The following is a 55864-nucleotide window of genomic DNA, read 5'->3' as shown; positions in this document are numbered from 1 at the left end:
CTGCTGGATGAACTCGAACGGGTACTTCGCGAGCACGGTGGGCTCGTAGTACTCCTTCTCGACCAGGTAGTCCAGGCGCTCCTTGAGCGAGTGGAAGAACACCGTGTTCTGGTTGACGTGCTGCAGGAAGTACTCCCGCGCCGCGCGCTTGTCGGCGTCGAACTGGATCCTGCCGTTCTCGTCGTACAGGTTCAGCATCGCGTTCAGCGCGTGGTAGTCCATGCCCTCGAACCGCGCATCCGCCTTGAACGTCTTCTCTTGCGTCACTGCAGCTTCCACCATCGTTCCAATCCGTCGCTCACGCGATCCACGTCTTCGGGTGTGCCGAACAATTCGAGCCGGTACAAGTGCGGCACAGAGCACTTGCGGCTGATGACTTCTCCGGCGAGACAGAAGTGCTCGCCGAAATTCGTGTTCCCCGCGGAGATGACTCCGCGGATCAGGCTGCGGTTCTGCTCCTCGTTGAGGAACCGGATGACCTGCTTGGGCACCGCGCCCTTCTCTTCGCCCCTGCCCTGACCGCCGCCGTACGTGGGGGTCACGAGCACGAACGGCTCATCGACGATGAGCGCGGCATCCGAGTGGTGAAGGGGGATCCGCACCGCGCGCATGCCGAGCTTCTCGACGAAACGAGCGGTGTTGCCGGAGATGCTCGAGAAGTACACGAGCAGCGGCGCCTGCCGGCCGGTCTCTTGGGTCGCGCTGCGCTCGTGCACGGCGACCGCGGTGACCATGTCTACTCCAAACGGTGACTACGCGAGACGGCTGGCGAGCTCGTCGATCTTGTCGGGACGGAAGCCCGACCAGTGGTCTTCATCGGTGATGACGACCGGCGCCTGGAGGTACCCCAGGGCCTTGACCTGCTCGAGGGCCGCAGGGTCCTGCGAGAGGTCCAGAACCTCGTACTCGATGCCCTTCGAATCAAGTGCGCGATACGTCGCCGTGCACTGAACGCAGGAGGGCTTGGTGTAGACGGTGATCGACATGTGTGACCCGTTCTCCCTCAAATTCGTGTGTTGCATCCGGTAGACCCCCCACCGGGAGTCCAATACTACATATGGGTACCGACATTGGATAGCACCACAAGGGGTAGTAGTTACATCCGTGTAGTTTTGCACCGCTCTCCACATGTACAACACAGGTTGTCCACCGTTTCATCCACAGGAGACCGGTCGATTCTGAACCTGGAAAAACCCTGAATCACGCCGGTTTCGGATGCCCCGGCCGCATCTGTCCACAGGTGCGAACGTACGACGGGGTTCCGACACCCGATTCGCCTGTGGAATGCGCTCCTGGGCGTGTCGCGGCGTGTCGCGCATCCCTCGAGGCTGCTTCCCGGCACGCACTGCGCTCGCGCGCCGACGCTGCCGGTAGCGTTGACGGGTGGCGGGCTATCGGGATCTTCTGCGCACGCCGGGCGTGGCGCGCATCATGGCCGCCCAGCTGACGGCTCGATTCCCCAACGGCATGACGAGCCTCGCGATCCTGCTGCACATCCAGTACGTCACCGGCTCGTATGGCGCGGCGGGCCTCGTCCTCGGCGCGACCTCGGTCGGGCAGGCCATCGCCGGCCCCGTGACGAGCCGCTGGATGGGCGCGTGGGGCATGCGACGCGTGCTCACCACGACCCTGGTGATCTGCGCATGCGCGATCACCGCGATCGCCCTCGTCGAGTCGGTCGTCCCGGTCTACATGGTCCTGGGCCTGATCGCCGGACTGTCGACGCCTCCGGTGCAGTCGGCGGTGCGCACGATCTACCCCAAGATGGTCAACTCGCGCCAGCTCACCCCGCTGTTCTCGTTCGACGCGTCGCTGCAGGAGGTCATCTGGATCGTCGCGCCGGTCGTCATCACTCTCGTGGCCACGCAGATCGGCACGGTGCAGGCGCTCCTGCTCATCGTCGTGATCCTGATCAGCGGCGGCGCGTGGTTCATCCTCTCCCCCGAGGTCGGGCGTGTGCGCATCCCGCGCAGCCGCCGCAGCCTCGGCAAGGTGCTCGCCAAACCCCAGGTGCTGCTGGCCACCGTCATCGGCTTCCTCCTGATCGGCGCGTGCGCTGCCGTCGAGGCCGGGGTCGTCGCCACCTTCGCCCACGGCGGTCTCGAGGCCGGCATCGTGCTCGCGATCTTCTCGATCGGCAGCCTCGCCGGCGGGCTGTCGTTCGGCCACATCCCGATCGGGAGATGGGCGATGGCGCGCCGCCTCGCGATCATCGCCGTCGGGCTCTCGCTCACGGTGTTCTCGCTGAACATCTTCTGGATCGGCGGCACGCTCTTCCTGGCCGGGATCGGCATCGCACCCGCGCTCGCGGTGCTGTTCGCGATGACCAGTGCGAGCGTCAAGTTCAGCGAGACCGCCGAGGCGTACGGCTGGATCGGCACCGGGCAGCTGATCGGCGCAGCGGCAGGATCCGCCGTGGCCGGATTCCTCATCGACGGCGTCGGCCCCCAGGGCGCCTACTGGGCCGCAGCAGCCTTCGCGATCGTCGGGACCGTCGTCGCGGTCGCCTGCGTGCGCTCCTTCCCCGATCTGCGCCATCGCGACCCCAGCCCGATCCCCGACACGGAGCCGGTCGGCACGATCACCTGAACGCCATCGCCGGCCCATAGCCGACGCATAGCCTCGTGTCCTTTCATGGGGGCATGAGCGAAGAGCAGCGATGGATCGACAAGAACGGCGACGTGATCGACGAGGATCACCGCGGCCTCGTCTACGACGTGCAGACCCTCATCAACAGGCGCCGGGTGCTCGGCATCTTCGGCGGCCTGACGCTGACCTCCCTGCTGGCGGCCTGCGGTGTGCAGGACACGGATGCAGCGGCCTCCCCCACCGCGACGGCCACCGCCACCGCCACCCCGACGCCCACTCCGACCGCGAGCGCCACCGCCGCGGCATCCGCGCCCGTCTCCGAGGTTCCGGACGAGACCGGCGGACCGTACCCGGGCGACGGTTCGAACGGCGTGAACGTGCTCGATGACTCGGGAATCGTCCGCAGCGACATCCGCTCCAGCTTCGGTGCGTCCACGACCGTCGCGCAGGGCGTGCCGCTCACGATCGCGCTCACCGTGCGGGATGCCGCGACCGGCGCCGCACTCGTGGGCAAGGGCGTCTACATCTGGCACTGCGACCAGGCGGGCCGGTACTCGCTGTACAGCAGCGGTGCGGAGAACGAGAACTACCTGCGCGGCGTGCAACAGACCGACTCGACCGGCACCGTCACCGTCACCTCGATCTATCCGGCCTGCTACTCCGGCCGCTGGCCGCACATCCACTTCGAGGTCTATGACGACGTCGCCACTGCCGTCGCCTCCGGTCCGATCGTCAAGACGAGCCAGATCGCACTGCCCGGCGAGGCCAACGCACTGGTCTACGCGACGAGCGGGTACGAGCAGAGCGTGCAGAACGCCTCGCAGATCTCCCTGCAGAGCGACAACGTCTTCGGCGACGACGGCGGCATCCACCAGATCGCGACGATGTCGGGCTCGGTCGGCGCGGGATACACGGCCGCCCTCACGATCGGCGTCTGAACGCGCGGGACTGCCTCAGCCGATCCGGCGCAGCAATTCCAGCACGGCGAGCGCGTAGGCATCGGCGGGCTCGGGATGCTGGAACACGAAGCTCTGGTCCCCCACCACGATCTCCACCTCGTGCGTGTCGCTCAGCCGGCGCAGCGAGCGGAACGCGCCGCGCAGCAGTTCGCGCAGCTGGCTCTCGTGCGGCAGCCACAGCGCATCCTCCAGGGCGACGGAGTCCAGCGCCCACTCGGTCGTGCCGTTGAACGAGAGGATGCGGCCGGTCGGGTAGTCGCGGGGCTCGATCGTCATCTCGCTCACGGTGAAGACGTCCGCCTCGAACTCGGGCTCGTTCAGCTGGAACCGGTCGCCGGACCGCGGGTGCCACACGAGCCCCGCGTCACGCAGTGCGACTGCCGATTCCGTCGAGATCATGCCAACCATCATGGCCCCGCCCGGGGGGACGCCGGGCCGCTCCTATGCTGTTTCCATGCCCGCACCCCTGCCCGCACCCGTCGCGCTGCCCCGTCTGTCGTGGGGCGATCCCGCGTCCGATCGTCGCGCGCTCCTCGTGCACGGGCTCGGTTCGAACGGCGCGCTCATGTGGCGCTACGGAGTCGCGCTCGCCGATGCGGGATGGCATGCGACCGCCGTGGATCTGCGCGGTCACGGGGTGGCGCCGCGGACCCTGGACTACTCGGTGGCCGCCTACGCCGCCGACCTGGTCGCCGCCGCACCGGACGGCGCCGGCCCGTGGAACCTGGTCGTCGGCCACTCACTGGGCGGCGCCGCCGCGATCGTGGCCGCCGGCGGGCACCCCGCGTGGACCGAGCGTCTGATCCTGATCGACCCCGCGATCCAGCCCACTCCCCGCGACCTGGAGATCGTGCAGGCCAGCCAGGAGGAGGCGTTCGCCGACCCCAGCGAGGCGGCAGTTCGCGCCGCCCACCCGTCGTGGCACCCGCAGGACATCGAGCTGAAGGCGGTGTCGGCCCGTCAGGCCAGTCGGTGGGCAGTCGAGCAGACCAGCGCGCAGAACCAGCCGTGGGACGTCACAGCCGTGGCCACCGCGCTCACCGTCCCGACGCACATCCTGGGCTCCGATCCGAAGGTCTACAGCATCTACTGGGGCGATCGGCTGGATGCGCTGCGGGCCGCCAATCCGGCGATCGCGCACTCCACGGTCATCGGCGCAGGGCACTCCCCGCACCGGGACAAGCCCGAGGAGACCATCGCACAGTTCCTCGAGATCGTCGGCGCCTGAGGCGCGGCATCCGTCACCGCACCAACGACCTCGACACCCTCCCCCGCGCGGTGCGGCCCCCTCGGGAGCGCCGCCGCGTGAGAATGGCATGGTGAGCGACTTCGATCCGACCCGCTGGCTTCCCGACGATCTGCTCGACCGCATCCGCGAGCGGGCAGCCGTCCACGACCGCGAGAACACCTTCCCGGAGCAGGACCTCGCCGAGCTGACGGATGCCGGATACCTCGCGATCCTCGTTCCCACCGAGCTCGGTGGCGGCGGTCTCGGGCTCGCCGAGGCCTCCGTGCTGCAGCAGCGGCTCGCCGGGGCGGCTCCGGCCACGGCGCTGGCGATCAACATGCACCTGGTCTGGACCGGGGTCGCGAAGGTGCTCGCCGACCGCGGGATCGACGACCTGCGCTTCGTGCAGGAGGGCGCCGTCGCCGGGGAGGTCTTCGCGTTCGGCATCAGCGAGGCCGGCAACGATCTGGTGCTGTTCGGCAGCGACACGGATGCCGCCCCGCGGGCGGACGGCTCGTACTCCTTCACGGGCACGAAGATCTTCACCTCGCTCGCGCCGGTGTGGACCCAGCTCGGCCTGCACGGGCTCGACACCACCTCGGCGGACGCCCCGCAGATGGTCTACGCGTTCGTCCCGCGAACCGAGGAGGCTGACGGGCACATCGTCACCCGCGACGACTGGGACACCCTGGGCATGCGCGGCACCCAGTCGCGCACGACGGAGCTGCACGGCGCGATCGCCCCAGCGGACCGGGTCGTGCGTCGCATCGACCCGCGACCCGAGCCGGATCCGCTCGTGTTCGGCATCTTCGGCGTGTTCGAGGTGCTGCTCGCCTCGGTCTACACGGGCATCGCGCGGCGAGCGCTCGATCTGTCCGTGCAGACCGTGGGGAAACGGCGGTCGAAGAAGTCGGGACTGGCATACAGTCAGGATCCCGACATCCGCTGGCGCATCGCCGACATGGCGATCGCGTACGACGCGCTGCCGCCGCAGCTGGAGCGGATCTGCCGCGACATCGACGACCATGTCGACCACGGCAGGCGATGGTTCTCGCTGCTCGCGGGCGTCAAGCACCGCGCGGTCACGATGGCCAAGGGCGTCGTCGACGATGCGATCCTCGTGTCGGGCGGCTCGTCCTACTTCTCCGGCAGCGAGCTCAGCCGGCTCTACCGCGACGTGATCGCCGGCATGTTCCATCCGTCCGACCCCGAGTCGGCGCACACGACGGTGGCCACCGCGTGGCTCGGGCCGGTCGAGGCATGAGCACCACGAGCCGGGTCGAGCCCGCCGTCAAGCGCAGACGGACACCGACCGCCCTGCTGAGCCCGGCCGACCAGGAACGCCGCCATGGCCTCCGGGTCATGAAAGGCGTCGCGCTCGGCGCACTCCTCTTCATGGCGGTGCTGTTCCTGTTCGCATTCGCGTTCCAGGAGCAGTACCCGCCGCTCGCCTACGTCCGGGCGTTCGCCGAAGGCGGCATGGTCGGCGCGCTGGCGGACTGGTTCGCGGTCACCGCGCTGTTCCGGCATCCGCTCGGCATCCCCATCCCGCACACCGCGATCATCCCGAACCGCAAGGACGAGATCGGCCAGAACCTCGGTGAGTTCGTCGAGACCGAGTTCCTCCGGGGAGACGTGGTGCGCACCAAGCTCGAGGAGACCGCGATCGCCGCGCGCCTGGGCGAGTGGCTGAGCGTTCCGGCGCACGCCGAGCGGGTCGGCGCGGAGGCCTCGCTCATGGCCGCCGGAGTGCTGCGGGCGCTGAGCGACGACGACGTGAACGACGTGATCGAAGATCTCGCCCGCGAGCACCTCATCGCCCCGCAGTGGGGGCCGCCGCTGGGCGGATGGCTCGGACGCATCGTGGAATCCGGCGCCCACCACGGCGCCGTCGACATGGGCATCGACAGCATCGCGGCGTGGCTCGCGGCCAATCACGCGTCGTTCTCGGGGCTCGTCTCGCGCCGGCTCCCGGCGTGGGTGCCCTCGATCGCGCAGCGCCTCGTCGATGACACCGTCTACAACGAGGCCGTGAAGTTCGTCGCCGCTGTTCAGGCCGACCCTCGGCATCCCGCCCGCATCGCGATCGACGGCTACCTCCATCGCCTCGCCGAGAACCTGCAGCACGACCCCGCCACGATGGCGCGGCTCGAGGAGGCCAAGGCCAACCTGTTCGACAGCCCGCGGGTGCGCGAACTCGCCTCGGAGGCGTGGAACACCGCCAAGACCGGGCTGCTCGAATCGCTCGCCGATCCGCAGAGCGGCCTGCGTCGCCGTGCCGCCCAGGCGCTCAGCGAGGTCGGCTCGCGCCTCACGACGGATGCCGCCCTCCAGCGGCGCGTCGACGGCTGGGTGACCGAGGCCGCGGTCTTCCTCGTCGACCGCTACCGCCACGACATCGCGTCGATCATCACCGACACCGTCGAGCGATGGGACCCCGCCGAGACCACCGAGAAGATCGAGCTCATGGTCGGCCGCGACCTGCAGTACATCCGCCTGAACGGCACGATCGTCGGCGCCCTGGCGGGCCTGCTCATCTTCACGATCGCGCACGCCCTGCTCGGCTGATCCACGGTCCGAGCGAGGCCCGCATTTCCGGGATGTGAACATTCTGTCTCCGTGTGACAGACCCCCTCGGCGGGCGCCCGCCGCGGGGGTACCCTGATCCCGTGGCCGCGCCCGACCAGCTGTTGTTCAGCTATGGCACTCTGCAGAATCCGGATGTGCAGCTCGACACTTTCGGACGCCTCGTCGACGGCGAAGACGACGCGCTGCCGGGCTTCACCGTGGACTATGCCGAGATCGACGACCCGCGCGTGGTGGATCTGTCCGGTCACTCGGTGCACCCGATCGTCCGCGCGACCGGCAACACGCTCGACAAGGTCACAGGCAAGGTGCTGTGGGTCACTGAGGACGAGCTCGATGCCGCGGACGAATACGAGGTCGTCCTGTACCGTCGCGTCGAAGTGCACCTGCAGAGCGGCCGTCCCGCGTGGGTCTACGTCTCGAACTGAGGTCGGTCGGAGTAGCGTCGGAGCGTGGCGCTCTCTCATGACGAACTCTGGCCCCGCGCAGGCGACTGGCCACCATTCGCCTCCCTCGAGGGCGATGTCGATCTCACGCTGATCGGTGTGCCCGCGTGGCGGACATCCCTCTCGCCGACGGGCGCCCACGCCACCCCGGCCGCCGTCCGCGACGCGCTCCGCCGCTACAGCCCTGCGCTGATGGCGGGCCCGGTGGACCTCGGCGCGCTCCGCATCGCCGACGCCGGTGACGTCGCCGAGCCTGACGGACCGGATGGCGAGGGCGAGGTGCGCGCGCTCGCCGCCGACGCGCATGCGCGCTCCCGGCTCGTGGTCGCACTCGGCGGCGACAACAGCGCCACGTATGCCCTGGCCCAGGGCGTCGGGTCGGCCGGGCTCATCACCCTCGACGCGCACTTCGACCTGCGCGACGGTGTCTCGAACGGGTCGCCGGTGCGGCGGCTGATCGAGGACGGATTGGACCCGCTTCGGATCGTGCAGATCGGCATCGCAGACTTCGCGAACTCGGTCGCATACGCCCGGCGGGCGGCCGACTACGGCATCACCGTGATCGGCCTGGACGACGTGCGCCGGCGCGGGGCCGCGGACGTGATGGACCAGGCGCTCGAGGTCGCGGGCACCGGGGGCGGCGGCATCCACCTCGACATCGACGTCGATGTGTGCGATCGCTCCGTCGCCCCCGGGTGCCCGGCGAGCGTCCCCGGTGGCCTGGCCGCGTGGGAGCTCCGGGCGCTCGTGCGTGCCGCGGCATCCGATTCGCGCCTGGAGTCGGCCGACATCGTCGAGGTGGACGCGACGGCCGACGCACCAGACCACCGCACCGTGCGGCTCGCCGCGCTGTGCGTGCTCGAACTGCTCGCAGGATTGGGGACACGCTCATGATCCGACTGGTATTGGTCCGCCACGCGAAGTCGGACTGGGGCGACCCGAGTCTCGACGACCACGACCGGCCCCTCAACGACCGGGGCATGCGGGACGCGCCGCGGATGGCGCGCGCTCTGGCGGAGACGGGTTTCCGGCCGGAGGTGATCCTCTCGAGCACTGCCCTGCGCGCACGCACGACCGCTGAGGCGTTCGCCGCGGAGTTCGATGTGGCGGTGAACCTCGATCCCGCGCTCTACGGCGCGCCGGCGAGCATCCTGTTGGAGACCGCGGCGGCCAGCGCGGCCGGGCGGGTCATCGTGGTCGCCCACGACCCGGGGATGTCGGCGCTCGCCGAGCGCCTGTCCGAGGGCGAGATCTCGCACATGCCGACCTGCGCGGTCGCAGGGTTCAGGTGGGACGACGACGACTGGGACGTCGTCGGCTCCCTCGCACCGGCCGACTGGACGTTCGACACTCCGCGCTGACCCCGCGTCGGGACCGACTTGCGGCGATCGGCCACCATGCCCGGCTCGTAAGCGGCCCGTTGCCGCAACTCGGCGGGGCTCAGCCCGACCGGCCGGAACGCCAGACCGTGCGGATGAGGGGAACGCCCGGCCGGTAGGACAGGTGCGTGCGGGTCGGGGCATCCAGCAGCACGAGGTCCGCGCGCTTGCCGGCGGCGATCACGCCGACGTCGTCGCGGCGCAGCGCGCGCGCACCGCCCGCGGTCGCCGCCCACACCGCCTCGGCCGTCGTCATGCCCATCTCGCGCACGGCGAGCGCGATCATGAGCGGCATTGAGCTGGTGAAGCTGGATCCCGGGTTGCAGTCGCTCGCGAGCGCGACGGTGACGCCCGCGTCGATCAGGCGGCGGGCGTCGGGATACGGCTGGCGGGTCGAGAACTCGACTCCCGGCAGCAGCGTCGCCACGGTGCCGCTGCTTGCCAGCGCCTCGATGTCGGCGTCGTCGAGGTAGGTGCAGTGGTCGACGGATGCCGCGCCCAGCGCGACCGCGATCCGCACGCCCTCGCCGGGGCCGAGCTGGTTGCCGTGCACGCGCGGGAGCAGACCGTGCGCGATGCCGGCGGCGAGGATGCGACGGCTCTCGTCGGGGGTGAAGGCGCCGCGCTCGCAGAACACGTCGATCCACCTGCTGTGCGCCGCGCAGGCCTGCAGCATCTCGCCGCAGACGAGCTCGACGTAGTCCTCGCGCCGGTCGGCGAACTCGGCCGGCACCACGTGTGCGCCGAGGAACGTGACCTCGGGCGTGACCTCGGCGGCGAGCCGCGCGAGCCTGGCCTCGTCGTGCACGGTGAGCCCGTAGCCGGTCTTGACCTCGAACGTCGTGGTGCCCTGCGCGTGCAGCTCGGCGACGAAGTCGGCGAGCCGCCGGCGCAGTTCGTCGTCGCTCGCCGCGCGCGTGGCCGCCACCGTGCGACGTATGCCGCCGGCGGCATAAGGCGTGCCCGCCATGCGCGCCTCGAACTCGTCAGCTCGATCGCCGCCGAACACGAGGTGGGTGTGACTGTCCACGAAGCCGGGGATGAGCGCGCGTCCCCCGGCATCCACGACCTCGACCGCAGCCGTCGGCGTTTCGTCTCGACGCTGCCCGCCTCGCTCAACGGCCGGATCCGACTCGGAGGCGTGCGGCGCGTCAGCAGCCGGACCCACCCAGACGATGCGGTCGCCCTCGATCATCACCGCGGCGTCGCGCATCGTGCCGCACGGATCACCGGCGGCCGCGACGTTGGTCGTCAGCTCGCCGATGTTCGTGATCAGGGTGCTGTTCACAGCATCGGCACCTTCAGGCCGCGCTCGCGCGCGACGTCCTTCGCACGGTCGTACCCGGCGTCGACGTGCCGCATGACGCCGGTGCCCGGGTCGTTCGTGAGCACCCGCGCGAGCTTCTCCGCGGCCAGCGGTGTGCCGTCGGCGACCGTCACCTGCCCGGCGTGGATGCTGCGCCCGATACCCACGCCACCGCCGTGGTGGATCGAGACCCAGGAAGCCCCTGACGCGGTGTTCAGCAGCGCGTTCAGGAGCGGCCAGTCGGCGATCGCATCGGAGCCGTCCGCCATGGCCTCGGTCTCGCGGTAGGGAGACGCGACCGAACCGGCGTCCAGGTGGTCGCGACCGATCACGATCGGCCCGGCGAGCTCACCCGAGGCCACCATCTCGTTGAACTTCAGGCCGGCGAGGTGCCGCTCCTGGTACCCGAGCCAGCAGATGCGCGCCGGCAGGCCCTCGAAGTGCACGGTCGAACCTGCCTTGTCGAGCCACCGCACGAGTCCGGCGTTGTCGGGGAAGAGCGCCTTGACGGCTTCGTCCGTCTTGCGGATGTCTTCGGGATCACCGGAGAGCGCCACCCACCGGAACGGGCCGCGGCCCTCCGCGAACTGCGGCCGGATGTACGCCGGCACGAAGCCGGGGAACTCGAACGCCCGGTCGAAGCCGCCCAGCTGCGCCTCGGCGCGGATCGAGTTGCCGTAGTCGAAGACCGCGGCTCCGGCATCCTGGAATCCGACCATCGCGGCGACCTGCTTGGCCATGCTTCCGCGCGCGCGGTCGGTGAAGCCGGCCGGGTCGCGCTCGGCCTCGGCACGCCAGTCGTCCACGTCGACGCCGACCGGGAGGTAGGCGAGCGGGTCGTGCGCGCTGGTCTGGTCGGTCACGATGTCGATGGGCGTGCCGCGCAGGAGCAGCTCGGGGAACACGAGCGCGGCGTTGCCGACGATGCCGACGCTCAGGGCGCGGCCCTCGTCCTTGGCGGCCACGACGCGGGCGACGGCCTCATCGAGATCGGTCGTGTACTCGTCGAGGTAGCCGTGCTCGACGCGGCGCGCGAGGCGCGACTCGTCGACGTCGACGATGAGCACGGCTCCCCCGTTGAGCGTGACGGCCAGCGGCTGCGCGCCGCCCATGCCGCCGCATCCGCCGGTCAGCGTCAGGGTGCCGGTGAGGTCGTCCCGCCCGAGCGAGCGGGCGACGGCTGCGAAGGTCTCGTACGTGCCCTGCAGGATGCCCTGGGTGCCGATGTAGATCCAGGAGCCCGCCGTCATCTGCCCGTACATCGTGAGTCCGAGCTGCTCGAGCCGGCGGAACTCGGGCCACGTCGCCCAGTCCCCCACGAGGTTCGAATTGGCGATCAGCACGCGGGGCGCCCACTCGTGCGTGCGGAACACGCCGACCGGCTTGCCCGACTGCACCAGGAGGGTCTCATCGGGCTCGAGCTCGTCGAGCGTGCGCACGATCGCGTCGTACGCCTCCCAGCTGCGCGCCGCCTTGCCGGTGCCGCCGTAGACGACGAGGTCTTCGGGGTGCTCGGCGACCTCGGGGTCGAGGTTGTTCATCAGCATGCGCTTGGCTGCCTCGGCGCCCCAGCTCTTGGCGGTGCGCACGTTGCCGCGCGCGGCGCGCACGGTCCGGGCCTCGGTGGACTGACTCATCGGACTGCTCCTTCTGCGGCTGCGGCGACCTGGCCGGAGATGACCAGGTCGGTCACCGCTTCGATGTCGGGTGAGAGGAAGTGGTCGTGGCCGGGTCCGCGGACGACGGTGCGCACGAGGTCGCGCACAGCTCCGGTCGCCGGTCCGGGCTGGAGTGGAGCGCGCAGATCGATCGCTCGTGCTCCGGTCAGCACCTCGATCGCGAGCACGCGGGCGAGCCCGTCGATCCCGCGGCGCAGCTTCCGTGCGGCGGCCCACCCCATCGACACGTGGTCCTCCTGCATCGCGCTGGAGGGGATCGAATCGACGGATGCCGGAACCGCGAGGCGCTTGAGTTCGGAGACGATCCCGGCCGCCGCGTACTGCGCGATCATGAGGCCCGAGTCCACTCCGACCTCGTGGGCGAGGAAGGGCGGCAGGCCGTGGCTGCGGGCGGGGTCCAGGGCGCGGTCGGTGCGCCGCTCCGAGATCGAGGCGACGTCGGCGACCGCGATCGCGAGGAAGTCCAGGACGTACGCGACCGGGGCGCCGTGGAAGTTGCCGTTGGACTCCACCCGGCCGTCGTCGGTGATGACCGGATTGTCCACCGCCGATGACAGCTCGCGGAATGCGATCGACCGGGCGTAGTCGGCGGTGTCCCGCGCGGCGCCGTGCACCTGCGGCGCGCACCGCAGCGAGTACGCGTCCTGGACGCGGGTGCACTCAGGACCCTTGTGCGACGCGACGATCGGCGAGTCGCCGAGGTACGCGCGGAGGTTGGCGGCGGAGGCGGCCTGCCCGACCTGCGGGCGCAGGGCCATGAGGTCTGCGGCGAACACAGCGTCGGTGCCCAGCTGGCTCTCGATCGACATGGCGGCGGCGATGTCGGCGGTCTCGAGCAGCACCGAGAGGTCGTGGAGCGCGATGAGCAGCATCCCAAGCATGCCGTCCGTGCCGTTGATCAGCGCCAGGCCCTCCTTCTCGCGAAGGACGAGTGGCTCGAGGCCCGCCTCGGCAAGGGCATCGCCCGCGGAAGTGAGCTCCCCGGTGGCGGTGCGGACGTCCCCCTCGCCCATCGCGGCCAGCGCGACGTGCGAGAGCGGGGCGAGGTCGCCCGAACAGCCCAGCGAACCGTACTCGCGCACGATCGGGGTGATCCCGCTGTTCAGCATCCCGGCGTAGGTCAGGGCGACGACCGGTCGCACGCCGGTGTGACCGGTGGCGAGGGTCTGCAGGCGCAGCAGCTGCAGCGCGCGCACGACCTCGGTCTCGACTTCGGCGCCGGTGCCGGCCGCATGGGAGCGGATGAGGCTCGCCTGCAGCTGGGCGCGGCGCGGCGTCGCGATGAACGTCGTGGCGAGCGCTCCGAACCCGGTCGAGATGCCGTAGTGCGGTTCGGGGTCGTCCGCGAGGTCCTCGACGAGGATGCGCGACGCTGCGATCCGCTCGAGGGCGACGGCGTCGAGCTCGACGCGCGCTCCGTGGCGCGCGACGGCGACGACGTCCTCGGGGCGCAGGGGTGCCGCGCCGACGACGACGGTGTCGGTGTGGTGATCGATGACTGTGGTCATGACTCGATTCCACACCCGCCCGCTCGCGCGGAACAGTGGAGTCTGGCATCCTGTGTCTGTCATGCCAGACACTTCGCCTCCGCTTCGACCTCAGGTTCCGGCAGCCGATCAGACGCTGCGGATCCTGTCCCTGCTCGCGCGTCAGCGCGGTCCGATCGCCGCTCGGACGATCGCCGCGCAGCTGGGGGTGCCGCGCTCGAGCGTCTACCACCTGCTCGCGACCCTCGAGGAGCACGGCTTCGTGGTGCACCTCGCCGCCGAGCGTCGCTGGGGTCTGGGCACCGCGGCTTTCGAGCTCGCCGGCGGGTACGCGCGTCAGCAGCCGCTCGCACACGTGGGCCGGACGCTGGTCGCGGCGCTGGCCGACGGAACCGGCGAGAGCGCGCACCTCGCCGTGATGACCGGCCGCGATGTGCTCTACATCGTCGAAGAGCGCGCCCCGCGCCGCCCCGCCCTGGTCACGGATGTCGGCGTGCGGCTGCCCGCGCACCTCACGGCGTCGGGCAGATCGATGCTCGCCGCGCTGCCCCGCGAGCAGGTGCGCGCGCTGTATCCGGATGCCGCATCATTCGCCGACCGCACGGGACGAGGTCCGAGCAGGCCGGGCGAGCTCCGCGACGTGCTGCGCGACGTGCGCGGACGCGGATACGCGCTCGAGGACGGCGAGGTGACGATCGGGCTGGGGTCGGTCGGGGTCGCAGTGCTCGATCACGTCGGCTGGCCGATCGCCGCGATCGCCGTCACCTATCCCACGGATCCGCCGCGCGATCCCGCCGCGCTCGCCGCCCACATCGCGCCGCTGGCGAGCGAGCTGGGTCGCCGGATCGGGGGTGCGCGGCGCTGATGCCGCGCTCCCCCGTTCCGCGGAGCCCGCTACCCGGCGAAGTGCGTGAGCAGGCGCGCCACGACCTCGGCGCGCGCAGCATCCGAGTCGAGCTGCTCGAGGCCGAATCCGAGCAGGACCGTGTCCGGCGTCGCGGTGGCGGCGTTGAACGGACCCTCGACCGTCGTGCGCGTGAACTCCCCGGTGTTCTCGAGGCTTCCCTCGGGGGCCGGCAGCACTGTCCACGGCTCGACGGTCTCTTCGAAGCCCTGCGCTTCGCTCGCGACGCCGTTCAGGACGAGCCTGGTGTCATCGACGATGACGCCCGTGTCACCGGTGAAGACGTCGGTGACGTAGCTGACCACGATCTCGACCTCCTGCCCGGCGTACGCGCTGAGGTCGAACGACACCGGGATCCAGCCGCCGGATGTACCGGTGAATGCGTTCCATTCGCCGGTCGTCCCCGTCGACAGGCACGGGTTCGCGACGGTGAGGTAGTGCTCGAGCTGCGGGTGGCCTTCGACGTAGAAGCCGGCCTCGCACTCCGCCGGCGGCGTGGTCGAGGTGGCCCCGCCGAGATCGGGCAGCGTGGTCCAGTCCTCGGTGCCGACCGGCCTGGCTTCGACGATGACATTGTCGTAGCCGAACTCCGTGGCGTATGAGAGCTGCGCATCGAACGTAGCGGTATCACCCGCTCCGAGCTCGGGCACGGCGAACGTGCGGCTGAGTCGCTGGTAGCCGTCATCGATGTGCGCGGCGAACATCGCCCAGAGACCCTCGATCGGGATGAACGGACCCGAAGGGTTCTGATACTCCGCGGCCGCCCAGCTCTCGAACTGCGGGAACTCGTCGACCGGCAGCGCGTCGCTGGTCACTGTGAGCGCGCTGGCCTCATCGACCGGGTTCTCCTCTGTCGCGGTTCCGCCGAAGAGGGCTTCGAGGCCGTCGAGCGGCGCAGCCGTCCCCGTGATCCCGTCGGCTCCGACCGGCGTGCGGCCGTACGCCCCCATCCAGTACTGGGTGAAGTCGTCGGCGAGCAGCAGGCAGTCGGAGAACGGGTCCCCCGTGACGACGCACTCCTGGTCGGGCTGGCCGTCCAGGCCGTAGTAGATCCCGCCCAGCGCCGCCCCGAGCTGTCCGTAATAGGCCGCCGTCTCCCCCGCGAGTGCGAGCTTGCCGCCCTCGTTGAGGTAGTCCCGCACGGCGAGCGTCAGATACTGCTGCCGCTCCGCCACCGAGGCGTCTTCGAAGTCCCCGAAGTACGTCTCGGTGACCACGTCCTCCGGATCCTGCGTCAGCCGGTTGTCGCCCAGGTACCAGAGCACGGCGTCGTAGTGGCTCAGCACGGCGAGGTCGTGCGGCACGCCGTTCGCATCGACGTCCCACACGTCCGGGGTGACACCGTTCGCCTCGAGCGCCGCGATGTGCTCGTCGAGGTACTTCGGGCCGTCGCCGCGCGGGGACTCCTCGGGGTTGACTCCCGTGTAGTCCTCGTTGGCGAGGATCAGCACCGAATTGCCGGTGTCCTGCGCCACCTGGTAGGTGAAGTGCCCGCTCTCGACCTTCTTCACCTTGCGGTTGGCGACGATGTCGCGCGCCGATGGGAGCGCCGTGAACCACACCTCCACGCTGTCGCCCGCCTTGGCTCCCTTGACCGTGCCGCGGTACTCGGCGTAGTAGTCGACGTTCTCGTCGCCGTACCGTTCGCCGCCCTTCCACTCCTTGACGGTCGAGATCCTGATGGGCCCGCCGTTGATCCGGTAGTTCATGAACTTGGCGAGCAGATCGCGCTTGGCCCACACCGCGACCGTCTGGGGATCGCCGTAGGACACCGTGAAGGAGTCCAGCCGGAAGTCCTCGGCATCCCGGCCGACGACCGAGACGGGGTCGTTCGGGTCCTTCGCCGACTCCGCCACGGCAAGGGCGAACGGGATGTTCTTCTCGAACTCCGCCTGGATCAGCCCCTCGTCATCGGGGAAGTTGAAGCCGCTCTCGCAGTCCTCCGCGAACCACTCGTCGTCGGGATACACGTCCGACGCCGACTCGCAGGTGCCCATCTCCGGCGTGAATCCGAGAGTTCCGTACGCCTCCTGGGTGTGCGAATCGGTGTCGCCGTTGGTCGTGTACAGCTCCGCCGAGATGTCGGGATCGTAGCCGGCGATCGCGGGGGTCGCATCGTCGCCGACCATCGCCTCGTAGATCACGTCGTCCGGCGAGGGCGTCGCGACCTGCCATCCGATTCCGTGCAACAGGAGCTCGGCCGCGGAGTGGTAATTCACGAGGAACTCCGGTGTGACCTTCGCGAACAGGGCGTCGATGGCCTGCGTCTCGGGTTCCGACGCGGGCGCGGGGCCACGGTACGTGTCGCTCGCCGGGTCGGGTGAGGAGCCCTCGTTGTCGTAGCCCCAGCGTGTCGGGTAGTTGCGGTTGAGGTCGACTCCGTCGCCGACGCTGATCTGCCCATCGCCGTCGTTGTCACGGAGGTTCTTGCGCCAGAGTCGCTGGCCTTCGCTGAAGGTGAAGTCGTAGCCATCGGGGTTGGCGACCGGCACGAACCAGAGCTCGGTCGTGTCCACGATGCTCTTGATCCGCCGGTCGCTGCCGTACGAGTCCGCGTAGTAGGAGAGCAGTCGCCGCACCATCTCGGGGGTGATCCACTCGCGGGCGTGCTGCGCGCCGATGTACACGGTGGTGGGGCGCTTGCCGTCCTTGGTCTTCGCGACGTTCTTGGTCAGTCGCACCGCGCCGATGTCCTTGCCCTGCACGGTCTTGCCGATCACTCGGAACTGGGCGATGTCCGGGTGCTCGGCGGCAATCGCCTGGAGCTCCTCGAGGATTCCACCCGGTCCGCTGTACATGCGGAACACCCCGTCGGCGGCATCCAGCGAACGTCGCTGCGCGGACGGCGCCTTCACCTCGAGGGCCGTGCCGCCCTCGGCCAGGCGCGCCGCCTGGTCCCCGCTCAGGATCACCTGAACGTCGACCTGCCCGGACACTTCGCCGCTCGGAGTGGTGACCAGCTCGTTCCGGTCGACACCCAGGCCGACGATCGCCGCCAGCCCTTCCACGCCCACGGTGCCCGTGTACACGGCAAGCCGGTCCTGGTCACCGGGTGGCGGAGGAGGCGGACTCGCCATGCTCGGTGTGGCGACGAGCATCGTGAGGACCAATGCTGCGGTTGTGGCGACGGCAAGCCTGCGGAACATGCGCACTCCCTTGTGACGCGGTGCCCGTATGCCGGAGTCTTCAAGCGTTCGTTCCGGGGGGTGGCACGACGCGAATCGTCCTCATCCTCCGCCCTCCGATGCACGGTCGTCAAGGGATGCTGCTACCGGACGATCAGGCGCGGCTCCACGAGGACGTGCTGAGGTGCCGACTCGCGGTCGCGCGGCGTGACGGCGTGACCGGTGGTGCCCATGAGCAGATCCAGCACCGCCGCGGCGACGAGTTCCGGCGACTGCTCGATGCTCGAGATGCCCAGCGCCTCGGCGACCGGGGTGTTGTCGAAGCCGATCACGGGAAGGCTCCGCCGACCTGCATCGGCCGCCGCCAGATGCGCGCCGACCGCGTGCGAATCGCTGACGCACACGAGGGCGTCGAGGTTTCGCAGCACGTCGGGTTCGGCGAAGGCGGCCGTCATCACGTCGCGCGCATGCGCGAGGCCGTCGACGGCTTCGAATCGCGGACCATCGGCACCGGCCTCGGCCATCGCGTCTCGCCACCCCCGCTCGCGGTCATCGCCCGTTCCGCTTCCGGCGGGCCAGCCGAAGAAGCCGACCCGGGGCCCCGCAGTCGCGATCGCGTGCCGGGTGGCGGCTCGCGTTCCGGAGGCTCCGTCCACGTCGACCCAGGTGTGCGCGGAGCGCTGGACGTCACCGCCGCCCCACGGCCGGCCGAACGAGACGAACGGGACGTCGCGCTCGAGCAGCCATCCCGTCCGAGGATCCCCGAAGAACGTGCCTGTGACCACGACCGCGTCGATCTCTGCACCGTCGACGAGTCCGCCGAGCCGCTCGATCTCCTCATCGGCGCTCCGTGCGCTGTAGATCAGCACCCGCATCCCGCGCTCGCTCGCACGCTCAGTGAGCGCATGCACGAATCTGTCGAGGATGACCCCGGAGATGCCGCCGGAGTACGGATCGAGGTGGATGCCGATCGTCGAGCTGCGGCGCGTGCGCAGTCGCCGCGCGGCGGCGTGCGGGCGATACGCGAGTTCGGCGATCGCGCGCTGCACACGTTCGCGGGTCTCGGCGCGCACGATTCCGGGAGTGTTGATCACGTTCGACACGGTCTGTCGCGAGACCCCGGCGGCGCGGGCGACGTCTTCGACCGTCGGCGGCTTGGCCATCGGCATCCCTCCCGCGAATACAGGCATCGGAACGTTCAAAGTTCATCGCCAGCGTAGCGCGCAAGGGGTTGACATTCACTCGGATCGACTTCTACCTTTCAGTGAGCGCAGGAATTTGATCGTTCAAAGTTTGAACGTTCCAAGCGCGCTCGCGGCCCCGGCACCACGAGACCGCCTGAGATGTTCTTCAAGGGAGACAGACATGACAAGGAAGATTCGCGTCCTCGCGGGCGCGGGAGCGCTCACGGTCACCGCCGCGCTGGTGCTCAGCGGATGCGGCGGTTCGGGCTTCGACGACTCCGGCGATGCCGGCAGCGGCGACGGCGGGCTCACCTCGTCGGACGATGCCATCACGCTCCTGATCGGCACCAGCGGAGACGCCGAGACGGATGCCGTCACCGAAGCGGTCGCGGCGTGGTCGGAGGAGTCCGGAGTCGACGCCGAGGTGAAGGTCGCCACCGACCTGCCGCAGGAGCTGTCCCAGGGGTTCGCTGCCGGCGACCCGCCCGACCTCTTCTATCTCGCGCCCGAGGCGCTCGCCGGATACGCCGGCAACGGGTCGCTCCAGCCCTACGGCGACCTGCTAGAGAACAAGGACGACTTCTACCCGTCGCTCGTGGAGAACTTCACGTTCGAGGACGAGTTCTACTGCGCCCCGAAGGACTTCTCGACACTCGGCCTCGTCATCAACAAAGGACTGTGGGATGCCGCGGGTCTGACCGACGACGACATCCCGACGACGTGGGACGAGCTGACGACCGTCGCCAAGACCCTCACGAAGGACGGCGTCGTCGGCCTCGGCTTCGGCTGGGAGTGGCAGCGCATCGGGACGTTCATGGCGCAGGCCGGCGGCGGTCTCGTCGCGGACGGCGAGGCGATCGCGAACAGCCAGGAGAACGTGGACGCGCTCACCTACATCAAGGATCAGATGGCGGCCGGCAGCTTCGCGTACGCGCAGGACGTGGGTGCGGGCTGGGGCGGTGAGGCCTTCGGCAAGCAGCTGACCGCGATGACGATCGAAGGCAACTGGATCACGGGTGCCATGACCAATGACTACCCGGACGTGGACTACGTCGTGACGGAGCTGCCGGAGGGTCCGGCGGGCAAGGGCACGCTCCAGTTCACGAACTGCCTGGGCATGGCAGCCGACAGCCCCAACCAGGAGGCGGCCCTCGACCTCGCCGAGTACCTCACGAGCACCGAGCAGCAGCTCGCGTTCTCGAAGGCGTTCGGAGTCATGCCCTCGATCCAGTCGGCCGCCGACCAGTGGACGAGCGACAACCCGAAGCTCGCCGCGTTCCTGGCGGGCGCCGACTACGCCCAGGGCATCCCGACCTACGACGGCACCGCGGACGTGATCACCGACTTCAACTCCGAGCTCCAGGGCTTGAAGACGGGCGATCCGCAGCAGATCCTCGATTCCGTCCAGTCCAACCTCGAGGCGATCGTCAACTGAGGCCCTGAGCCATGACTGCGACCGCAACGGCGCCTCGCCGCGCACGGAACACCCGATCGGGGATCCGGCGCGGCGAGGCGCTCGCGGGATGGGTGTTCACCCTCCCGGTGATCCTCATCCTGGGCGTCTTCCTGCTGATCCCCGTGGTCATGGCCCTGTGGGTCAGCGTCTCCGACTGGTCGGGACGGGGCAGCCCGTTCTCGTCGAACGTCGGCTTCGTCGGCCTGCAGAACTATGCGGCCGTCACGACCGGCGACGGGCTGGCCACGCGCGACTTCGGCACGGCCATGCGCAACAACACGTGGTACGTGCTGCTGGTCGTGCCCCTGCAGACGGCCCTCTCGCTCTTCCTCGCGGTGCTCGTGAACGGCGCGATCCTCCGGGGCCGCGGCTTCTTCCGGACGGCGTTCTACTTCCCGTCGGTGACCGCCTCGGTGGCGATCACCGTGCTGTTCATCTTCCTGTTCAGCACGAGCGGCGTCGTCAACGAGATCCTCGGCGCGATCGGCATCGCAGGTCCCAACTGGCTCGCCGATCCGAGAGGCCTGCTCCACATCCTCTTCGGGGCGGTGGGCATCACCGACGGGCCTGCGGCCCTCACGCAGAACGACTTCCTCGGCCTGTCGTGGTGGAACTGGATCGCCGGACCGTCCGTCGCCATGACGGTGTTCATCATCATGGCGATCTTCACCACCAGCGGCACGTTCATGCTGCTGTTCCTCGCCGCGCTGCAGAACATCAGTCCCGAGGTGCAGGAGGCGGCGATGGTCGACGGCGCCAACGCGTGGCAGCGGTTCTGGCGCGTCACCCTCCCCCAGCTCAAACCCGCGCTGTTCACGGTGCTGACACTGGGGCTGATCGGATGCTGGCAGGTGTTCGATCAGATCTACACCGGAACGAAGGGCCAGCCGGCCAAGACGACGCTGACGCCGGCGTACCTGTCGTACGACGCTTCGTTCCTCGACCAGGACTGGGGGCAGGGTGCCGCCATCGCGTTCATCCTGTTCGCGATCATCGTGCTGCTGACGCTGTTCCAGCGGTGGGCCCTGCGTGACCGACCTGTGTCCGCGCGCCGTGCGCGCCAGTACCAGCCCAAGGAGACTCGACCATGACCGGAATGAGCGTCGACCAGACGGAGATGCTGGCTCCGCAGGGACCTCCGCCTCGACCGCAGATCAAGGCGCGTCGCAGCACCGCGAAGCTCGGCTGGCAGATCGCGCTCTACGCGCTGCTGATCGTGATCTCGCTGATCTACATCTACCCGTTCCTGGTGCAGGTCTCGACGTCGTTCAAGACGGATGCCGAAGCGGCCGTGAGTCCGGTCTCGCTCATTCCGCAGGTGTGGTCGACCGCGGCCTATGAGCGGCTGTTCCTACGGAGCGACTTCCCGGTGTGGTTCCGCAATTCGGCGATCGTGACGGTCTGCGTCACCCTCCTGCGGGTCTTCTTCGTCTCGCTCGCCGGGTACGCGCTCGCCCGACTGCAGTTCCGCGGACGGGGTTTCGTGTTCGCGGCTGTCATCGCCGTGATGGCGGTGCCGAGCGTGGTGCTGCTGATCCCCAGGTTCCTGGTGATCAACCAGCTCGGCATCTACGACTCGTACGCCGGGATGATCCTGCCGCTGCTCGTCGACGCCGCAGGAGTCTTCATCATGAAGAACTTCTTCGAGTCGATACCGGTCTCGGTCGAGGAGCAGGCGCGCATCGACGGCGCCGGCACGTTCCGGATCTTCTGGTCGGTGGTGCTCCCGATGGCGAGGCCGGCGCTCATCACCATCGTGATCCTGTCGTTCCAGGGCTCGTGGAACGAGCTGTCGCACTTCATCGTGTCGACGCAGTCGCCGGAGCTGACGACGCTGACGAAGGGCGTCGCATCCCTCGCCGGCGGGCAGCTGAGCCAGGGAACCCAGTATCCGTTGAAGCTCGCGGCGGCCCTGATCATGACGATCCCGGTGGCGGTGATGTTCTTCATCTTCCAGAAGCGCATCATGAACAGCGCGCAGGGTGCGGTCAAGGAATGAGCGAGTCAGCGATCGTCGAGCATCCGCGGCAGCCGCTGCTGAACGATGCCGTCGTCGCCCTGCGGGCGCCGACGCAGGTCTGGTCGGGCGGGGGCGGCGACCTGGGCGAGAGCGCGATCCACGGCGTGTACCACGGCGACACGCGGCAGATCCGCGAGCACGCGCTGACCTGCGGCGGATCTCGGCCGGAGTGGATCTCGGTCGCGCCGCACAGCGCCTCGCACGTGGTCTTCGGCGGTCTGCTGCGCGGCGTCGACGACGACTCCCCCGACCCGAAAGTGCGCATTCTCCGCAGCCGTACGGTCGAGGACGGCCGGGTTCAGGACACGGTGACGATCACCTCGCACGCCGCGGGCTCGGTCGCCACCGACGTCCGGCTCCGACTCGTCCCCGAGTTCGCGCCGCTGCAGGAGGTCAAGGCAGGTCTGGTCGCGGAGCGGCCGTGGAACCTGACCCACGACGGGGACGGCGGTCGCGCACGAGTGGAGTCGGGCGACCGCGGATTCACGCTCACCGCACCGGGTGCGACGATCTCGGCGATCGACGGCGCTGTCGAACTGATGTGGCCGCTGCAGCTGGACCACCGGGGCTCCGTCGAACTGTCGTGCGAGCTCACGCTCGATGACCCCTCGCTGGTGGTCCACGGCGCGCGGCATCCCGCCGGGTGGACGGTCCCCGAAGTGGGCGGCGATCCGCGGCTGAATCGGTGGCTGCGGACCGCGCTCGGCGACCTCGACGCGCTGCGCCTCACCCTGCCCGACGGCCCCGACGACGAGTTCTTCGCCGCCGGTGCACCGTGGTTCCTCACGCTCTTCGGGCGGGATTCGCTGTGGGCCGCGCGCCTCGCCCTGCCGCTGGGTCACCGGATGGCGGCATCCACGCTCCGCGTCCTCGCGCGCTTCCAGGGCGAGCGCACCGATCCCGAGTCGGCGCAGCAGCCGGGCAAGATCCTGCATGAGCTCCGCGGCGAGACCCTCGCCATGCCGGGCGAAGGGATCGTGCTGCCTCCGGTGTACTACGGCACGGTCGATGCCACCGCGCTCTGGATCTGTCTGCTCGCGGACGCGTGGCGGACCGGGATGCCGGAGGCCGAGGTGCGCGACCTGCTGCCGGCACTGCGCAGCGCGCTTGACTGGCTCCTGGAGCACGGCGACGGCGACGCCGACGGGTTCATCGACTACATCGACGAGACCGGTCATGGCCTGGCCAATCAGGGCTGGAAGGACTCCGGGGATTCCATCCAGTGGCGATCGGGGGAACTCGCCGAGGGACCGATCGCGCTGTGCGAGGTGCAGGGATACGCGTACGAGGCCGCAGTCGCAGGCGCTGAGCTCCTCGACCACTTCGGTGAGCCGGGCGCGGCGCGGCTCCGGGAATGGGCGGCAGAGCTCAAGCAGCGCTTCGCCGAGTTCTACTGGGTGAGCACTCCGGAGGGCCGCTACCCCGCGATCGCCCTCGACGCCCGCAAGCGACCCGTCGACACACTGACGAGCAACATCGGTCACCTTCTGGGCACCGGCATCCTCGACCCCGCCGATGAGAAGGCCGTCGCCGCGATGCTGGTGGGACCGTCGATGCTGTCCGGGTACGGCGTGCGGACGATGTCGACGGATGCCGGCGGCTATTGGCCGCTCAGCTACCACGGGGGCAGCGTCTGGACCCACGACACCGCGATCATCGCGCGCGGGATGGCCCTGGCGGGTCTGACCGACGAGGCGGAGCTGGTCGTGGACGGCATGCTCGCCGCGGCCGAGGGCTTCGGCTTCCGTGTGCCGGAGCTGCACTCCGGCGACTCCGCAGCCGATACTCCGGTGCCGACGCCCTACCCGGCGGCATGCCGGCCGCAGGCCTGGTCGGCAGCTGCGGCGATCACCGCCGCCGACATCGTCGAGCGACGACGCGGCGTCAGTCGACCTTGAGCACGGTGCCGCCCGTGAGCGCGACGAGCTCGTCGAACGTCAGCGGGAACACCGTGTGCGGCGTGCCGCCGGCGGCCCAGATCTCCGGGTAGCCGACCAGATCCTCGTCGACGATCGTCACGAGCGGAGACGGATGCCCGGCCGGGGCGACGCCGCCGATTGCCTGGCCCGTGGCATCGCGCACCTGTTCGGCTGTGGCGCGACGGATGCTCCCGCGTCCGGTGCGCTCCGCGAGCGCACCGGTGTCGACGCGGTGCGCGCCGCTGGTCATCACGAGGAGCGGTGCGTCGTCCGACCAGAAGACGAGGCTGTTCGCGATGGCTCCGACCTCGACGCCGAGGGCGGCGGCGGCGAGCGGCGCGGTGGATGCGGCATCCGGAAGCACGACGATCTCGCCGGTGATCCCGGCTGCTCGAAGTGCGTCATGGACGATGCGGCTGCGGGCAGGGAGCTGATCGGTCACCCGTTCAGAATAGGTCGATCCGCTCCCCCTCTGCCCCGCAGGCGTTGACTCAGTTGCGCTGGCTCAGCGCGAGGATGTTGCCCTCGCTGTCGGCGAACCACGCGGATCTCTCTCCGCCGAGCTCGGCCACGCCGTCCACGGTCGTGAGCCCCGGGAAGTCGTAGTCCATGAAGACCACGCCCTTCGCCCGCAGCGCATCCATGTCACCGGCGAGATCGTCGGTCTCGATCGCGAAGACCGTGTTCTTCGCTGTTCCCGCGAATCCCGACCGGTAGACCATGAGCGGGACCCCGCCCAACCGGTAGAAGACCGCTTCATCATCCGCCGGAGATTCCTCCGCCGGGCTCAACCCCAGCACACCCTCGTAGAACGAGCGTGCGCGCTCGAGATCCGACGCCGCGATGACCCCGGCGCCTCGTGCATTCTCGAACATGGTCGCCTCCTTGTCTGACCAGCTCATATCCCCATGCGCCGAACGGTACTCCGCTGGATCACGCCGCGGTAGGCACCGAGCGGATCGCGCGACTTGACGTGCCCGGCCCCCGCTCTCGTGCGCAGATTGCTCAGTTTCTGCGCGGCACGTTGATCAATCGGCGCGGCGGTGGTGCAATAGAGGTGGATGCCGCGATGCTGCCCATCCGCACACGCCCGCCGAATCCCACGAGGACGGTGTCCGCCCAGGACACCCCGGCGGCTGATCGACGAGGACCACCATGTCTAGGACCCTGCCACTGCCCGATTTCCGCCACGAACGCGTCGAGACCCTGACCGGCCGCCGCAGCGGACTGTTCATCGCCGTCGCACTGCACTCGTCGGTGCTCGGCTCGGCGCTCGGCGGGGCACGACTGTGGAGCTATCCGCACTGGAGCGACGCGCTCGGCGACGCCCTGCGCCTGTCTGCGGCCATGACGCTGAAGAACGCGGCGGCCGGCCTCGATGCAGGCGGCGGCAAGTCGGTCATCGCGCTGCCCCCGGGCACGGTGCTCGGCTCCGAGAGGCGCCGGGCCGCTTTCCTCGACCTCGGCGACGCCGTGGAATCGCTGCACGGCCTGTACCGCACCGCGGAGGACGTGGGCTCGACCACTGAGGACATGCAGACCGTGAGCGAGCGCACCAGCCACGTCGTCGGGCTGCCCGAGGCGGGCGGCGGCTCCGGCGAGCCTGCCGGCCCGACGAGCCTCGGTGTGTACGAGTCGCTTCGCGCCACTCTCGAACGGGTCACGGGATCGTCGGACGTCGACGGCCGCCGCATCACGATCTCGGGGATGGGTCAGGTCGGCAGCCGGCTCGCCGTCCGCCTGAGCACCGAGGGTGCGCGCCTCACCGTGACCGACGTCAACCCGGCCAAGCGCGACCTGGCGATGCAGCTGGGCGCCGACTGGATCGCACCGGGCGAAGAGCACCTCGTGCCGGCCGACGTGTTCGTGCCCGCCGGCATCGGCGGGCTCCTCACCGACGAGGTCATCGACACGCTCGACGCGCGCGCGGTGTGCGGCCCCGCGAACAACCCGCTCGCCGACCACTCCGGCGCCGATCGTCTCGCGGCGCGCGGCATCCTCTACGCACCCGACTTCGTGGTGAACGCGGGTGGTGTGATCTACCTCGACCTCGAGGCGAAGCACCTGGGCAGCCGCGACGAGATCATGGGCCGCGTCGCCGCGATCGGCGACACCGTCCGCCGTATCTTCGACGAGGCCGAGTCGCGCGGCGTCACACCGCTGGAGGCCGCGGAGGGCCTGGCCGCCGAGCGACTCGCCGCCGGAGCCCGCCAGCACGCCTTCGCCGGCTGAGCCCCGACACGCCATCGCCGCCTGAGCCTCGGCACGCCTTCGCAGGCCGGCCCCGCCGGCACGCCTTCGCGGCTGAGCCCCGCCGGCACGCTTCCGCCGGCGGGGCCCGTCGTGCCCGGCGTCAGGGTCGCTGACCACCACCGGGGCCGCCGCCCATCCCGCCCATGCCACCTGCGGTCGCGGTCCCCTCGGTGACCGTCGCCGCGGCCGAGCCGTTGACGTTGACCGTGTAGGTCGCTCCGTCGACCAGGTCGGCGGAGGTGAAGACCACCGATCCGAACTCCTTCTCGGCGGTGAAGCTCGCGACCACCGCGCCCGAAGCGTCGACGATCTCGACCGTGTCTCCCGCACTTCCCGACGCGAGCGCCGAGATCCAGGCCTGGGTCGAGCCGTCTCCCGGCGAGACCGCCATGCCGGAGCTGCCGACTGCGAGCACGGTACCGCCCGTGACTGCGAACGTGCCGTTGACATCCAGGGCACCGTTCCCGTCATTGGTCGGCCCCGACACCGTGACGGTTCCGCCGGTGATGGTCATCGATCCGTTCGAGTCGAGGCCGTCTCCGCCGGAGTCGACCGAGACGGTGCCTCCGCTGATGTCGAGGGTCTCGCCCGTGTCGCCCATCCCGCCTCCGCCGCCGCCACCGCCGCCGTCGGTCGCCGCGGCCAGTCCTGCCGCGTTGATGCCGTCATCGGATGCGGTGAGCGCGACGTCTCCGCCCTCGATCGAGATGTATGCGGCCTCGAGCGCCTCATTCGACTGTTCCACCACGACGGTTCCTGCGGCGATGGCCGCGGCGACGTCGGCGTGGACTCCATCGCCCTCGGCCGAGACCGAGAGCGAGCCGCCGGTGATCACGACGTCGGTGGTCGCGTCGATGCCGTCGTCGGCGGCGGATGCGGTGATCTCACCGCCCGCGATGACGACGTATCCGCGGGTGTCCTCCTCATCGTTGTCGCTCTTGAGGGCATCTCCGCCCGCCTGCAGTGTGAGGGTGCCGCCCTCGATCGTGAGCGAGTCCTTCCCGCGCAGCGCGTCGTCGGCGGCGGTGACCGTGATGTCTCCGGAGAGGATCGCGAGGTCGTCCTCGCTCGTGATCCCATCGTTCCCGTTCCCGTTCACGGTGAGCGACCCCGTGCCCGAGATCGTGAGGTCCGCCTCGCTGAACAGGGCGGCGTTCACATCGGCGTCCTCCGCGTAGGCCGAGGCATCCGCGAGGGTGTTGTCGCTGCCGTCGGCGAGCGAGACGGCGACATCGTCGGCGGTGAGCACCGAGATGGCGGCGCCGTCGGGGTTCTCGATGTCGACGCCGTCGAGGATCAGCACCACCTGTGCATCCTCGGGTGCCGACACGGTCACCGCGCCGGCGAGCGACCCGGAGAGCCGGTAGACGCCCGCCGCAGTGATCGTGACGGTCGAGGCCGAGACCTCGACGCCGTCGGCCGTGGTCGTGGCGCTGTCGCCGGTGAGCGTGATGTCGACGGCATCCGCGGCAGACCATTCGTCGTCCCTGACGACGGTGGCATCCTCGTTCGCTGCGAGCACCGCTTCGGCGTTCGTGCCGGTCGTGTCGGCGATCGTGACCTCGTTCGTCGGTTCTGATGCCGTCGTCGCGGCCGGCGTGGCGGCGGTGGCGGCGCAGCCGGCGAGCACGAGGGCGCCGATCGACAGTGGGATGGCGGGCAGGATCAGGCGGCGTGTGCGCATGTCGGTTCCTTTGTTCGGGCGGACGGATCGGGTCGGGCGGACGGATCGGGTCGGGCTGGCGACTGGGTCTTCGGGGCGTCGGCGAACGGGCCGCGCAGCAGCCGCGCCCACTTGTTGCGGGGCAGCTCGGGGTGCAGGGCCGCGAGGCCGGTGGCGTACTTGCTGATGCTCACCGGGCGGTGCCCGGCCCTCCACAGGGCCCGGTCGAACTCGGACGCCGCAGCCCCCGACTTCGTCTCGATGATCGCCATCGCAGGAGCGCGCAGCGACGGGCCCGCCGCATCGCGCCACTCGAGGTCGGTGTCGACCGTGGAGCGGGCGCTCCCGTCGCCGGAGACGAAGGTCGCGCGGCGATACAGGGTGGTCAGGCGGACGCCGAGGTCGTCGGCACGGCCGGCGCTGACGCCGATCGCGTCGAGGGCGTCAGCGGCGTATCCGCGGGCCTCCTCGGTCAGCCGGCGTCGCTCGGACGGCTCATAGCCGATCCGGTCCTTCACGGTCGCGCTGCGCGCGCCGCGGGTCTTGACCTCAAGGAACGCCGTCCGGGTGTCGAGGTATGTCCGGGTCCGCAGCTTGAACCGGCGGCGACGCGGTTGGGCGGCCATCCGGAAGCTGAGCAGGTCGGGGGTGTCGAAGTACACCGACTCGTAGCGGAACGCGCGGGTTCCGTCCATGTCGAGGACTCGGATGCCGGCATCCAGAGTCGTGATCACATCGGCGGCGGCATCCCGGCTCACGACGTACTTGCGATCGACGCGGGTCATGAGCGCGGCCTCCGAGACGAGCGCGTCGAGGTCGATCGGTGCGAATCGGTCGAGGTCCAGAGCGGTCGTGTTCATCGCACCGCTCCCATCAGGAGCTGCTCCCGCTCGCCCGCGGTCGCGGTCGCCTTAGCCCGTGCGAGTCGGAAGCGCACGTCCACGAGCGTCGTGTCGTCGACGAGGTCGAGGTGCTGCACGGTGAGCGAGGTCACGGTGGCTCCGAGCCGGTGCTCGAGCTCGGCGCGCAGCTCGTCCTCGTCTGCGATCGCGCGGTCGACGTGGATGATCTGGTGACGCGATCGTCCGAGCAGGCGCGGGTGGTCGGCAGCCCACATCACGGTGAGGATGAGGGCGATCAGCGCGGTCGGAATCCAGACCTCGGTGGCAGGGAGCCCCGCGACCAGACCGATCGCGAGCGCCGCGAAGTAATACGCGACCTCGCGCTGGGAGATCTCGGACGAGCGCAGTCGGATGATCGAGAGCACTCCGAACAGGCCGAGACCGAGGCCGACGGCCACTTCGCTCGAGCCGAGCACGGTGGTCACGGCGAGCACGCCGACATTCACCCCGAGAAACGCGACGACCAGGTCGCGGCGGCGGTGCCGGCGATAGTAGATCGCCAGGCTCAGGATGACGGCGGCGGCCAGATCGATGCCGATCAGGAAGAGCGTCGGGTTCATGGGGTCCTCTCGAGGTGGTGCGCGTCGGGTCGCATCGGGGTCGGTGATTCCATTCGAAGCCGAGCGCCTATGCGCCTCCTATGGCCCTCCTTTGACGCGGTGACGTCTCCCGCATCGGTCTCCTGTGCGAGCTGGGCACCCGCCGCGCCGAACACGAAGCGGCGCTGCACCTGGTAACTGGTGATGAACAGGACGGCTTCGGTGACGACCTTCGCGACGATCAGCGGCAGGCCGAATCCTGTGAGGGCATCCATCCAGACGATGTTCGATGCGAGCAGCGCACCGGCCAGGAGCGCGTATCTGAGGACGTGCCGGATCGCGTGGCGGCGACCCTGACGCTGGAACACGAAGCGCCGGTTGACCGCGAAGTTGACGGAGGCGCTCAGCAGGCGGGCCGCGATGATGGATGCCACCAGCCAGCCGGTCAGCAAGCTGAGCAGCAGCAGTGCGACCGTGTCGATCAGGAATGCGAGCAGCGACGAGCCGGTGAACAGCAGCAGTGGGAGGGTCACGCGCAGCGAGTCGACGATCGGGCGGAAGTGGCTCGACGCGTTCTGCTCGAGGTACACGGTCTCGATCGGGATCTCCCGTGCCTGGTGGCCGGCGCGGCGCAGGCGCAGCAGCATCTCGGTCTCGTATTCGAACCGGTCGCCGGGCAGCTCGAGCAGCCACGGCAGCAGGGCCGCGGGCATGCCCCGCAGCCCGGTCTGGGTGTCGGAGGCCCGCCATCCGGCGGCAACGCGGAACAGTCCGCGTGACACCGCGTTGCCGAAGCGACTGCGCAGCGGCACGTCGCCGCGGAAGTCTCGGGAGCCCAGCACGAGCGCGGCGCGTCCGGCCGCGGCATCCGCACGGAGTTCGTCGGCGATGCGCACGATGTCGGTCGTGGTGTGCTGCCCATCGGCATCGGCGGTGACCACGTCCTCGCCGGGCCACGCCTCGAGCACGTGACTGAAGCCGGTCCGAAGGGCGACGCCCTTGCCGAGGTTCGTGTCGTGCCGGAGGACGTGCGCTCCCGCTGCGCGCGCGGCGTCGAAGACCGCGGTGAAAGCCGGGCCGCTGCCGTCGTCGACGACGACGACCTCGATGTCGGCATCCCGGTCGAGGAGCGCGCTCGCGAGGTCCGCCATCCGCCGGTCGGGTTCGTAGGCGGGGATCAGGACGATCATCGGTCTGCCGCGTCCGTCACTGGGCCACGTAGAGGATGTCGCTGGTGCCGCGTTCTGCGCCGTTGGACGGCTGGTTCACGACCTGGCCGTTGAAGTACATCGTGGACGAGCCGCCGCCGTCCAGGTTGTACGCGGTGGTCGCACCGAGGCCGGTCATGATCTCGGCGAGTTCGGTGAGCGTGACCCCTCTGCTGTAGCCCTCGTCGCGGCCGTCGACGACCACGAACACGTAGTGGTTCTCGTCGATCAGGCCGACGGCCGTCCGCGGCTGCTCTCCCTGGATCGAGTGGTTGCCGACGTTCGTGTCGACCTCGACGCTCTCGATGCCGTCGACGACGGCTCCGTCCTCGACGATCGCGGGCCCGAACGACAGGGTGTTCCAGACTCCGGCGGCCAGCAGTTCTTCGGCCGTGGTGGTGGTCTCGTCGTACACCTCGACGTGACCGTCGGTGTAGAAGGCGAGCCCCTCGCGGGCTCCGTCGTCGCGGTAGACGACGCCGTTGCGGATCACGATGCCGGTGTCGCGGAAGCCGTAGTAGTCGCCGTTGATCGCGAGGATCGCGTCGTTGGCCGCGGCGATCGTGCTGGTGTTCTCGGTGATGTTCTCGCCGAACTGGTCCTTGGCGAATGCAGATCGCAGTTGCGTGGCGTCGTCGACCACGACGTCAGCGACGTAGTACGTCAGCGTGTCGGCGCCTGTTCCGGTGGTGACGGTCGAGATCGTGATCGTGGTGTCGCCATCGGTGTACGACGTGTCGGTCAGCACCGCCTCTGTGGCGTCCGAGGCTTCCGCGGATTCTTCGGCGGTGTCCGTCGCGACCGTCGAGTTCTCCGCCTCGTACTCGGAGACATCGGCGATCTCGACGTGCTCGATGAGGAAGCGGTCGGCGGCCCACGCTGCGGTTCCGCCGGCTGCGAGGATGACGACGAGGGAGCCGGCGATGATGCCGTTGCGGAGCCTGCGGCGCTTCCTGCGGGTCGGCGCGGGCATGTCGGTGGGGTTCGGGCGTGTCGGGTCCATGATTCATGGATACGGACCGGCCCTATGCCGATTCTCGCCAGCGCTTGTGCGTTGCTGGTGAGACGCAACGGCTCGCTGCGCCCCGACCGCGAGACGGGGTCTCACACCCCGTGCCACCTGGTCTCAGGGGTGGCAGGATGAACGTGTCCTGCTTCGCGAGTCAAGGGAGACCGCATGTTCACCAGTTCGTTCCCCGATGTCGAGATCCCCGACGTCGGCGTCTACGAGTACCTCTTCTCCTCGCTCACCGACGACGAACTCGGCGAGGTCGCGCTGATCGACCCGGCATCCGGAGCCGAGACGACATATGGTGCGCTGCGCGCCCAGGTGAACACGTTCGCCGGAGCACTCGCGGCTCGCGGCGTCGACACCGAGACCGTCGTGGGGCTGCTGTGCCCGAATGCGCCGGCGTTCGCGACGGTGTTCCACGGGATCCTCCGCGTGGGCGCGATCGTGACGACCATCAACTCGCTGTACACCGCCGGTGAGATCGAGAAGCAGCTCAGGGATGCCGGTGCCACGTGGCTGATCACGGTGACTCCTCTGCTCCCGCAGGCGAAGGCCGCGGCATCCGCTGTCGGCATCGCCGATAACCATCTCATCGTGCTCGACGGTGCGGAGGGTCACCCGAACCTGCGCGACCTGCTGACCGAGCAGAGCCCGGCACCGGAGGTGACCTTCGACCCGGCGACTCACATCGCGGTGCTGCCGTACTCGTCGGGAACGACCGGGATTCCCAAGGGCGTGATGCTGACGCACCGCAATCTGGTCGCGAACGTGCAGCAGTGCCGCGCCAGCATCGACCTGCGTGACACCGACCGCGTGCTGGCGGTGCTGCCGTTCTTCCACATCTACGGGATGACCGTGCTGCTGAATCTGGCGCTGCGGCAGCGGGCGAGCCTCGTGACGATGCCGAAGTTCGATCTGGTGGAGTTCCTGACGAACATCCAGACCCACGGCTGCACGTACCTGTACATCGCTCCGCCGATCGCGGTCGCCCTGGCCAAGCACCCGATCGTCGACCAGTTCGACATCTCGACCGTCCACACCGTGTTCTCCGGCGCCGCGCCCCTCGACGGCGACACGGCCGAGGCCGCAGGCCGCCGCATCCACGCGCGCATGATGCAGGGCTACGGGATGAGCGAGCTCAGTCCGGTCTCGCACGCCATGCCGTACGACCGCGATGACATCCCGGTCAGTTCGGTGGGGACGCTCCTGCCGAACCAGGAGTGCAAGCTGATCGACACCGAGACCGGCGAGGAGATCACCGAGATCGGCGACGGCGGCACCACGAAGCCGGGCGAGATCTGGATCAAGGGACCGAACGTGATGCTCGGCTACCTCAACAAGCCGGATGCCACAGCCGAGACCCTCGACGCCGATGGGTTCCTGCACACCGGCGACGTCGGCGTGTACCACGAGGGCGGCTACTTCTCGATCGTCGACCGGGTGAAGGAGCTCATCAAGTACAAGGGCTACCAGATCGCTCCGGCAGAGCTCGAGGCCCTGCTGCTGTCGCACCCCAAGATCATGGATGCCGCCGTGATCGGCGTCCTCGATGACGACAAGCAGGAGATCCCGAAGGCCTTCATCGTCGCCGCGCCGGACTCCGTCCTCACCGAGGAGGACGTGCAGGCGTTCGTCGCCGAGAACGTCGCACCCCACAAGAAGGTGCGTCGCGTCGAGTTCATCGATGTGATCCCGAAGTCGACCTCGGGCAAGATCCTCCGCAAGGACCTCAGGGCTCGGGAGACCGCTGCGGTCTGACCCGCGCCTACGAGACTGCCGCGCCGGGCTGCGGTTCGACCGCGGGAGCGCGACCGGCGAAGAGCGCGGTCGCCGCTCCCGCGAGCACGGCGATCACGGCGGCCCAGATGAGCACACGGAAGTCGAGCAGCGACAGCAGCGCGGCGCCCAGGATCGACGCCATCGCCTGCGGCAGCGTCGCCAGCACGTTGCCGGCTGCGGCGGTGCGACCCTGCAGGGCGTCGGGAGTCAGCCGCTGACGCAGCGTCGCGAAGGCGACGACCGTGATCGGGATGCCGATTCCCATGACCGCCATGCCCGCACCCGCGAGCACGACGGAGCCGAACACGAACGTGATGCTGCCCGCGGCCAGCAGCGCGAGGCCCAGCGCCGCCGCGAGACCCTCGCCCCACCGCGTGACGATCGTCGCCGACAGCACGCCTCCGAGCACCGCACCGGCACCTTGGAGCGGAACGAGCACGCCGATCGCAGCCGGGTCGACATGCATCGAGTCCAGCGCCGGGAACACGATGATGTTGAGCAGACCGGTCGCGCCGAAGCCGACCGCGACCGCGATCGTGACCAGGCGCAGACTTCGTGTCGCGAACAGCTGCTCGAAGCCCGCGCCGAGCTCCCGGAAGTACCCGCGACTGGGTGCCCGTTCGGGGGGTGCGGCGCCGACCGGCAGGCCCGCGAGGATCATGGCCGCGACCGCGAAGCAGCACGCCGTGAGGATCACGACCGCAGAAGGGCCGAGCGTGACGTACAGCGCCGTGCCGATCAGCGGCGAGACGAGGCGCAGCGCGTTGTCGATCGTCGAGAGCACGCCGTTGCCCGACGCGAGCTGGTCGTCTCGGAGCATCGCCCGCACGATGCCGGACTGCGCTGCCGCCGTCACGTAGCCGGCCGCGCTATAGAGGAAGACCACGACGTAGACGAGCCACAGCTGAGCCGGACCCGCCACGAGCAGCAGCGCGAGCACGACCGGGACGAGCAGGACGTTGTTGGCGACCAACAGGCGGCGGCGCGGCATCCGGTCGGCGAGCATGCCGATGAACGGCGCGAGCAGGGCGGGCAGCCCCAGCGCAACGAACACGAAACCCGCGGCGACGTCGGAACCGGTGAGCTCCTTCACCCATACCGCGACCATCAGATACAGGGCGCTGTCGCCCAGGTTGGTCGCCACCCAGGCGGTCGCGAGGCGCGGAAAGCCGGGTGCGGACCACGCGGCGGGTCCGCGGCGTCGCCTGTGCGCGGTCGTACTCATCGCGGGTTCTCGGGTTCGGGATTGACGACGGCGAACATGCGGGAGTACCGCGCGCCCGCGGGCCGCTTCGACGGGTCGGCGTGGCGCCCCGCGAATCGATCGGAGAGATCCTGCAGGTCGCGGCTGAATTCGGCCAGCTCTTCGACGGTCGCCCAGAACGAGGTGCGGGTGAACGTCATCGCCTGCACCCACTCGTCGGGCTCGCCGTCGATCTGGGAGAAGAAGTCCATGGCCCGCAGGAACTCCGACTCGAGGCCGAACGAGGCCACCGCCTGCACGGCGTGGAGCGAACCGGGAATCTCCGGGTCGGGGCGCAGGTCGAAATAGGCGATCTTCACGCGCCACGGCTTCTCGCGGCCGCGCTGCTCGGCCCGTTCGATGTAGCCGTACTTCTCGAGCATCCGCAGGTGGAATGAGCAGCTCGCGGGCGACTCTCCGACGGCTTCGGCGCACTCCGTCGCGGTGGCCTCGTCGACGTCGCTGAGGTGGTCGAGCAGGGCGAGCCGGATCGGATGGGCGAGGGCGCGGATGCGCTCCGGATCCGAGATGCGCTCGCGCTTGGCGGGCGTCTGGCGGATCGCTTCGTCCTGACTCATGCGTGCGAGCCTAGATTCTAAAGACTGCTTTTACAAGAGTTCTTTAGGATTGCGGCGCCGCGTGCGCCAGCCGACCGGGGACTTCCCGACACGGGTGTGAATCGCCCCGGGGCGATCAGAACGGCGGGGGATCTCCGTCCGGGACGAATCGAAGCGTCGGCGTCGGTATGTCGATGTAGGTGAGGCCCGTCGGACTGGTCCATTCGAGTGTTCCGCCCCCGAGTTGCCGCACCCTCCAGGCCGAGGCGTGTTTGAGCGTGTGGTGCCGCCGGCACAGGTGGGCCAGATTCTCGATATCGGTTTCGCCACCGTCGGCTGCGGCGTGGGTGTGATCGACGTCGCAACGCGATACGGGCTGCCGGCAACCGGGGAAGCGGCAGTGCTCGTCCCGGACTCGAAGCGCCCGTTCCAGGTCGGCGCTGGGTCGATATCGGTCGACGGCAAGGACCGCGCCGCTGACCGGATGGATCATGATCCGATCCCACCCCTTCGCGCCGCCGGCGAGGCGGCGCGCGGTCTCGCCGTCGATCGGGCCGTGGCCGGCGAGATCCGCTCCCCCGTCGTGGATGCCGGCGAGGGTCAGCACGGGCACCGTGACCTGCACTCGGCCCCGGATCGAGCCCAGGCCCTCACCGGCAGCGACCGGTGCACCGGCGAGCAGGATGTCGGCGAGGATGTCGGCCCGCCGCTGGTCGAGTGTGCGGTCGTCGCGTGTGTCGTCGCCGAGCGCGTTGCCGTCAGGCGTGCGATCCGAGGGCGAGCGGTCGTCGAGCGTGCGGTCGACGGGCATGCGGTCGACGGGCATGCGGTCGGCAGACGTCGGGTCATCAGGCCGCCGCTCGTCGACCTGCGAAGTGGACATGCCACCGGCGTCCCGTGCGGCTTCGTCCGCACGCGCCATCTGCGTCAGCCTGTCGAAGATGCCGTGGACCAGCACCGCGGGCTGCACGGTGACCAGTTCCGCCATGGCGTCTTCCAGGTCTCGCACGAAGACGCCTCGGAGCCTCCGCGCGGCGCGATGACGCTCGGTGAGCGGAACCGGCTGGACCTTCTCGGCGATCGCCTGCACGATGGAGCGCAGCCGACCTGCCGACTCGATCTCCGCGCGGTCGAGCGCTGCGAGCTCGAACTCGGCGCGATCGGCATCGTCGTCGATCGCCGAGCCGGCATCCATGATCACCGATGCGTGCGCGCGCGAGATGCGACCCTCGGCCAGCGCCGCGAGCGTCCGGGTGAACCGCATCATCAGCGTCGCCGCATCCGACATGCGTCGCTGCACGGTCCGCTCGGTCACACGCAGGGCCGCTGCGACTTCAGCGGTCACCTCCCGTAACGGCATCTCTCGATCCCGCCGGGCCGCGCCCTGCAACCGGGACGTCTGCAGTTCGACCACCTCGGTCACCGCGGTGTACAGCATCGCCTGATGCGCCTGCAGCGCCCCGATCTGCGCTTCGGTGCGCACAAGCCCGTCGATCAGACTCCGGAGCATCACGCGCTCGGACGAGACCGGATCAATCGCCGGAAGATCGTCCAGATCAACGAATGTCATAGGACTATTGTGACGGCACCCTCCGACATTGATACGGGTTACTGTGGCCGCGAATCGTGCGAATGACTCGAGGAACGCACGCCGCCGCCCGGCGCGCGGATCCTCGACGGCGTGGGCCCCCCAGGGATTCGAGCCGCGGCATGCATTAACGCGCTGAGCGCCCCACGAGGGGGCGCTCAGCGCGTTGGGTGGACCTGAGGGGACTCGAACCCCTGACCCCCTCGATGCGAACGAGGTGCGCTACCAGCTGCGCCACAGGCCCATAAACCTCCGATAGGTTATCACGCCGTCCACGGCCCACTTCGACGGTCCAGGATGGAGGGATGCAGCATCCGTTCCTCCATTCCGTGGCCCTTCTGCAGAACGTCAGACCGTGGGGCGGAGTCGCGTGCGACATCGCGATCGCCGACGGAACGATCACCGCGATCACCCCTCCCGCCGGACCCCAGGAGGGCGCGGTCGACGGCAGAGGCCTGCTCGCTCTGCCCGGCCTCATCAACGCGCACGCGCACGTCGACAAGTCCTGGTGGGGGCTTCCCTGGCAGTCATACGGCGGCGAGGGAGGCATCGAGGGACGCATCGCGTACGAGCGATCGCGGCGCCGCGAGCTCGGGTTCCCGAGCGTCCAGACCACAGCGGCCGTGCTCGGCGAATTCGTCCGCCACGGCACGACGGCGATCCGCACGCACGTCGACATCGACACGGACATCGGGCTGGAAGGCATCGCGTCGGTGCGCGAGGCGGCCACCGCCTACGACGGTGCGATCGAGGTGAAGATCGTCGCGTTCCCGCAGGACGGTGTGCTGCGCCGGCCCGGCGTCCTGGACATGCTGGCGGATGCGGCGCGCGCCGGCGCCGATCACATCGGCGGTCTCGACCCCGCGTCGATCGATCGCGACCCGGTGGGTCAGCTCGACGCGATCTTCTCGCTCGCTGCCGAGCACGGCGTCGGCATCGACATCCACCTGCACGATCCCGCCGAGCTCGGTGCGTTCCAGTTCGACCTGATCATCGACCGCACCCGCGACCTCGGCCTGACCGGCCGCGTGAATGTCGCGCACGGCTTCGCGCTCGCTCAGGTCGACCCCGCTCGCCGACGCGACCTGCTCACCGCCATGCACGAACTCGACATCACGCTCACAACGGTCGCCCCGCTGCGCCTGCCCCAGCTGCCGCTCCGCGAACTCGATGGTGCCGAGGTGGGCTTCGCCTTCGGAACCGACGGCATCCGCGACCTGTGGAGCCCCTACGGCACGGGAGACGTGCTGAGCATCGCGTGGCAGTACGCACGCGCGTCGAGCATCGTCCGCGACGAGGACCTCACGCGCGTCGTCGAACTCGCGACCCGCTCAGCGGGCCGGTTCGTCGGGCGCAGTGGCCACGACCTCTCCGTCGGTGCGCGCGCCGACATAGTGCTGATCGACGCCGAGAACGTCATGGACGCGCTCGTTCGCACTCCCCCGCGAGACCTCGTGATCGGCGGCGGGCGCGTCCTGCACGCGCAGTAAGCGAAGCCGTCAGCCGCCGCGACTACTCCCCGTCCAGCCGACCCGTCAGCCGGCGCGGCTGGCCAGCAGCCGACGGACGTGAGCCTCGATGGCAGCGTCGTCGACGGGGCCGTTGCGGACGAACTCGGATGCCGCGGCCGCGCGCCGCGCCGTGCGCGCAGTGTCGATCGACGGCGGACGCTGCTGCTCGGCACGCCGGCGCAGCGCATCCTCGAGCTCCGCCTGCCGAAGCGCCTCGCGGGCTGCCGCGGCATCGAGCACGGCCGCAGCGCGCGATCCGGCCGATGCAGTGAGCGGGCGCGGCAGTTCGCGCGGAGCCCATCCCCTCCGGTCTCCGGCGAGCCCGACGTCCTGCACGATCGGCAGCTCGTGCACGGCAGCATCCGTCACGGCGGTTCGTGTCACCGCACGCGCGCCCACCCGGGTCATCCGATGCAGCAGCAGGCCGCACAGCGCCGCGACACCGACCGCCGACCACAGCACGAGCTGGGATCCGGTCGTGACGACTTCCCACGCACCCCACACGGCGACGCCGACCGCCGCCAGCGCGGCGATCGTGAGCGCGAGCCGCGTCCTGCGGCGTGCACGGGCACGACGTGCGACGGGAGCGAACCGGGCTGCCGCGCGTTCATCGCGCGCCCGCTCGAGGTCGGTGCGCGCCTGCTCGAGCGCGGTGTGCTCGCGCTCGGCCACCGCGCGGCGCGCGAGCTTCTGCTGGGCCAGCACAGTGCGCGCGTTCAGCTCGAGCCGCACCTCCTGCGGGGTCTCGCTCGTCTCCGCCAGCACGCGCAGCGCCTGGTTCAACCGCACGGCGTTGCGCTCGGCGGCGTCGAACTGACGCCGGCTGTGCCACGAGGGCAGCAGGTACACGAGCCACAGGAGCACCGCGACGAGCACGATCACTCCCCCGCCCAGCACCTGCCCACCCATGGGCTCCACGGTAGGCGACCGCATGCCCGGGTCTCGGCATCCCGTCGCGTGTCGTCGAGGCTCGGCGGCTCCGAGTGTCACACCGCGCGGCGCTGAGTCTCACGATCGAAGGCGGTGAGCCTCACGGTCGCAGGGGCTGAGCGCCAAGGCCGCGCGCAGCCGAATCCATTCACCACGCGGCAGCGCGGCCGATCAGGCTCGCAGCCGATCGCTCGGCGGAACGGTCGCGGCATCCTGCGGAGCGCGCCCTTCCACCCAGCGCCGGAGGACCCCTTCGGGCACGTCCTCCCTCGTGAGGGCGAAGGCGTAGTGGTCGCGCCAGTCGCCGTTGATGTGGATGAACCGGCGGCGCAGGCCCTCGTACCGGAAGCCGAGCTTCTCGACCACGCGAAGGCTCGCCTGATTCTCGGGGCGGATGCAGATCTCCATTCGGTGCAGGCGCAACTCGTCGAAGCACACGTCGGTGGCCAGCGCCACCGACGTCGTCGTGATGCCGCGCCCGGCGAACCGCTCGCTCACCCAGTAGCCGATCGTCGCCGAGGCAAGCGACCCGCGGGCGATGCCCCAGACGTTCAGCTGCCCGGCGACCTCGCCGTCGTCCTCCATGACCAGCGGTACCCCGACGCCGTCGCGATACTGCTGCAGCAGCCGGCGGACGCCAGTGCGCATGTCGAACGAGACCGGACCGTCGGGGCTGGTGGCCTCCCACGGGCGCAGCCAGGCGCGATTCGAGAGCAGCTCGTGCTGGAGCACCCGCGCGTCACGCTGGCGGACGAGGCGGATCGACACGGTTCCATGCCGACGAGGAGTCGTCAGGTCCATGACACCCCCTCGAACGGACGGCGCTACAGAGTCGCCGCGAACTCCTTGAACCAGGGACGCAACTCGGGTCCGAGATCATCGCGATCCGCGGCGAGCTGCACGATGGCCTTGATGTAGTCCACCCTATCGCCGGTGTCGTACCGACGCCCGCGGAAAACCACGCCGTACACGCCGGGGCCGTCGGCGTCGGCAGCCAGCTCCTGCAGGGCATCGGTGAGCTGGATCTCGCCGCCCTTGCCCGGCTTCGTGCGCTCGAGGATGTCGAAGATCGCCGGCGTGAGCACGTAGCGGCCGATGACGGCGAGGTTCGATGGGGCGTCCTCGGGCTTCGGCTTCTCGACGAGGCCGGTGACGCGCACGATGTCGGGGTCGTCGGTCGGCTGGACCGCCGCGGCGCCGTACATGTGGATGTGGTCGGGGTCGACCTCCATCAGGGCGATCACGGTGGCGCCGGTGGCCTCGTGCTGCTCGATCATCGTGGTCAGCAGCGCGTCGCGCTCGTCGATCAGGTCGTCGCCGAGCATCACCGCGAACGGCGAGTCGCCGACGTGCGCACGAGCGCGCGAGACCGCGTGGCCGAGACCCTTGGGCTCACCCTGTCGCACGAAGTGGATGTCGGCGAGATCGCTCGAGTCCATCACGCGCTTCAGGCGCGCATCGTCGCCCTTGTCCTTGAGCTTCACCTCGAGTTCGGGGACGGAGTCGAAGTGGTTCGAGATCGCGTTCTTGTTGCGCCCGATGATGACCAGGATGTCGGTGATGCCCGCGAGGGCCGCCTCTTCCACCACGTACTGAATGGCCGGCTTGTCGACGACCGGAAGCATCTCCTTCGGCATCGCCTTCGTCGCGGGCAGGAAGCGGGTGCCGAGCCCTGCTGCAGGGATGACGGCCTTCATGGGCTTGTGGGGCATGCCTCAACTCTACTGAGGGCGCCTGGGGGGGACCTGCCCGCAGGCGCCCTTGCCCGATCGGAGTCGGCATGGTAATCGCGCCTACAATCGACCTATGCCCGACGCCATCGCCTCAGCCAAGCGCGCGCTGCGCGCCGAGCTGCGCGAGCGGCGTCAGATGCTCTCGGAGACGGCACGGGATGCCGCGGCGGAGGGCATCAGTCGGCAGCTGGATGCGCTGGTCGATTCGCTCGGCGTCCGTTCGATGTCGTGCTTCCTGTCCACGATGAACGAGCCCGGGACCCGGGAGTTCGTCGATGCCGCGGTCAAGCGCGGCATCCGCGTCCTGCTTCCGGTGACCCGCACCGACGGCCTGCTGGACTGGTCGGTCGCGACGCCCGACCTCGACATCGCGGAGGGTCTGTTCGGACTCCCCGAGCCGGTCGGCGAGCTGCTCGGGCCGATCGCGGTGAACGACGTCGATCTCCTCGTCATCCCGGCAGCCGCCGTCGACCGCACCGGAATGCGACTCGGATGGGGCCGCGGGTTCTTCGACAAGACCATCGGCTCGATGGAGGGCTGCCCTCCGGTGTACGCCGTCATCTACGACTCCGAGCTCGTCGACGAAGTGCCCAGCGACCTGCACGATCAGCCGGTGACCGGCGTCGTGACTCCCACTCAGACCCTCGTCCTCGCGCCAGCCCGGCGCTGACAGCCCCGAAAGAACACATGCCCACCTACGCCTATGCCTGCAAGCAGTGCGGCCACCGCTTCGACGCGGTGCAGTCCTTCGCCGACCCCACACTGACCGAATGCCCCGAGTGCGGCGGAGAGCTGCGCAAGGAGTACGGCTCGATCGGCGTGACCTTCAACGGCTCGGGCTTCTACCGCACCGACTCGCGCGCGGCTGAGAAGAAGAGCTCGGATTCCGGCTCGTCGGGCTCGTCGTCGAGCGGCTCGTCGAGTGGCGGGTCGTCCGCGCCTTCGACATCATCGAAGTCAGAGGCGAAAGCCTCACCCGCATCGTCGGGAACATGACCGGCGGAAGCCGGCGACAGGTGAGGAGCATCACGTGATCAAGGGCTTCAAGGAATTCATCCTCCGCGGGAACGTCATCGATCTCGCGGTCGCAGTCGTCATCGGCGCAGCGTTCACCCTGATCGTCAACGCGATCGTGGCGGGGATCATCAACCCCCTCATCGCGCTGATCTTCCAGGCCGACAGCCTCGACAGCATCGTCTGGACGGTCACCGGCCTGACCGGCAACGAGGTCGTCTTCGCGTTCGGGGCGATCCTCGGCGCGATCATCAACTTCCTCGCGGTCGCGGTCGTGGTCTACTTCGTGTTCGTCTACCCGATGAACCGGGTCAAGGAACGTGCCGCCGCCAAGGCGGGCATCGTCGAAGAAGAGGCCTCAGAGCTGCCGACGGAGCAGGAGCTCCTGCTGCAGATCCGCGATCTGCTGGCGAGTCAGCCCAAGGCCTGACGTCGTGGGAAGCCGAGATCTCGATACGCTCGCTGGCGCTCGCTACTCGATCTTGACACGCAGCGGACTCAACGCTCGCTGCGCTCGCATTGAGTTCGCTCGTGTCAATAATGCGGGGGGACGTCCTGCCGCATGCGGTCGTCGTTCGGCCCGCCGGCGGGCGGCGGATCAACTGCCGCGGCTTCGGCATCCGCCTCGGTGGGCTCTTCCGACGTTCCGGGAGCGGGCGTGAGCTTCACGCGACGTGACCCGGGCACCCGCTCGATCCGCTGCCGCTTACTCGATGACATCGATCGGCTGCGTCTCGGTGTCGGCCGTGGGCGCCTCCGGCGGAACGCCGAGCATCGCCGCGATCCGCGCCGCCACGGCGGCGGGGTCGCTGTACAGGTCGAACGAGTGCACGCGCACGTAGTGCCATCCGAGCCGGCGGAGGATCTGGGGGCGCAGCCGCAGCGATTCGCGCAGCGACTCGCCGATCGTCTCGGGATCGCTCTCGGCCACCACCGCCCGCCCGTCGTACTGGGCGACCAGCGGCAGCAGTCCGCGGTAATGCACGTCGACCGAGACGCCGAGCCGGCGCAGTTCGCGTGCGAGGGCCAGGGTGAGCGGATCGGCGAGGTCTTCGAGCCGGGCATCGCGCGCCCGTGACGCGATTCCGCCGAGGATGCTCATGAGGGTCGCGGCACCGTGCTCGAGCCGGCCGTCGTCGAAGGCCGACGGGCGGATCGAGGAGACGATCACCATCGAGCGTCGCGCGCGCGTCATCCCGACCGTGAGCAGTCGCTCGCCGTCGGGGGTGGACAGGTCGCCGAAGTCGCTGAGGACGCGGCCGTGCTTGGTGAGCCCGAAGCCGAGCGAGAAGATCACGCGGTCTCGGCTCTCAGCGACAGACTCCTCGAGGGTCAGCACCGCGAGCGGCTCGGCGGTGTCGCGCGAGACGAAGTCCGCGACATCGGACCGGCCCGCGAAGGCCGCCTCGACCGCGGCCCGCACGCGTTCGGCGTGCTTGGCGCTCGCAGTGACGACCATGAGCGACTCGGATCCCCGGTTCACCGCGTGCTCGACCACGAGCGTCACGACCCGCTGCACCTCGGCATCCGGGCTCTCCACCGCGCCCGTCACCGGGTCGGGCGCACCCGTGCCGCCTTCGACGTAGTCGACGCTCAGACTGCCACGGCCCAGGTAGGAGCCCGCCCACGGCAGCGATACCAGCTCCCCGCCGTAGAAGGCGTCGTTGACGAGCTCGGCGAGGTCCTCTCCGCCGGCGCGATAGCTGCGGGTGAGCGTCGTCACCGGGAAGAGCTCGGCGAGGCGCTCGAAGACGCTGACCTCGTCGAAGGGCTCGGCGAAGGACTCCTCGACCGCGGCGTCCTCAGGCGGCAGTCCCGCGGCGATGCGGAACGGCGTGGGCTTCTGCGTCACGGGATCGCCGAACACGACCACCTGACGCGCTCGCCGCAGTGCCGGCGCGGCTTCGGCCAGGCACAGGGCCGCGGCATCCGCGATGATCACGACGTCGAACGCGAGCACATCGGGGATCGAGGGCACGTCGTAGGGTGATGCGAGCCACACGGGTGCGAGCGTGCGCAGCAGCGTCGGGGCGACCTCGACGAGGTCCGCGGGCGTTGCGCCGCCGTTCTTGAGCGAGCGCTTGAGCGCGGCCGCCTCGGCCGCCTCGTCGACGATGCCGATGCGCCACTGCGTGGCCAGCTGAGCCGCCAGCAGCGGGCCGGATGCCGCGGCATGCGCCTCATCGACCAGACGGAAGTCGCGCTCGAGGCGGTCCACCACCGCCGTGTTCGCTCCGAGCAGCGCCCGGTCGCTGCGCAGCAGGTGCTCGAGCGCGGACTGCCACCAAGCGTATTCGAGCTCCGCGCCCACGTACTCCTCGGGCACGTGGCGGACCGACAGCTCGGCCAGGAGCGGCTCGAGTCCGAGCGCCGCGAGCTGCGTGCGCAAAGTGGCGCGCTCGACGAGGTTGTCGAACACGTCGGAGTCCGCCGCGAGTCCGGCAAGCGTCCGCACGAGCTGCGCGACCGGGAGCGAGGCGAGTCGGTCGGCGCCGCTGCGGCCCACGATCGCGTCGAGTTCGTTCAGCTCCGCGTCGACCCGCTGCCACCCGACGTGGACGTCGGACAGGCCGAGCGGCACGGCCGGGATCACACCGGCATCGACGAACCGCTGCCATTCGGTGCGCTGCTGCTGCACGCGCACGAGCGCCTCGTGCATGTCGGCGATGTGCACGCCGGGCCGCACGTACTCGCGGGACAGGCGACGCAGCCTCCGCCGCTGCGATCCGTTCATCGCCGGCGCGTCGCGTCGCGGCCCGTGGGCCTGGATCAGCTCGCCGAGGGGGCGCTCGAACACAGTCGGGCTGAACCGGTCCAGCGAATCGCGGATGCCCTGCAGCAGCTTGAGGTAGGTGCCCAGCTCGGAGATCGTCTGGAATGGCCGCATACGCGTCTGCGCGATCAGCTCGTAGCCACGCTCGAGCAGGTTCGGCACGTCCTGCCTGTGCAGCTTGCCGGCGAGGCCGTGCGCGGAGCGGGCAGCGGTCGTGGTCGAGAACGACACGCCGTACCACGGCGAGTCGTCGGGACCGAAGCGGAACTCGCCCAGTCGGGCGGCCGCGCCGAGCGCTGCCGCGGCCTTCTCGCGTGCGGGTGCGAGCGCAGTGAGCACATCGAGGTCGAAGCGCGCCGCGGCGGTCGGGGTGGGCGTGTGGCTCGCGAGCTCGGCGAGCCGGCGCAGCACGTCGAGCACCGAGACGCCGAGGGATGGATGCCGCACAGTCACAGCCGACCGGTAGTCGCGCAGGACTCCGCGGAGGCGCACGAGCGCATCGTCGACCTCGCCGACCTTCGGCTGCTCGGCCTTCTCGTTGCGGCCGATCGCGCGGATCAGATCGCGCTGGAGGTCGCGCGGCGACACCGCGAGCCCCGGCAGTCCGATGCCGGTGAGGCGATGACGCACGCCCTCGAGGGTCGAGCGGCGCGCGCTCACCACGAGCACTCGCTTGCCGTCGCGCACGAGGGCGCCGACCGCGTTGATGACGGTCTGCGTGCCGCCGGTGCCCGGCAGCGTGTGCACCGCGAGCGAGTGGCCGGCGGTGATCCGGGCGAGCACGCCTTCCTGCTCGGCATCCGCGTCGAGCAGAAGCGTGTCCGACGCCGGCGCGCGCTCGTCCGGGCTCGGCACGACGGGTTCGTCACGGCGGATCGAGAGGGTCTCCCGGTCATCCGCGTGCCCGGCGAGCGCGTTGAGGACGGGGTGGTCGAGGTCGGCGGCATCCCGCGCCATCGCCGCGCCGACATCGGCGAACGTCGATACGACCAGACGCGGATGGACGGTGAAGGTGTCGATCGAGGCGGTCAGCGCGCGCAGATGGTCGATCACGGGCTGCGGCTTGAAGACCCCGCCGTCGTACGCCAGCGCAGCGAGCGCCTGCCCGTCCAGCTCGATCCCGAAGTGGGTGCGCGCGGCGCGGACGAACTCGGGGTTCACCGTGAACGAGCCGTGCAGCTTGAGCTCGAAGTCGGAGTGATGACGACGGATGCCGAGCGGGCGCAGCAGCACCGGTGCCGAGCATGCGAGTCCGCCGATCCGCCACGAGGCGAGACCGACGGCGAGGTTGACCGGCTCGATGCCACGGGCCGTGCGCAGCTCGACGTTCTTCGCCGTGATCCGCTCGGCCGCCAGCCGCGCGTTGCGGAGCGCCACCTCATCGCGGAACAGGTTGGACAGGAGCGTGGAGCGTCCGGTGATGAACTGCGGCAGACTGCCCGGGTGCGCCTTGGTGATCTCGATGCCGCCGTTGTTCGCGTCGTCGAAGTGCAACAGGCTCGATGGGCCGCCCAGCTCGGCGGACAGGGTGCGGATGCGCTCCCGCTCCGGCTCGGCGACATGGATCACGGTCACTCCCGGTTCGGAGAGTCCGAGATCGCCCGGGGTCACGGACGGCGCATCGTCCTCTGCGCCGATAACGGCGCTGCCTTCTGATCGCCACACACGGCCACCCTAAGCGGCGACCCCGCGTGCTCCCGGAAGCCTCCCCGAGTTTCGCCGGATTGGACGACACGCCCGCTGATCAGGCCCGTTCCCGCCGTTCACGCTCCACTCCTCCCCAGCCGTCCTGCCGTGTTCGCCATCCCCCGGCCGGAGGTCGCCGCGCTCAGGCGCTCGCGGGCGGGACAGGATGGTCGCATGACCGCTCCGCTGCACACCCGCTTCCGTCTGCACCCCTCCCCGGTCGGCGAGGTCCTGATCGTCACGTCCGACGAAGGGATCGTCTCCCTTCATCCGCTGCGCGCCCCGCTCGAGGACGAGCTGGAGCGCCTTTCCCGTGTGCTGCGCAGCATCCCGGATCACGCGGATGACGACGCCGTCGCGAGCGTCGCCGCTGAGCAGCTCGACGAGTACTTCGCCGGCGAGCGGCAGGAGTTCGACGTCCCCCTCGACTGGCGGCTGGTCCGCGGATTCACCCGTGCAGCGCTCGAGGCCGTCCGTGAGATCCCGTATGGCGAGACCGCCGGCTACGGCGAGGTCGCCGCGACGGCCGGCAGTCCGCGCGCGGCGCGCGCGGTCGGCACGGCCTGCGCGACCACTCCGTTCTCGATCGTGGTCCCCGTGCACCGTGTCGTCCGGGCGGACGGATCGATCGGCGAGTACGGTGGCCACCCCGAAGACAAGGCCTTCCTGCTGGATCTCGAACGGGCCGCGAGCGAGTAGGCCGCTCGCGTGCCGCGCGGCCCCGGGGCATCGCCTCGGGGCCGCGAATCCGGATGCCGCAGCCGAGGCTTCGGCGGCTGTTCCGCGCCCGTCGAGCGCGGAAGTCCGGATGGTAGGGTCGACGCTACGAATCCGGCGACGCCGCCGACATCCCGAAGCAGGTGGTGCGTGATCGCACAGTCCGGCACCGAAACCGACGAGCAGCTGGTGGCTCGCGCGGTGGGCGAGCTTGCGCGGCGCACGAGCTTCCCGGTCGCGTTCGGCGGACTCGAGCACGACGGAGCAGTGCACGTCACCTCGGTCGTCGGCACGCGCACCCGGAGCCTCGACGGTCTGGTCGTCGAGGCCGCCCGCGGACTCGGCGGCCGTGCGCTCGTCGAGAAGCGCCCGCGGCTCGCGGTCGACTACCGATCGTCACGCAGCATCACCCACGACTACGACAGGGCCGTGCTCGGCGAGGGCATCTCGACGCTCTTCGCTGTGCCGGTGCTCGTGCGCGGCGATGCGCGCGGAGTGCTCTACTGCGGGTCGTGGTCGCGGTCGCCGATCGGCGACGTGGTCACGCGCCCCGCATTCGGAATCGCGAGCGACCTCGGAACCGAGCTGCGCGTGCGCGAGGAGGTCGAGCGTCGGCTCGCGGTGATGCCGCCGCCGGTCACCACCTCCGCCCTGCCCACCGCAGCGCGCGAGGAGCTTCGCGAGACCTACGCCGAACTGCGCAGCATCGCCGCGACGGTCGACGACCCGGCGGTGCGCGGCCGCCTGGCCAAGCTCGAGGAGCGCATCGCCGCACTCTCGCACGACGGCGGGGCGACAGCGCGCGACGTCCGCGTCCGCCTGTCTCCGAGGGAGGTCGACGTGCTCGCGTGCGCCGCCCTGGGCGCGACGAACGCCGAGATCGCGGTCACGCTGTCGCTGAAGGAACTGACCGTCAAGTCGTATCTGCAGGCCGCGATGGCGAAGCTCGATGCCTCCACCCGTCACGCCGCCGTTGCCAGGGCACGTCGGGCCGGCCTGCTCCCGTAGCACCGCGCCGGGCCGCTGAGTATGGTTGCGGCATGGCCCGAAGAATCGTCCATCAGCTCGTCGATGACCTCGACGGCACCGTCCTGGAAGTCGGCGAGGGCGAGACAGTCCTGTTCTCGCTCGACGGCACCGCGTACGAGATCGATCTGACCGACGGGAACGCCGCAGCGCTGCGCGATGCCTTCGCGCCGTACGTCTCAGCCGCCCGCTCGATCTCGTCATCCCGAGGCGCCTCCGGCGAGTCGAATCGCAAGCGCCGACGGCCGGGGCAGCAGGACTACAGCGCGATCCGCGCGTGGGCCAGGGACAACGGCTACCACGTGTCCGAGCGCGGCCGGGTTCCGGCATCCGTCATCGACGCCTACGAAGCGGCGCACTGACCCGACTCCACGCCGAGCCTTCGACGGACTCGGGGCCGACGACGGCGATGCGAGGATGGTCGCATGCCCGCATTCGTCGTCTCCGAAGAGGTCTCCGCCGCGCTCGAACGCGGCGCGCCGGTCGTCGCGCTCGAGTCGACGATCATCTCGCACGGCCTGCCTCGTCCGCGCAATCTCGAGGCCGCGCGCGAGTTCGAGAGCATCCTGCGTGATCAGGGCGTCACCCCGGCGACGATCGCCGTCCTGGACGGAATCGCTCGCATCGGGCTGGACGACGAGGGGGTGCGGCGCATCGCCGACGAGGACCTCGCGAAGGCGAGCGTGCGCGACCTGCCGATCATCCGCGCCGCCGGCGCGAGTGCCGCCACCACGGTCGCCGCGACCTCGCATCTGGCCGCACTCGCCGGCATACGCGTGTTCGCCACCGGCGGGCTGGGCGGCGTGCATCGCGGCGCGACCGACACGTTCGACGAGTCCGCCGACCTGACGACGCTCGCGAACACGCCGATCACCGTCGTCAGCGCCGGGGTCAAGTCCGTGCTCGACATCGCCGCGACCCTCGAGCGGCTCGAGAGCCTGAGCGTCCCGGTGGTCGGCTACCGCACGAGCGTGTTCCCGAGCTTCTGGCTGCGGGAGAGCGCCTATCCCCTCGACTGGAGGGTGGATGCCGCGGTAGAGGTGGCGGCGATCATGCGGGCGCAGGACGAACTGGGGTCCCGGCAGGGCATCGTGGTGGCCAACCCCGTTCCGACCGATCAGGCGTGGGATGCCGAGGAGCACGATCGAGTGCTCGCCCGGGCGCTGGCCGAAGCGGATGCCGCACGGATCACCGGCAAGGCGGTCACGCCGTTCCTGCTCCTGCGCATCGTCGAGCTGTCCGGGGGCCGAAGCCTCGAGGTCAACCTGGACCTCGCCCGAAACAACGTGCGGGTCGCCGGCGAGATCGCCACGGCCTGGGCCGCGCGGGCATGACCGCATGAGCAGCCGAGGCGGTGGCATCCTCGTGGTCGGGGACGTCATCGACGACACGGTCGTGATCCCGACCGGTCCGATCCGGCCGGACACCGACACCGTGAGCACGATCCGCCGCGTCGCGGGCGGCTCGGCGGCCAACACGGCCGCATGGCTGGCCGATCTCGGCGCCGACGTCACGTTCGTCGGTGCCGTCAACACGGCCGACATCGATCGCCACACCGCGCTTCTGCCCGGGGTGGACGCCCGCCTGCAGGCGACCGACACGGCGACCGGCGCGATCATCGTGGTGGTGCAGGGCGCCGATCGCTCGATGCTCACCGACCGTGGCGCGAACGCCGAGCTGGACTTCGACGCGATCCCCGACGCGCTGATCGGTCGGCACGTGCACCTCACCGGCCACTCGATGGCGGCCTCCGACGGCACCGAGTTCGCGCGGTTCCTGCGCCGGGCAAAGGCGGCCGGTGCGACCGTGTCGGTGAGCCCGGGCTCGGTCGCCTACATCGACGCGCTGGGCGCCGAGCGGTTCGCCGAGGTGATCGCAGGAGCCGACGTGCTGTTCGCGAGTCTGGTCGAGGGAGCGGCGCTGGCCGGTGCGTCCGAGCCGAGCGAGATCGCCGCACGTGTTCCGGCATCCACTCTCGTCCTGACGATGGGCGCCGACGGCGTGACCGTCGACGGCACGCACATCCCCGCGGTCACCGCGCCGGTCGTGGTCGATCCGACGGGTGCCGGCGACGCGTTCTGCGCCGGGTTCCTGGCGAGCTGGCTCGAGGACGGGGATGCGATCGCCGCCGCCCGCGCGGGGACCGAGGTCGCCGCGCGAGCGGTCGGAGTGGTGGGCGGGCGCCCGTCCTGAGCGCTACGCCGTCGACTTCACGGACGACAGCACCTTCGTCAGCGTGTGCTTCGCGTCGCCGAGGACGATCGAGACCTTCGGGTCGTAGAACAGCTCGTTCTCGATGCCGGCGAACCCGGGATTGAGCGAGCGCTTGAGGAAGACGACCTGCTGCGCGTCCGCGACCGTGAGGATCGGCATCCCGTAGATGGGCGAGCCGGGCGAGGTCTTCGCGGCGGGATTGACCACGTCGTTCGCACCGACCACCAGCACGAGATCGGTGGTCTTGAAGCGCGGGTTGACCTCGTCCATCTCCACGAGCGCGTCGTACGGCACATTCGCCTCGGCCAGGAGCACGTTCATGTGTCCCGGCATCCGACCCGCGACCGGATGGATGCCGAAGACGACATCCACTCCCTGGTCGCGGAGGATCTCGGCCAGCTCCGCGGCGGCGTGGTGCGCACCGGCGACCGCGAGTCCGTAGCCCGGGACGATCACGACGCGCTGCGCGTAGTCGAGCAGGATCGCGACGTCCTCGGCCTCCATCGTCCGGACCGGCCGGTCCGTTGCGGACGCGGAGGCGCTTCCGGCCACGTGGGCCCGGAACGCGCCGAACACGATGCCCGCGACCGTCCGGCCCATCGCCTTGGCCATCGCCATCGTGAGGATCGTTCCGCTGGCACCGACGAGCGTGCCGGCGATCAGCAGCAGCACGTTGGAGAGCACCAGACCGGATGCCGCGACCGCGAGCCCGGTGAAGGCGTTCAGCAGCGAGATCACGATCGGCACGTCCGCACCGCCGATCGGGAGCACGAGGAGCACGCCGAGCACGAGTCCGACCAACAGGAGCAGGTAGGCCCAGAGCGAGTCGCCCGTCATGACGAGCGCCACACCGGCGGCGACCGCGGCCAGGACGAGGAGCACCATGAGCACGCGCAGGCCGGGGAAGGTGACGGCCTTCGTGGTGACGATGCCCTGCAGCTTGCCGAACGTGACGAACGAGCCGGTGAGCGAGACGCCGCCGATCAGCACCGTGAACGCGACGACGCCGAGCGTCCAGGGGCTCTCGCTGTGCGAGATCTCCACGAGGGCGACGAGGGCCGCAGCGCCGCCGCCGACGCCGTTGAAGGCGGCGACGAGCTGCGGCATCTGGGTCATCTGCACGCGCCGCGCGGCGACGACGGCGATCACCGACCCCATCGCGATGGCCCCGATGATCCATGCGAGATTGCGGAGCTCGACGCTCAGCATGTACGCGAGGATCGCGAGCGCGGCTCCGGCCGCGCCGAGCAGGTTGGCGCGGCGGGCGGTGCGCGGGTTGCTGAGGCCCTTGAGGGCGAGGATGAACAGCACGGCGGCGATGATGTAGCAGACCGTGACGACCTCGGCGGGCAGGATCTTCATGCGCCGACCGCCGCCTTCGCGGCTGCGGCTCTCGGCTTCGCGCGGAACATGAGCAGCATCCGGTCGGTGACGACGAAGCCGCCGACGACGTTGATCGTCGCCAGGAGCACCGCGAGGATCGACAGGGCGAGGGCGAGCGGGTCCTCGGCCTGCCCGGCCACCAGGATCGCGCCGAGCAGGATGATGCCGTGGATCGCGTTCGCCTCCGACATCAGCGGGGTGTGCAGCGTGCTCGAGACCTTCGAGACGACCTCGAAGCCGAGGAAGACGGCCAGGATCGTGATCGTGATGAGGGCGAAGCCGTCCATCAGGCGGGTACCCCCTCAACAGCAGCCGCGACCCGTTCATTCACGACCGCGCCGTCGTGGGTCACGACGCTTCCTGAGACGAGTTCGTCGTCGAAATCGAGCACGAGCGCTCCTTCCTTCATGATCAGCGCTGCGAAGTTCACGCAGTTCATCGCGTACAGCTTGGAGGCGTCGGGCGCGAGGTCCGACTGGATGTCGCGCGCTCCGATGAGGGTGACGACTCCGCCGGTGACGACGACTGCCCGCCGCTCCCCCGGCACCGAACCCTCGATGTTGCCGCCCGATTCGGCGGCGAGGTCGACGAGCACGGATCCGGGCTTCATCGCCGCGACCATCTCGGTCGTGACGAGCCTGGGGGCGGCCCGGCCGGGCACAGCCGCGGTCGTGATGACGATGTCGGATGCCGCGATGTGCGGTGCGAGCAGCTCCTGCTGCCGGCGCGCGCGGTCTTCGGCGAGCTCCTTGGCATAGCCGCCGCCGGCTTCGGCCGTCCCGAGATCCAGGTCGATGAACGTGCCGCCGACCGAGCGCACCTCGTCGGCCGATGCCGCCCTGACGTCATTGGCCGAGACGACACCGCCGAGTCGTTTCGCAGTCGCGATCGCCTGCAGGCCGGCCACGCCCGCGCCCAGCACGAGAACGCGGGCCGGCGCCAGGGTGCCCGCCGCCGTCATGGTCATTCCGAACATCCGCCCGAAGGCATCCGCGGCGAGCGTCACCAGCCGGTACCCGGCCAGGAGGGCCTGCGAGGACAGCACGTCCATCGACTGGGCCCGCGAGATCCGGGGCAGCAGGTCGAGCGCGAACGAGGTCACACCGGCATCGCGCGCCGCCGCGACCGCCGCCGCGTTCTGGAACGGGTCGAGCGTGCCGATGGTCACGATCCCCGCGGGCAGGGTCGCGATCTCCGCTGCCGTGAGCGGCCGCACGTGGAACAGCACGCCGCCCTCGATCGGCTCGTCCGGCTGCACGATGCGCGCCCCGGCCGCCTCGTATGCGGCGTCGGTGATCAGCGAGCCTGCACCCGCGCCTGCTTCGATGTCGACCGTCGCGCCCGCTGCGATCAGCTTCTTCACGCTGTCCGGCGTCGCCGCGACGCGCTTCTCACCGGGCGAGCGCTCGGCGCGCACGCGCACATGGATCGTCACTGCATCCTCACTCCCGCCGCGACAGCTCCGTCACAGCCCTTCGGGAATCGTAACCGGGCCGCGGCGGCCGCGGCGCACCGTCGATCCATCACGCCCTCACCCGCCGTCTCCGAAGTAGGTCAGCGCAGGTTCCTCGAGCTCGATCGACAGGCCGCGCTCGGCGAGCCACCGGTAGACGATGCCCTGCCCGGCGCGCATGCGCGCGGGGCGGTACTCGGGCACGACCTGCGTGTTCGGCACCGACACGCTGAGGGCGCCGTCGAGATACTGCGCTTCCGGAACGCACCGACTGTGGGTGCGGCCGTCGTCTTCGAGCAGGATGCAGAGCTGCCCGCTGACCGATCGGGCGAGCCACACGGTCCAGCCGTAATGCGGTCCGATCGATTCCGCCCACCGGAGCTCGCCCTCCACCGGGAACACCGGCTGGGGCGTCTGGGGCACGTAGCGGGCGAGCGATCGGTCCAGCGGGACGACGACCAGAACAGCAGCGGAGGTCTCGATGGCGCCCGCGGGCGCGGGCCGGGCGCTCACCGGCACCGTCGGAGTCGTGGGCGCATCGGCCGCCTGGGCGCCCAGCACGATCGCGACGATCGCCAGGGATGCGGCGATCGCGACGCGCCAGACGTATCGCGACCGCGACGGCGGCACCGGGGCGGGCGGCTCGAGAACTGTCGCGGTCGGCGCAGCCACGCGCGCAGACTTCAGGTCCGGAGCAGCCGGCGCGACGACGAGTTCGGCGGTGTCGACGAACGTGTGCCGCACACGCGACTCCAGCTCGACGAGTCGCGCGAGCGCGATCGGATCCTCGTCGATGTCGGCATCCGGCCCGTAAGCCCGGCGCCGCAGTATCGCGAGCTCCGTGACGTCATCGTCCACGTTTCCACGCTACTGCGCCGCATCGCGGCGCGGCCCGGTCGCTCGAAGTCCGCGGCATCCCGGAGCAATACCTTGCGATGACGGGGCGAACGCCCCTTCTGCGTGCTGGCGGCACCGGCGTAGGCTTCGCGGCATGGACGCCGAACGGCCCGACGAACCGATCATCGACGAAGCGGCCCTCGATGCCGCCGCGGCCAAGGAGTCCTTCACCGGCGTCGTCACGGTCGACGTCGGCGACGAGCGGCGGTTCGTCCGCACCGACGGGTTCGCGCACCGCGCGCTGCGGGTGCCGCACGCGCCGTCGACTCGGATCGCGATCGCGAGCGGCGGCAAGACCTTCACTGCGCTGGCCGTGCTGCGACTCGTCGAGCAGGGCATCCTCGCCCTCGACACCCGCGCCCGGAGCATCCTCGGCACCGACCTGCCGCTCATCGACGACACTGTCACGATCGAGCAGCTGCTGACCCACACCTCGGGCATCGGGGACTACATCGACGAGGAGGCCGACTGGGATGCCGCCGACTACGTGCTCCCCGTCGCGGTGCACCTGCTCGGCGAGACCGAGGCGTTCGTGCCGGTGGTCGACGGCTACCCGCAGGCGTTCGCGCCGGGGTCCCGCTTCACGTACTGCAACGGCGGCTTCATCGTGCTCGCGATCATCGCCGAGCGCGCGAGCGGGCGCGAGTACCACGACCTCGTGGAGGAAGAGGTGTGCGCGCGCGCCGGGCTGGAGAAGACGTCGTTCCTGCGCTCCGACGAACTCCCCGCGGATGCCGCCCTCGGGTACCTGTTCGACGAGGGCGACCGCACCAACGTGCTCCACCTGCCCGTGCGCGGCAACGGCGACGGCGGGATCTACTCGACTGCAGACGACCTGCACACGTTCTGGCGCGCGCTGACAGCCGGCCGGATCATCAACCCCGACACGCTGGCGCAGATGACCGAGCCGCGCCACGACGTCCCCGAGGAGCGCAAGCGCTACGGCATGGGCCTGTGGCTCGGCCGCACCGGGCCGCAGCTGATCATGGAGGGCTATGACGCCGGCGTCTCGTTCCGTTCGACCCACAACCCGCAGACCGGAACGACCGTGAGCGTGCTCGGAAACAGCTCCGAAGGAGCCTGGCCGGTGGTCTTCGCGCTCGCGGACACCGCCTAGGAGACGCCGACCGAATGACCACCGCCGCACCCGCCCACGTCCCGCCCGCGATCCTCGTCGTCTCGGCCGACGACCGCCTGCGCGCCGCCCTGGTCGCACCGCTGAACCGGCGGTACGCGCTGGACTACCAGATCATCCAGACGCCGGATCCCTCGAGCGCGGCGCGCGCGATCGACGAGCTGCGTGCGGGAGGAGGCGAGCTGGCGCTCGTGCTGTCGGACGACTTCTCCCCCGCGGAGGATCATGAGACGGTCTTCGCGGCCGCCCGCCGCAGCTATCCGGACGTGCGCCGCGGACTCGTGATCGAGTGGGGCGCCTGGGCCGATCGCGACACGACCGAGGCGCTGCTCGAACTCATGTCCCGCGTGCAGATCGACTACTACGTGGTGCGGCCGGAGC

General features: G+C 70.0%; 53 protein-coding genes and 1 tRNA gene (2 of these 54 cut by a window edge). 26 read left to right on the top strand and 28 right to left on the bottom strand.

Features of this window, described 5'->3' with window-relative positions; genetic code table 11:
• The 3 genes in view from nrdE to nrdH are tightly spaced (at most 18 nt apart) and all read right to left on the bottom strand, a layout consistent with a single transcriptional unit that may run on beyond the window.
• Positions 1–282, bottom strand: the 5' end (the start) of a protein-coding gene (gene nrdE, locus BM349_RS18305; protein WP_091709154.1) for a class 1b ribonucleoside-diphosphate reductase subunit alpha. 1878 nt of this gene lie to the left of the window's left edge; the window shows 282 of its 2160 coding nt (coding positions 1–282); its start codon is at positions 280–282; its stop codon lies beyond the left edge, outside the window.
• On the bottom strand, positions 264–734 hold the full coding sequence (gene nrdI, locus BM349_RS18300) for a class Ib ribonucleoside-diphosphate reductase assembly flavoprotein NrdI (protein ID WP_091709151.1): 471 nt from the start codon (positions 732–734) through the stop codon (positions 264–266). Before nrdI ends, nrdE begins: the two co-directional genes overlap by 19 nt.
• An 18-nt stretch (positions 735–752) precedes the next feature.
• Positions 753–986 (bottom strand): glutaredoxin-like protein NrdH, encoded by a 234-nt coding sequence (gene nrdH / locus BM349_RS18295; protein ID WP_091709149.1) that lies wholly within the window; start codon positions 984–986, stop codon positions 753–755.
• Between the two features lie 397 nt (positions 987–1383).
• Here nrdH and BM349_RS18290 point away from each other — a divergent pair, with 397 nt between their 5' ends.
• Both BM349_RS18290 and BM349_RS18285 read left to right on the top strand, forming a co-directional pair.
• Positions 1384–2589, top strand: a complete 1206-nt coding sequence (locus BM349_RS18290) for an MFS transporter (RefSeq protein WP_091709147.1) — start codon at positions 1384–1386, stop codon at positions 2587–2589.
• Positions 2590–2642: 53 nt separating this feature from the next.
• Positions 2643–3527 (top strand): dioxygenase family protein, encoded by an 885-nt coding sequence (locus BM349_RS18285; RefSeq protein ID WP_091709144.1) that lies wholly within the window; start codon positions 2643–2645, stop codon positions 3525–3527.
• 15 nt (positions 3528–3542) lie between these two features.
• Here the strand turns inward: BM349_RS18285 and BM349_RS18280 are convergent, their stop codons facing one another.
• On the bottom strand, positions 3543–3947 hold the full coding sequence (locus BM349_RS18280; RefSeq protein ID WP_091709141.1) for a pilus assembly protein CpaE: 405 nt from the start codon (positions 3945–3947) through the stop codon (positions 3543–3545).
• Positions 3948–4002: 55 nt separating this feature from the next.
• Between BM349_RS18280 and BM349_RS18275 the strand changes: the two genes are divergently transcribed.
• From BM349_RS18275 to BM349_RS18250, 6 genes are all read left to right on the top strand, one after another.
• Positions 4003–4776 carry an alpha/beta fold hydrolase gene (locus BM349_RS18275; protein WP_254774002.1) on the top strand — a complete coding sequence of 258 codons (774 nt, stop codon included), beginning with the start codon at positions 4003–4005 and terminating at the stop codon, positions 4774–4776.
• 88 nt (positions 4777–4864) lie between these two features.
• The gene (locus BM349_RS18270; RefSeq protein ID WP_091709138.1) at positions 4865–6040 is read left to right on the top strand and encodes an acyl-CoA dehydrogenase family protein; all 1176 of its coding nucleotides are present in this window, start codon (positions 4865–4867) and stop codon (positions 6038–6040) included.
• Entirely contained in the window at positions 6037–7344 is a 1308-nt protein-coding gene (locus BM349_RS18265) for a DUF445 domain-containing protein (RefSeq protein WP_091709136.1), read from the top strand. Before BM349_RS18270 ends, BM349_RS18265 begins: the two co-directional genes overlap by 4 nt.
• A 101-nt stretch (positions 7345–7445) precedes the next feature.
• Positions 7446–7790: a gamma-glutamylcyclotransferase family protein gene (locus BM349_RS18260; protein ID WP_091709134.1), complete on the top strand. Its 345-nt coding sequence runs from the start codon at positions 7446–7448 to the stop codon at positions 7788–7790.
• 24 nt (positions 7791–7814) lie between these two features.
• Positions 7815–8702 (top strand): arginase family protein, encoded by an 888-nt coding sequence (locus tag BM349_RS18255; RefSeq protein WP_091709132.1) that lies wholly within the window; start codon positions 7815–7817, stop codon positions 8700–8702.
• Complete coding sequence (locus BM349_RS18250; RefSeq protein WP_091709130.1) at positions 8699–9169, top strand: SixA phosphatase family protein; 471 nt, start codon at positions 8699–8701, stop codon at positions 9167–9169. The genes BM349_RS18255 and BM349_RS18250 overlap by 4 nt, the downstream gene beginning before the upstream one ends.
• 79 nt (positions 9170–9248) lie before the next feature.
• On the opposite strand, the gene hutI is transcribed toward BM349_RS18250, so the two are convergent.
• Genes hutI through hutH form a run of 3 tightly spaced genes read right to left on the bottom strand, consistent with a single transcriptional unit; the run spans position 9249 to position 13680 of the window.
• A complete protein-coding gene (hutI, locus tag BM349_RS18245) occupies positions 9249–10475 on the bottom strand; it encodes an imidazolonepropionase (protein ID WP_091709126.1) in 1227 nt (408 codons plus the stop codon).
• Positions 10472–12130: a urocanate hydratase gene (gene hutU, locus BM349_RS18240; RefSeq protein ID WP_091709124.1), complete on the bottom strand. Its 1659-nt coding sequence runs from the start codon at positions 12128–12130 to the stop codon at positions 10472–10474. The genes hutI and hutU overlap by 4 nt, the downstream gene beginning before the upstream one ends.
• Positions 12127–13680, bottom strand: a complete 1554-nt coding sequence (hutH, locus tag BM349_RS18235) for a histidine ammonia-lyase (RefSeq protein WP_091709122.1) — start codon at positions 13678–13680, stop codon at positions 12127–12129. Before hutH ends, hutU begins: the two co-directional genes overlap by 4 nt.
• Positions 13681–13741: 61 nt before the next feature.
• Between hutH and BM349_RS18230 the strand changes: the two genes are divergently transcribed.
• Positions 13742–14524 carry an IclR family transcriptional regulator gene (locus BM349_RS18230; RefSeq protein WP_254774001.1) on the top strand — a complete coding sequence of 261 codons (783 nt, stop codon included), beginning with the start codon at positions 13742–13744 and terminating at the stop codon, positions 14522–14524.
• 29 nt (positions 14525–14553) lie between these two features.
• Here the strand turns inward: BM349_RS18230 and BM349_RS18225 are convergent, their stop codons facing one another.
• Positions 14554–17709 (bottom strand): M14 family metallopeptidase, encoded by a 3156-nt coding sequence (locus BM349_RS18225; protein WP_091709116.1) that lies wholly within the window; start codon positions 17707–17709, stop codon positions 14554–14556.
• A 122-nt stretch (positions 17710–17831) separates the two neighbouring features.
• Complete coding sequence (locus BM349_RS18220; RefSeq protein ID WP_091709515.1) at positions 17832–18851, bottom strand: LacI family DNA-binding transcriptional regulator; 1020 nt, start codon at positions 18849–18851, stop codon at positions 17832–17834.
• Positions 18852–19053: 202 nt separating this feature from the next.
• On the opposite strand from BM349_RS18220, the gene BM349_RS18215 reads away from it, so the two are divergent.
• Genes BM349_RS18215 through BM349_RS18200 form a run of 4 tightly spaced genes read left to right on the top strand, consistent with a single transcriptional unit; the run spans position 19054 to position 24246 of the window.
• A complete protein-coding gene (locus BM349_RS18215) occupies positions 19054–20307 on the top strand; it encodes a sugar ABC transporter substrate-binding protein (RefSeq protein ID WP_091709114.1) in 1254 nt (417 codons plus the stop codon).
• Between the two features lie 11 nt (positions 20308–20318).
• On the top strand, positions 20319–21419 hold the full coding sequence (locus tag BM349_RS18210) for a carbohydrate ABC transporter permease (protein WP_091709112.1): 1101 nt from the start codon (positions 20319–20321) through the stop codon (positions 21417–21419).
• Positions 21416–22327, top strand: a complete 912-nt coding sequence (locus tag BM349_RS18205) for a carbohydrate ABC transporter permease (RefSeq protein WP_091709110.1) — start codon at positions 21416–21418, stop codon at positions 22325–22327. The genes BM349_RS18210 and BM349_RS18205 overlap by 4 nt, the downstream gene beginning before the upstream one ends.
• Positions 22324–24246, top strand: coding sequence for a glycogen debranching N-terminal domain-containing protein (locus BM349_RS18200; RefSeq protein WP_091709107.1), 1923 nt, complete (start codon positions 22324–22326; stop codon positions 24244–24246). The genes BM349_RS18205 and BM349_RS18200 overlap by 4 nt, the downstream gene beginning before the upstream one ends.
• On the opposite strand, the gene BM349_RS18195 is transcribed toward BM349_RS18200, so the two are convergent.
• Positions 24233–24709, bottom strand: coding sequence for a YbaK/EbsC family protein (locus BM349_RS18195; protein ID WP_091709104.1), 477 nt, complete (start codon positions 24707–24709; stop codon positions 24233–24235). The genes BM349_RS18200 and BM349_RS18195 overlap by 14 nt on opposite strands.
• A 49-nt stretch (positions 24710–24758) precedes the next feature.
• A complete protein-coding gene (locus tag BM349_RS18190; protein ID WP_091709513.1) occupies positions 24759–25142 on the bottom strand; it encodes a VOC family protein in 384 nt (127 codons plus the stop codon).
• A gap of 280 nt (positions 25143–25422) precedes the next feature.
• Here BM349_RS18190 and BM349_RS18185 point away from each other — a divergent pair, with 280 nt between their 5' ends.
• The gene (locus tag BM349_RS18185; protein WP_091709102.1) at positions 25423–26499 is read left to right on the top strand and encodes a Glu/Leu/Phe/Val dehydrogenase family protein; all 1077 of its coding nucleotides are present in this window, start codon (positions 25423–25425) and stop codon (positions 26497–26499) included.
• A 121-nt stretch (positions 26500–26620) separates the two neighbouring features.
• Here the strand turns inward: BM349_RS18185 and BM349_RS18180 are convergent, their stop codons facing one another.
• From BM349_RS18180 to BM349_RS18160, 5 genes are read right to left on the bottom strand one after another with little or no spacing between them, the layout of a single operon-like run.
• Complete coding sequence (locus BM349_RS18180; protein WP_091709101.1) at positions 26621–28204, bottom strand: carbohydrate-binding domain-containing protein; 1584 nt, start codon at positions 28202–28204, stop codon at positions 26621–26623.
• A complete protein-coding gene (locus tag BM349_RS18175; protein WP_091709099.1) occupies positions 28186–29043 on the bottom strand; it encodes a polyphosphate polymerase domain-containing protein in 858 nt (285 codons plus the stop codon). Before BM349_RS18175 ends, BM349_RS18180 begins: the two co-directional genes overlap by 19 nt.
• Positions 29040–29645 (bottom strand): DUF4956 domain-containing protein, encoded by a 606-nt coding sequence (locus tag BM349_RS18170; protein WP_091709096.1) that lies wholly within the window; start codon positions 29643–29645, stop codon positions 29040–29042. Before BM349_RS18170 ends, BM349_RS18175 begins: the two co-directional genes overlap by 4 nt.
• A complete protein-coding gene (locus tag BM349_RS18165; RefSeq protein ID WP_091709093.1) occupies positions 29642–30814 on the bottom strand; it encodes a bifunctional glycosyltransferase family 2/GtrA family protein in 1173 nt (390 codons plus the stop codon). The genes BM349_RS18170 and BM349_RS18165 overlap by 4 nt, the downstream gene beginning before the upstream one ends.
• Before the next feature lie 16 nt (positions 30815–30830).
• Entirely contained in the window at positions 30831–31805 is a 975-nt protein-coding gene (locus BM349_RS18160; RefSeq protein WP_091709511.1) for a phosphodiester glycosidase family protein, read from the bottom strand.
• A 204-nt stretch (positions 31806–32009) separates the two neighbouring features.
• Between BM349_RS18160 and BM349_RS18155 the strand changes: the two genes are divergently transcribed.
• Positions 32010–33602 carry an AMP-binding protein gene (locus BM349_RS18155; RefSeq protein WP_091709090.1) on the top strand — a complete coding sequence of 531 codons (1593 nt, stop codon included), beginning with the start codon at positions 32010–32012 and terminating at the stop codon, positions 33600–33602.
• Between the two features lie 7 nt (positions 33603–33609).
• Here BM349_RS18155 and BM349_RS18150 read toward each other — a convergent pair whose 3' ends face one another.
• From BM349_RS18150 to BM349_RS18135, 4 genes are all read right to left on the bottom strand, one after another.
• A complete protein-coding gene (locus BM349_RS18150; protein WP_091709087.1) occupies positions 33610–34848 on the bottom strand; it encodes an MFS transporter in 1239 nt (412 codons plus the stop codon).
• Complete coding sequence (locus BM349_RS18145; RefSeq protein WP_091709085.1) at positions 34845–35444, bottom strand: ArsR/SmtB family transcription factor; 600 nt, start codon at positions 35442–35444, stop codon at positions 34845–34847. Before BM349_RS18145 ends, BM349_RS18150 begins: the two co-directional genes overlap by 4 nt.
• Positions 35445–35559: 115 nt before the next feature.
• Positions 35560–36993, bottom strand: a complete 1434-nt coding sequence (locus BM349_RS18140) for an HNH endonuclease signature motif containing protein (RefSeq protein ID WP_091709083.1) — start codon at positions 36991–36993, stop codon at positions 35560–35562.
• A 189-nt stretch (positions 36994–37182) separates the two neighbouring features.
• Positions 37183–37255, bottom strand: a tRNA-Ala gene (locus tag BM349_RS18135).
• 61 nt (positions 37256–37316) lie between these two features.
• Here BM349_RS18135 and BM349_RS18130 point away from each other — a divergent pair.
• Entirely contained in the window at positions 37317–38501 is a 1185-nt protein-coding gene (locus BM349_RS18130; RefSeq protein WP_091709081.1) for an amidohydrolase family protein, read from the top strand.
• Between the two features lie 45 nt (positions 38502–38546).
• On the opposite strand, the gene BM349_RS18125 is transcribed toward BM349_RS18130, so the two are convergent.
• From BM349_RS18125 to galU, 3 genes are all read right to left on the bottom strand, one after another.
• Positions 38547–39431: a large exoprotein gene (locus tag BM349_RS18125; RefSeq protein WP_091709078.1), complete on the bottom strand. Its 885-nt coding sequence runs from the start codon at positions 39429–39431 to the stop codon at positions 38547–38549.
• A gap of 192 nt (positions 39432–39623) precedes the next feature.
• Positions 39624–40253 (bottom strand): GNAT family N-acetyltransferase, encoded by a 630-nt coding sequence (locus BM349_RS18120; RefSeq protein ID WP_091709076.1) that lies wholly within the window; start codon positions 40251–40253, stop codon positions 39624–39626.
• A gap of 23 nt (positions 40254–40276) precedes the next feature.
• A complete protein-coding gene (galU, locus tag BM349_RS18115; RefSeq protein WP_091709074.1) occupies positions 40277–41164 on the bottom strand; it encodes a UTP--glucose-1-phosphate uridylyltransferase GalU in 888 nt (295 codons plus the stop codon).
• Between the two features lie 94 nt (positions 41165–41258).
• Here galU and BM349_RS18110 point away from each other — a divergent pair, with 94 nt between their 5' ends.
• From BM349_RS18110 to mscL, 3 genes are read left to right on the top strand one after another with little or no spacing between them, the layout of a single operon-like run.
• On the top strand, positions 41259–41855 hold the full coding sequence (locus tag BM349_RS18110; RefSeq protein ID WP_091709072.1) for a 5-formyltetrahydrofolate cyclo-ligase: 597 nt from the start codon (positions 41259–41261) through the stop codon (positions 41853–41855).
• Between the two features lie 17 nt (positions 41856–41872).
• Positions 41873–42181 carry an FmdB family zinc ribbon protein gene (locus tag BM349_RS18105; protein WP_091709070.1) on the top strand — a complete coding sequence of 103 codons (309 nt, stop codon included), beginning with the start codon at positions 41873–41875 and terminating at the stop codon, positions 42179–42181.
• A 34-nt stretch (positions 42182–42215) separates the two neighbouring features.
• Positions 42216–42629 (top strand): large conductance mechanosensitive channel protein MscL, encoded by a 414-nt coding sequence (mscL, locus tag BM349_RS18100; RefSeq protein ID WP_091709068.1) that lies wholly within the window; start codon positions 42216–42218, stop codon positions 42627–42629.
• 276 nt (positions 42630–42905) lie between these two features.
• Here the strand turns inward: mscL and BM349_RS18090 are convergent, their stop codons facing one another.
• On the bottom strand, positions 42906–46583 hold the full coding sequence (locus tag BM349_RS18090) for an AAA family ATPase (RefSeq protein WP_254774000.1): 3678 nt from the start codon (positions 46581–46583) through the stop codon (positions 42906–42908).
• A 249-nt stretch (positions 46584–46832) separates the two neighbouring features.
• On the opposite strand from BM349_RS18090, the gene BM349_RS18085 reads away from it, so the two are divergent.
• The 5 genes from BM349_RS18085 (at position 46833) to BM349_RS18065 (ending at position 50594) form a co-directional block, all read left to right on the top strand.
• Positions 46833–47357, top strand: a complete 525-nt coding sequence (locus tag BM349_RS18085; protein ID WP_091709061.1) for a methylated-DNA--[protein]-cysteine S-methyltransferase — start codon at positions 46833–46835, stop codon at positions 47355–47357.
• Between the two features lie 168 nt (positions 47358–47525).
• Positions 47526–48383 (top strand): helix-turn-helix transcriptional regulator, encoded by an 858-nt coding sequence (locus BM349_RS18080; RefSeq protein WP_091709059.1) that lies wholly within the window; start codon positions 47526–47528, stop codon positions 48381–48383.
• A 32-nt stretch (positions 48384–48415) separates the two neighbouring features.
• Positions 48416–48763, top strand: a complete 348-nt coding sequence (locus BM349_RS18075; RefSeq protein ID WP_091709057.1) for a histone-like nucleoid-structuring protein Lsr2 — start codon at positions 48416–48418, stop codon at positions 48761–48763.
• A 63-nt stretch (positions 48764–48826) separates the two neighbouring features.
• Positions 48827–49735, top strand: a complete 909-nt coding sequence (locus BM349_RS18070; RefSeq protein ID WP_091709055.1) for a pseudouridine-5'-phosphate glycosidase — start codon at positions 48827–48829, stop codon at positions 49733–49735.
• Between the two features lie 4 nt (positions 49736–49739).
• On the top strand, positions 49740–50594 hold the full coding sequence (locus BM349_RS18065) for a carbohydrate kinase family protein (RefSeq protein WP_091709053.1): 855 nt from the start codon (positions 49740–49742) through the stop codon (positions 50592–50594).
• A gap of 3 nt (positions 50595–50597) precedes the next feature.
• On the opposite strand, the gene BM349_RS18060 is transcribed toward BM349_RS18065, so the two are convergent.
• The 4 genes from BM349_RS18060 to BM349_RS18045 form a co-directional block, all read right to left on the bottom strand.
• Positions 50598–51977: an NAD(P)(+) transhydrogenase (Re/Si-specific) subunit beta gene (locus BM349_RS18060; protein ID WP_091709051.1), complete on the bottom strand. Its 1380-nt coding sequence runs from the start codon at positions 51975–51977 to the stop codon at positions 50598–50600.
• Positions 51974–52285, bottom strand: coding sequence for an NAD(P) transhydrogenase subunit alpha part 2 (locus tag BM349_RS18055; protein WP_091709048.1), 312 nt, complete (start codon positions 52283–52285; stop codon positions 51974–51976). The genes BM349_RS18060 and BM349_RS18055 overlap by 4 nt, the downstream gene beginning before the upstream one ends.
• Positions 52285–53433, bottom strand: coding sequence for an NAD(P) transhydrogenase subunit alpha (locus BM349_RS18050; RefSeq protein WP_254773999.1), 1149 nt, complete (start codon positions 53431–53433; stop codon positions 52285–52287). Before BM349_RS18050 ends, BM349_RS18055 begins: the two co-directional genes overlap by 1 nt.
• 96 nt (positions 53434–53529) lie before the next feature.
• Complete coding sequence (locus BM349_RS18045; protein WP_091709045.1) at positions 53530–54309, bottom strand: hypothetical protein; 780 nt, start codon at positions 54307–54309, stop codon at positions 53530–53532.
• A gap of 133 nt (positions 54310–54442) precedes the next feature.
• Here BM349_RS18045 and BM349_RS18040 point away from each other — a divergent pair, with 133 nt between their 5' ends.
• Together BM349_RS18040 and BM349_RS18035 are read left to right on the top strand one after the other, a co-directional pair.
• Positions 54443–55465 carry a serine hydrolase domain-containing protein gene (locus tag BM349_RS18040; protein ID WP_091709043.1) on the top strand — a complete coding sequence of 341 codons (1023 nt, stop codon included), beginning with the start codon at positions 54443–54445 and terminating at the stop codon, positions 55463–55465.
• Between the two features lie 14 nt (positions 55466–55479).
• A protein-coding gene (locus tag BM349_RS18035; protein ID WP_091709041.1) for an NAD(P)/FAD-dependent oxidoreductase crosses the window boundary here: on the top strand, positions 55480–55864 show its beginning. Its footprint extends 1325 nt past the window's final position; only the first 385 of its 1710 coding nucleotides appear in the window; its start codon is at positions 55480–55482; the stop codon falls past the right edge of the window.

Source organism: Microbacterium sp. cf046 (genome assembly GCF_900114345.1).
GTDB lineage: Bacteria > Actinomycetota > Actinomycetes > Actinomycetales > Microbacteriaceae > Microbacterium.
The sequence above is the reverse complement of the archived record's forward strand: the minus strand, read 5'-3'. Positions and strand labels throughout refer to the sequence as shown.

What these genes read in the sequence shown, in the direction of transcription:
- nrdI (WP_091709151.1), bottom strand. Translation starts at nt 734, where the DNA reads ATGGTCACCGCGGTCGCCGTGCACGAGCGCAGCGCGACCCAAGAGACC.
- nrdH (WP_091709149.1), bottom strand. Translation starts at nt 986, where the DNA reads ATGTCGATCACCGTCTACACCAAGCCCTCCTGCGTTCAGTGCACGGCG.
- BM349_RS18285 (WP_091709144.1), top strand. Translation starts at nt 2,643, where the DNA reads ATGAGCGAAGAGCAGCGATGGATCGACAAGAACGGCGACGTGATCGAC.
- BM349_RS18280 (WP_091709141.1), bottom strand. Translation starts at nt 3,947, where the DNA reads ATGATCTCGACGGAATCGGCAGTCGCACTGCGTGACGCGGGGCTCGTG.
- BM349_RS18275 (WP_254774002.1), top strand. Translation starts at nt 4,003, where the DNA reads ATGCCCGCACCCCTGCCCGCACCCGTCGCGCTGCCCCGTCTGTCGTGG.
- BM349_RS18270 (WP_091709138.1), top strand. Translation starts at nt 4,865, where the DNA reads ATGGTGAGCGACTTCGATCCGACCCGCTGGCTTCCCGACGATCTGCTC.
- BM349_RS18265 (WP_091709136.1), top strand. Translation starts at nt 6,037, where the DNA reads ATGAGCACCACGAGCCGGGTCGAGCCCGCCGTCAAGCGCAGACGGACA.
- BM349_RS18250 (WP_091709130.1), top strand. Translation starts at nt 8,699, where the DNA reads ATGATCCGACTGGTATTGGTCCGCCACGCGAAGTCGGACTGGGGCGAC.
- hutU (WP_091709124.1), bottom strand. Translation starts at nt 12,130, where the DNA reads ATGAGTCAGTCCACCGAGGCCCGGACCGTGCGCGCCGCGCGCGGCAAC.
- hutH (WP_091709122.1), bottom strand. Translation starts at nt 13,680, where the DNA reads ATGACCACAGTCATCGATCACCACACCGACACCGTCGTCGTCGGCGCG.
- BM349_RS18230 (WP_254774001.1), top strand. Translation starts at nt 13,742, where the DNA reads ATGCCAGACACTTCGCCTCCGCTTCGACCTCAGGTTCCGGCAGCCGAT.
- BM349_RS18225 (WP_091709116.1), bottom strand. Translation starts at nt 17,709, where the DNA reads ATGTTCCGCAGGCTTGCCGTCGCCACAACCGCAGCATTGGTCCTCACG.
- BM349_RS18220 (WP_091709515.1), bottom strand. Translation starts at nt 18,851, where the DNA reads ATGGCCAAGCCGCCGACGGTCGAAGACGTCGCCCGCGCCGCCGGGGTC.
- BM349_RS18215 (WP_091709114.1), top strand. Translation starts at nt 19,054, where the DNA reads ATGACAAGGAAGATTCGCGTCCTCGCGGGCGCGGGAGCGCTCACGGTC.
- BM349_RS18210 (WP_091709112.1), top strand. Translation starts at nt 20,319, where the DNA reads ATGACTGCGACCGCAACGGCGCCTCGCCGCGCACGGAACACCCGATCG.
- BM349_RS18205 (WP_091709110.1), top strand. Translation starts at nt 21,416, where the DNA reads ATGACCGGAATGAGCGTCGACCAGACGGAGATGCTGGCTCCGCAGGGA.
- BM349_RS18200 (WP_091709107.1), top strand. Translation starts at nt 22,324, where the DNA reads ATGAGCGAGTCAGCGATCGTCGAGCATCCGCGGCAGCCGCTGCTGAAC.
- BM349_RS18190 (WP_091709513.1), bottom strand. Translation starts at nt 25,142, where the DNA reads ATGTTCGAGAATGCACGAGGCGCCGGGGTCATCGCGGCGTCGGATCTC.
- BM349_RS18185 (WP_091709102.1), top strand. Translation starts at nt 25,423, where the DNA reads ATGTCTAGGACCCTGCCACTGCCCGATTTCCGCCACGAACGCGTCGAG.
- BM349_RS18180 (WP_091709101.1), bottom strand. Translation starts at nt 28,204, where the DNA reads ATGCGCACACGCCGCCTGATCCTGCCCGCCATCCCACTGTCGATCGGC.
- BM349_RS18175 (WP_091709099.1), bottom strand. Translation starts at nt 29,043, where the DNA reads ATGAACACGACCGCTCTGGACCTCGACCGATTCGCACCGATCGACCTC.
- BM349_RS18170 (WP_091709096.1), bottom strand. Translation starts at nt 29,645, where the DNA reads ATGAACCCGACGCTCTTCCTGATCGGCATCGATCTGGCCGCCGCCGTC.
- BM349_RS18165 (WP_091709093.1), bottom strand. Translation starts at nt 30,814, where the DNA reads ATGATCGTCCTGATCCCCGCCTACGAACCCGACCGGCGGATGGCGGAC.
- BM349_RS18160 (WP_091709511.1), bottom strand. Translation starts at nt 31,805, where the DNA reads ATGCCCGCGCCGACCCGCAGGAAGCGCCGCAGGCTCCGCAACGGCATC.
- BM349_RS18155 (WP_091709090.1), top strand. Translation starts at nt 32,010, where the DNA reads ATGTTCACCAGTTCGTTCCCCGATGTCGAGATCCCCGACGTCGGCGTC.
- BM349_RS18150 (WP_091709087.1), bottom strand. Translation starts at nt 34,848, where the DNA reads ATGAGTACGACCGCGCACAGGCGACGCCGCGGACCCGCCGCGTGGTCC.
- BM349_RS18145 (WP_091709085.1), bottom strand. Translation starts at nt 35,444, where the DNA reads ATGAGTCAGGACGAAGCGATCCGCCAGACGCCCGCCAAGCGCGAGCGC.
- BM349_RS18140 (WP_091709083.1), bottom strand. Translation starts at nt 36,993, where the DNA reads ATGACATTCGTTGATCTGGACGATCTTCCGGCGATTGATCCGGTCTCG.
- BM349_RS18130 (WP_091709081.1), top strand. Translation starts at nt 37,317, where the DNA reads ATGCAGCATCCGTTCCTCCATTCCGTGGCCCTTCTGCAGAACGTCAGA.
- BM349_RS18125 (WP_091709078.1), bottom strand. Translation starts at nt 39,431, where the DNA reads ATGGGTGGGCAGGTGCTGGGCGGGGGAGTGATCGTGCTCGTCGCGGTG.
- BM349_RS18120 (WP_091709076.1), bottom strand. Translation starts at nt 40,253, where the DNA reads ATGGACCTGACGACTCCTCGTCGGCATGGAACCGTGTCGATCCGCCTC.
- galU (WP_091709074.1), bottom strand. Translation starts at nt 41,164, where the DNA reads ATGCCCCACAAGCCCATGAAGGCCGTCATCCCTGCAGCAGGGCTCGGC.
- BM349_RS18110 (WP_091709072.1), top strand. Translation starts at nt 41,259, where the DNA reads ATGCCCGACGCCATCGCCTCAGCCAAGCGCGCGCTGCGCGCCGAGCTG.
- BM349_RS18105 (WP_091709070.1), top strand. Translation starts at nt 41,873, where the DNA reads ATGCCCACCTACGCCTATGCCTGCAAGCAGTGCGGCCACCGCTTCGAC.
- BM349_RS18085 (WP_091709061.1), top strand. Translation starts at nt 46,833, where the DNA reads ATGACCGCTCCGCTGCACACCCGCTTCCGTCTGCACCCCTCCCCGGTC.
- BM349_RS18075 (WP_091709057.1), top strand. Translation starts at nt 48,416, where the DNA reads ATGGCCCGAAGAATCGTCCATCAGCTCGTCGATGACCTCGACGGCACC.
- BM349_RS18070 (WP_091709055.1), top strand. Translation starts at nt 48,827, where the DNA reads ATGCCCGCATTCGTCGTCTCCGAAGAGGTCTCCGCCGCGCTCGAACGC.
- BM349_RS18065 (WP_091709053.1), top strand. Translation starts at nt 49,740, where the DNA reads ATGAGCAGCCGAGGCGGTGGCATCCTCGTGGTCGGGGACGTCATCGAC.
- BM349_RS18060 (WP_091709051.1), bottom strand. Translation starts at nt 51,977, where the DNA reads ATGAAGATCCTGCCCGCCGAGGTCGTCACGGTCTGCTACATCATCGCC.
- BM349_RS18055 (WP_091709048.1), bottom strand. Translation starts at nt 52,285, where the DNA reads ATGGACGGCTTCGCCCTCATCACGATCACGATCCTGGCCGTCTTCCTC.
- BM349_RS18040 (WP_091709043.1), top strand. Translation starts at nt 54,443, where the DNA reads ATGGACGCCGAACGGCCCGACGAACCGATCATCGACGAAGCGGCCCTC.